The organism is Pseudomonas sp. 2hn (assembly GCF_019646095.1).
Lineage (GTDB): Bacteria > Pseudomonadota > Gammaproteobacteria > Pseudomonadales > Pseudomonadaceae > Aquipseudomonas > Aquipseudomonas peradeniyensis.
The window spans coordinates 1,468,432-1,526,102 of the sequence record NZ_CP081016.1 but is presented as its reverse complement, the minus strand read 5'-3'; the positions used below and the strand labels follow the sequence as shown (position 1 = coordinate 1,526,102).

Here is a 57,671-nt window from a genome sequence, read left to right as displayed (position 1 = left end):
GGCGCAGCTGACCATGCGCAGCACCGATGCGCTGATGAGCCTGCCCCAGGAACGCGAGGCCGAGCACCAGGCCCTGGAGCACACCGCGCTGCTGGGTGGAATCAGCATCAACCACGCCACCTTCCGCTATGCCGGGCAGACAGCCCCGGCGCTCAACGATGTCAGCGCCACGCTCAAGCCGGGCGAGCGCATCGGCATCATCGGCCGCAGCGGCTCGGGCAAGAGCACCCTCGCTCGCCTGCTGATGGGCTTCCATCACCCCGACGAAGGCCAGGTGTTGCTGGACAACCTCGACCTGCGCCAGCTGGACATCGCCGACCTGCGCAGCCAGCTCGGCTACGTGGCCCACGACCTGCCCCTGCTGGCCGGCAGCCTGCGCGACAACCTCACCCTCGGCGCCCGCCATGTCAGTGATGCGCGCATGCTCGAGGTGGCCGAACTGACCGGGGTCAGCGAACTGGCCCGCCAGCACCCGCAGGGCTTTGACCGCCCAGTAGGCGAGCGCGGCCAACTGCTGTCCGGCGGCCAGCGCCAGGCCGTGCTGCTGGCCAGGGCCCTGCTGCTGGAACCGCCGATCCTGATCCTCGACGAACCCACCAGCCACATGGACAACAGCAGCGAGGAGCAACTGCGTCAGCGCCTGCTGGACTGGGTGCCGGGCAAGACCCTGCTGCTGGTCACCCACCGCACCTCGATGCTCAGCCTGGTGGATCGGCTGCTGGTGCTGGACAACGGCAAGATCGTCGCCGACGGGCCGAAGGACGCGGTCATCGATGCGCTGCGCAAAGGCCGTATCGGCGCGGCGCTGTAGGACTTCAAAGACGACGTGGTCTCTGTGGGAGCGGGTTTACCCGCGAAAGCGTCGGTAAAGCCACTGCAGCATTCGCGGGTAAACCCGCTCCCACAGGATCCGCGTCGAACCCAGCATCGGAGGTAGAACATGCCCCTCAGCCACAGCGTGCGCAGCTACCTCCAGGGCGCCGACAAACGCGCCGAACGCGACTACATGCCGGAACTGGCCGGCGCCACCTTGCAGGAGTCCCCCAGCCTGTCGCGCCTGATCGTGTGGCTGGCGGCGATCCTGCTGCTGGTGGCCCTGGTCTGGGCCAACTTCGCGGTGCTCGACGAGGTCACCGTCGGCGAGGGCAAGGCCATTCCGTCGAGCAAGGTGCAGGTGGTGCAGAACCTCGAGGGCGGCATTGTCACCGAGATCTTCGTGCGCGAAGGGCAGATGGTCGACAAGGGCGCGACCCTGCTGCGCCTGGACGACACCCGCTTCAAGTCGAACAAGGGCGAGAGCGAGGCTGATCGCTATGCGCTGACCGCCCAGGTCGAACGCCTGTCGGCCGAGTCCGACGGCCGCCCCTTCGTGCCGTCCGACGAGGTGCGCGGCAAGGCACCGCAGGTGGCCGAGGACGAAATCGCCTTGTACCAGTCACGCCAGCGGCGCCTGGCCAGCGAAAAGCAGACCCTCAACGAACAACTGCGGCAGAAGACCCAGGAACTGGCCGAGTTCCGCTCCAAGGCCGACCAGTACCGTTCGGCCGTGGGCCTTTTGCAGCAGGAACTGGACATGTCCTCGCCGCTGGTGGGCAAGGGCGCCATCTCCCCCGTCGAGATCCTGCGCCTGAAGCAGCGCAGCGTGGAGGCGCGCGGCCAGCTCAATGCCACCAACCTGGCGATCCCCCGCGCCGAGGCGGCGATCGCCGAAATCCGCAGCAAGATCCAGGAATCCGACGCCAGCTTCCGCTCCGACGCCGCCAAGGAGCTCAACGACAAGCGCACGGAGCTGTCGAAGATCACCGCCACCAGCATCGCCATCGACGACCGGGTCAACCGCACCACCGTGGTGTCGCCGGTGCGCGGCATCGTCAAGCTGCTCAAGGTCAACACCATCGGCGGCGTGGTCCAGCCCGGCAGCGACCTGGTGGAGATCGTGCCGATCGAGGACAACCTGCTGATCGAGGCCAAGGTAAGACCCCAGGACGTGGCATTCCTGCACCCGGGGCAGACCGCGATGGTCAAGTTCAGCGCCTACGACTACACCATCTACGGTGGTTTGAAGGCCAAGCTGGAGCTGATCGGCGCGGATACCGTCACCGACGACAAGGGCAATGCCTTCTACCTGATCCAGGTGCGCACGGACAAGAACCACCTGGGTGGGGACAACAAGCCGCTGCTGATCATTCCGGGGATGGTGGCCACGGTGGATATCATCACCGGGCAGAAGAGCGTGCTGGATTATCTGTTGAAGCCGGTACTGAAGGCGCGGACGGAGGCGTTGCGCGAGCGGTGATTGCCAGCATGTCGGCCCAATCGCGGGGCAAGCCCGTTCCCACGGATCATGAGCCCGTCGCATGGTGGGTTTGTTACGCGATCAGGCTCCCCCCTTGAAAGGGCCGCTCCAATTCAAGATTGCCAGGGTCGCTTTGCGACCCTTTCGCGGCACAAAGGCCGCTCCTACAGGAGAACGCGTGCCCAGTAGGAGCGGCCTTGTGCCGCGAAAGGGCTGCAAAGCAGCCCCGGCAACGCCAAGCCGGGCACCTACTATCACGCCTTGAAGGGGCGGGCTCCGATTCAAGCCTGCCCATGATTGCGTTGATATGTCTGCGCTCCCATGGCCTCGATCTGCCCTTCGATCAGCGCCTCGAACGGGCGCAGTAACTCATCGAACACTACCGGAGCCTCCAGCACATTCAACGCCTGCACCACCGCCTCGAGCGTCGACAAGGCCCCCGGCTCCGGTGCCTTGCGCAGCCGATAGCGCGAGGGCTGGACATGGCCGAGCGTCACTCGTGGCAGCCCCTCCAGCAGCGGGTTCAGGTACAGCATCTTGCGCGCCTTGCGCCAGGTGCCATCCGGCACGATCAGCATCAAGGGCAGACCGGCGTCTTGCCCATAGCCTTGCAGGACCTCGGCCTCGTCACCGGGGAACAGCAGCGCGGGTCGATAGCCCGGCGTGGCCAGCAGTGCGTCCAGGTCATCGAACACCTCGCCGATGCGCAGCTCGGCGTTGATCAGCCCAAGGGTCGCCAGGCGTGCGGTGTTCAGGGCGTGGGCGGTTTCGCTGGGGTGCTGCAGCACGACCACGCGGGTGCGGCTGCCGAGGTGCGGGATCAGTGGGCAAAGGCAATGGGCGAGCGGGCGCTGGCAACGCTCGCAGCGGGGTCTGGGCATGGGGGGCTCCTTGGGGCGGGTAGTTTGCCACAGGGTTGCCATCCCCGGTGGGCTGCGAGGCGTTCGTGGGAGCGGGCTTGCCCCGCGACAAAGCCGGCACTGCAATCGCGGGGCAAGCCCGCTCCCACGCCCCCACTGTTACCCGCTACAGCTTCAGCGGTTGAACCGCTCCGCCAGGCTGTGCAGATACTCCGCCATGCGCTCCAGGTCCTGGCTGATCTCGGCCCCCTGCCTGGCCTGCCCCGCGCTTTCGTCACACAGATGGGCGATGCGCACGATCTGCTGGTTGATGTCCTCGGCGACATGGCTCTGCTGCTCGGACGCCGTGGCCATCTGCTGGCTCATGCCGGTGATGCGGCTGACCGCCTGGGCGATGCCCGACAACGCCGCCTGCACCGCCTCGACGCTGTGCACGCTGTCGCTGGAGATCTGCTGGCCACGGCTGGCGCTGGCCACCGCGCGGTCGGCACCGGAGCGCAGGGTGGAGATGATGTGGTGGATCTCCTCGGTCGAGGCGCGGGTGCGCTGCGCCAGCGAACGCACCTCGTCCGCCACCACGGCGAAGCCCCGGCCCTGCTCGCCGGCCCGCGCCGCCTCGATGGCGGCATTGAGCGCCAGCAGGTTGGTCTGCTCGGCGATCGAGGTGATCACATCCACCACGCTGCCGATCGACTGGGTCTGCTCGGCCAGGGCATTGACCGCCTGGCCGATGTCGCTCACCGCCTCGCTCATGCTGCCCATGGCGCGCAGGCTCTGCTGCGCCAGGTCGCTGCCCTGCTGGGCCAGCTGGTCGGCGTCGCTGGCGGCATGGGCGGTGCTCTGCACGTTGTGGGTGACCTGCTGGATGGTCGCCGCCATCTGCGCGATGGCGGTGGCCGACTGGTCGGTCTCGCTGCGCTGGCGGTCGAGCATCTGCGCCTGGGCATCGGACAGGTCGGCGGACTGCGCGGCTCGCGACTTGACCCCGACACCGGCGTCCACCAGGCGGGTCAGGGCGGTCTGCAGGCGCGCCTCCTCGCTGATGATCGCCAGGTCGAGCTGGCCCTGCAGCCCGGGGTTGTCGCTGTAGGTCAGCGCCACCAGCGGGCTGGTGAAGGCCTTGGGGTGCTCCTGCAAGGTGCGTCGGATCGACTGGTTCTGCCGATGCTCGACCACATACCAGGCCGCCAGCAGGCTGGCCATCAGCACGCCCAACGCCGCATAAGGGGGCAACCACAGGTAAGCGGCGGCCGACAGCAGACCCGCGCCGATCAGCGGCCAGCCATGGCCGATCCCATGCCCCAGGCGCGCCGCCAGTGGCACCGGCGAGCGTCCTGCCCGCAGGCGGGCGTACAAGTTCTCGGCCCGGCGGATCTGCTCCCGGGTCGGCACCGAGCGCACCGACTCATAGCCGCTGATGCGGCCGTTCTCGTACACCGCCGTGACGTAGGCGCTGACCCAGTAGAAGTCGCCGTTCTTGGCGCGGTTCTTGACCACGCCCATCCAGGGTTTGCCTTGCTTGATGGTGTCCCACATATGCCCGAAAACCGCCGGCGGCATGTCGGGATGACGCACCAGGTTGTGCGGCTGGCCGACCAGTTCGTCGTAGGTGAACCCGCTGATGGCCACGAATGCGTCGTTGCAATAGGTGATGCGGCTGTTCAGGTCGGTGGTGGAGATCAGCCGCTGGTCTTGGGGAAAGGTTCTTTCGTGCTCGGTGACGGGCAAATTCATGCGCATCGTTGGCGATCCCTTGCTTATCCAGATGAGTGGGAAAATCATCAAAGCAAGTAGATATTTAGCAGAAGGCCATCACGTCAGCGGTCAAGTTTTGTAGGAAATTAACCCGACCTGACGGAATGTGCTGAAAACGACCTAGTGTCCTGTCTCGGGAATACGTTCTCTTTTGGCGAGTGGCTTGGGCGTTCGGCCAAGGCGCCGCGACGAGTCATAGCAGGGCTATGGCGAGGAGTGGCAACGCCGGCCGGGCGCCCAAGACGCCGCCAAAAGTGAACAGCTTATTTCCGAGACAGGACACTAGCTCAACCCACGTTGAGCTGACTCTTGAGCAGATCACGGAAGGTCTGGATCAGGGGTTCCCGGCTACGGCCACGGCGGATGATCAGGGAAAACGGCGCCTGGTAGCCGAAGGTCGCCGGCGACAGCACGCGCAGATCACCCTTGTCGACCCAGGCCTGGGCATAGTGCTCGGGCAGGTAGCCGATGTAGGCACCGGAGAGAATCAGAATCAGCTGCGCTTCCATGCTCTCCACAGTGGCGGCGCTGTGCTTGAAACCGTGCCGGGCCAGCTCCGCCTGGCTCCAGTAGCCGCGCCCGACCATGCGCTGCTGGGTAATCACCGGTTCCGGGATCCGCCGCTCGCCGAACAGCGCATGGCGGCTGCTGCAATACAGCCAGTGCTGCTCGCGGTACAACGGCTGGTAGACCAGGCCGCTCATGCGCGACGAGAACGCGCCGATGGCCAGGTCCAGGCGGTTGTCCTGCACGCCCAGTTGCAGTTCGTACGGGCTGGACACCGACAGGTGCAGGTGCACCGCCGGGTGTTCCTGGCTGTAGGCGCCGATGGCTTCGGCCAGCGGCAGGGCGCGGTCGCCCACGGTGGAGTCGATCACACCCAGGTTGAGAGTGCCGCGCAACTCGCCCTTGAGCGCCGCCGCGTACTGCTCGAAGCCGTCCAGCTCACCCAGCAGGCGCAAGGTCTCCTGGTGGAACAGCTCGCCTTTGCTGGTCAGGCTGAAACCGCCACGGCCACGATGGCAGAGCACGATGCCCAGGGCGCTTTCCAGCTGGCTCATGTAGGTGCTGATGGCCGAGGTCGACAGGTTGAGGTCGCGCTGGGCGTTGGCGAAGCCCTGGTGACGCACCACGCTGGCGAAGATGCGCAGCAGTTTCAGGTCGGGCAGCGATGAGGCCATGGGGCAACGGGTCCGTGGGCTGGAAATGGCCAGAGTCTAACCCGGCCGCACACCGATAGTTCAGAAATTCCTGAAGTAAGTTTTTGTCGGTAGCGATTCTTCCCGGGCACTACCTTGCGCAGACTGCGGCGAAATGTCCCTGCCCGCCGGCATAACCAGACTAACGAGGCGCGCGGCGGCACAGGTTCGAACAAACAGAACAATCGACCGACTGATGAGGCCCACCGTGGACAAGATTCTCCACCAACCACTGGGCGGCAACGAAATGCCGCGTTTCGGCGGCATCGCCACCATGCTCCGTCTCCCCCACCTGCAAAGCGCCGAAGGGCTCGACGCCGCGTTCATCGGCGTGCCCCTGGACATCGGCACCTCGCTGCGCTCGGGCACCCGTTTCGGCCCACGGCAGATCCGCGCCGAGTCGGTGATGATCCGCCCGTACAACATGGCCACCGGCGCCGCCCCGTTCGACTCGCTGTCGGTGGCCGACATCGGTGACGTAGCGATCAATACCTTCAACTTGCTGGACGCCGTACGCATCATCGAAGAGGCCTACGACGAGATCGTCGAGCACAATGTCATCCCGCTGACCCTGGGCGGCGACCACACCATCACCCTGCCGATCCTGCGCGCCCTGCACAAGAAGCACGGCAAGATCGGCCTGGTGCACATCGACGCCCACGCCGACGTCAACGACCACATGTTCGGCGAGAAGATCGCCCACGGCACCACCTTCCGCCGCGCCGTGGAAGAAGGCCTGCTCGATTGCGAGCGCGTGGTGCAGATCGGCCTGCGCGCCCAGGGCTACACGGCGGACGACTTCAACTGGAGCCGTCGCCAGGGCTTTCGTGTAGTCCAGGCCGAAGAGTGCTGGCACAAGTCGCTGCAGCCGCTGATGGCCGAAGTGCGCGAGAAAGTCGGTGGCGGCCCGGTGTACCTGTCGTTCGACATCGACGGCATCGACCCGGCCTGGGCGCCCGGCACCGGCACCCCGGAGATCGGCGGCTTGACCACCATCCAGGCGATGGAGATCATCCGCGGCTGCCACGGCCTGGACCTGATCGGCTGCGACCTGGTCGAAGTCTCCCCACCGTACGACACCACCGGCAACACCTCGCTGCTGGGCGCCAACCTGCTGTTCGAAATGCTCTGCGTGCTGCCGGGCGTGGTACGCCGCTAGCCGAAGCACCGCCGTTTGTAGGAGCGGCCTTGTGCCGCGAAAGGGCTGCGAAGCAGCCCCGGCTATTTATGTGAAAACGCCGAAACCCGGGGGCGCTGCGCCCCCCTTTCGCGGCACAAGGCCGCTCCTACACACAGGGCGTTGCGCTGCAAGCGATTGCTTGACCCCGGCAGGAGCCATTCGGGAGGGCCATAGAGGCCCGCCAACACATGACAGGACCGCCGGGCGCCTTGCAGCGTCCGGACGGCCGATCTCGCCATAATAAAGATAATCGGGAGCCCCCCAATGGCCTTGGACATCATCGTTGTACTGATCTATGCCGCCGGCATGCTCGCCCTCGGCTGGTACGGCATGCGGCGCGCGAAGACCCACGAAGACTACCTGGTGGCCGGGCGCAACCTCGGCCCGACCCTGTACATGGGCACCATGGCCACCACCGTGCTCGGCGGCGCCTCCACCGTCGGCACCGTGCGCCTGGGCTACGTCCACGGCATTTCCGGTTTCTGGCTGTGCGCCGCCCTGGGCCTGGGGATCATCGCCCTCAACCTGTTCCTGGCCAAGCCGCTGCTGCGCCTGAAGATCTTCACCGTCACCCAGGTGCTGGAGCGCCGCTACAACCCGATAGCCCGCCAGGCCAGCGCGGCGATCATGCTCGCCTACGCGCTGATGATCGCGGTGACCTCGACCCTGGCCATGGGCACCGTGCTGCAGGTGCTGCTCGACGTGCCGTTCTGGATGGCCCTGCTGTTCGGCGGCGGCGTGGTGGTGGTGTACTCGACCATCGGCGGCATGTGGTCGCTGACCCTGACCGACATCGTCCAGTTTGTCATCAAGACCGTGGGCCTGATGTTCATCCTGCTGCCGGTGTGCCTGTACAAGGCCGGCGGCTGGGACGCCCTGGTGGCCAAGCTGCCGGCGGCCAGCTTCAGCTGGACCACCATCGGCTGGGACACCATCATCACCTACTTCCTGATCTACTTCTTCGGCATCCTGATCGGCCAGGATATCTGGCAGCGGGTGTTCACCGCCCGTGACGAGAAGGTCTGCCAGCGCGCCGGTACCACCGCTGGTATCTACTGCGTGCTGTACGGCCTGGCCTGCGCCCTGATCGGCATGGCCGCCCATGTGCTGATGCCAGACCTGGCCAACCCGAACAACGCCTTCGCCGAGATGATCAAGGGCCAGCTGCCCGAGGGCATCCGCGGCCTGCTGATGGCCGCCGCCCTGGCCGCGATGATGTCCACCGCCAGCGCGGGCCTGCTGGCCGCCTCGACCACCCTGACCGAAGACCTGCTGCCCAAGCTGCGCGGCGGCAAGCAGTCGAGCCTGGGCATCAACCGCCTGTTCACCCTGCTCACCGGCCTGGTGGTGCTGGGTATCGCCCTGGCGGTGAACGATGTGATCAGCGCGCTGACCCTGGCCTACAACCTGCTGGTGGGCGGCATGCTGATCCCGCTGATCGGCGCGATCTTCTGGAAGCGTGCGACCACCGCCGGGGCCATCGCCAGCATGACGCTGGGCTTCGGTACCGCGCTGCTGTTCATGTTCAAGGACGGCCTGGAGGCCAACTCGCCGATCTACTACAGCCTGGCGATCGGCCTGGTGAGCTTCGTGGTGGTCAGCCTGGCTTCGCGCAAGCCGGTGGCGACGGCGAACCTGGCCTGAGGCCACTTCCACGCCATCCCCTGTAGGAGCGGCCTTGTGCCGCGAAAGGGCTGCGTAGCGGCCCCTGTCTCGGCCAAGCGCTGAATCCGACGGGGCCGCTTTGCGGCCCTTTCGCGGCACAAGGCCGCTCCTACAGGGATGAGCGGTTCTAGCCGGTAAAACGCAAAAGGCCGCCGCATCACTCGGATGCGGCGGCCTTTTTGTCAGTGGTCAACGCCGACGCGGCTGGCGCTTGCGCTGTTCTTCGTCGGTCGGGATCGGCACCGGCTGCAACGGTGGCGGGAGCAGGCCCAGGGCGACGGCGAGGTCATGGAGCCAGTTGTACATGCGTTCGTTCATAGTGCCCCCTTGACGGGTCAGCCTCACGGTCAATCAAACTTGCGATGCGTCATACAGATCATAGACCTATGTCCTATATTGCGCATGCCTCTGTTCCTACAGATAGGGGCGATTTTGACCCGGATCAAGCGCTGATGGCAGCTTCCGACGGTCGGTCAATCGTTTCGCTTTGTTGCAAGTCGATCCAGGCCTGCAGATTCGCCCCGCGTTTGCCCTGGCGCCACATCAGCCAGGTCATCGCCTGGTCGAACGGCGCCTGCAACCGATGCGCCCGCACCTGCTCGCGACCCGGCAGGCTGTCGAGCATGGACTGCGCCATCAACGCCACCCCGGCCCCGGCGATCACGCAGGCCAGCATGCTCTGGTACGACTCGATCTCCATGACCCGCCCCATGGGCGTGTGGGCATGGGCGTACCAGGCTTCCAGGCGCATGCGGTACGAGCAGCCCTGACGGAAGGTGAACACCGCCTTGCCGGCGACATCCCTGGCACTGTGTACCACCGGGTGCTCGGGGCTGGTGATCAGCACCAGGGTTTCCTCGCACAACGGCACGCCATCCAGCCCGGCCAAGTTGAGCGGGCCGTCCACCAGCGCCGCGTCCAGCCGATGGCTGAGCACCCCCTCCAGCAGCTCGGCACTGGGCGCCGCCTGCACCTGCAGGTTCACCGCCGGGTAGGCCTGGTGGTAGCGCGCCAGCAGCGCCGGTAAATGAATGGCCGCCGTGCTGTACATGGTGCCCAGCACGAAATCCCCCGCCGGTTGGCCGCCCTGCACCGCGGCCAGCGCCTCGTCGCGCAGGTTGGTCAGCCTATGTGCATAGTCCAGCAGCACCTTGCCGGCCGGCGACAGCTGCAAGCGCTGGCGCTCGCGCAGGAACAGCTCCACCCCCAGTTGCTCCTCGAGCTGGCGCAGGCGCGTCGACAGGTTCGACGGCACCCGGTGCAATCGCTCGGCGGCGCGGGTCACCGAGCCCTCCTCGGCCACGGCCTGGAAGATGCGCAGTTGGCTGAACTCCATAGGATTCTCCAAAACAGAACAACTTGATCATCATTATTCAATTTTATTGAAAGTCAATGAGTCCTACCCTGCCATCCATCGCATCCCTTCGTGCAGGAGACTTTCCATGTCACCCATCGTGCAACTGCTGGCCAGCGCCATGGCGCTGATGATGGCCATGGGCATCGGCCGCTTTGCCCTCACGCCACAACTGCCCCGACTGATCGCCGAGGGCCAGTTCGACCTCACCGCCGGCGGCCTGGTCGCCGCCGCCAACTACCTGGGCTACTTCCTCGGCGCGGTGGACGCCATGTTCGCCCGCCAGCCCGCCCAGGTGCGCCTGCGTCTGCATGGAGGGCTGTGGCTGTGCGTGCTGCTGACCCTGGCCTCGTGGGCCGCCGACGGTTTCTGGAGCCACCTGCTGCTGCGTTTCGGCACCGGCGTGGCCAGCGCCTGGGTGTTGGTGATGATCGCCAGCCTCAGCCAGCAACTGGCCAGCGCCCATGGCCGCCAGCGCCTCGGCGCGCTGGTGTTCGCCGGGCCCGGCGTCGGCATCGCCGTAACAGGTGTGCTGGCCCTGGGCGCGCACCTGCTGGGGCTGGATTCGGCGGCCCTGTGGCTGGTCTATGGCATCGCCGCGCTGGTCATGCTGCTGGCGGTGCTGCCGTGGCTGCCACGGGCGCAGGAACCCGCCGCCACGCCTGCGGCCGTCAACGAACAAGGCCGTGGCACCGGCATCGGACGCCTGGGCCTGGTCTATGCGCTCTACGGGATCGGCTACATCCTGCCGGCCACCTTCCTGTCGCAGATGGCCAGCCAGCAGTTCCATGGGCAGTGGCAAGCCGACCTGTTCTGGCCCGCGTTCGGATTGGCATCGGCGCTCGGTGTGGCCATCGTCAGCCTGCGCCGCCCGGGGCGGACCTCCGCCTGGCTGACCACCACCCTGTGGCTGCAAGGGCTGGGTGTACTGGCCTGCCTGCTCGGTGGCGGTATCGGCCTGGCATTGGGCGTGCTGCTGTGCGGCGGGCCGTTCCTGGCCTGCATGCAACTGGTGATGCAGCGCTCACGGGAGCTGGCGCCGCATGCCACGCAGCGCAATGCCGGGTTGCTGACCGCGTGCTTTGCCCTGGGGCAGTTGAGCGGGCCGTTGCTGGCGGCGTTGAGCAGCCATTTCAGTGGTGGATTACAGCCAGCGTTGGTGCTGGCGGCGGCAGGGATGGGATTGGCCGGGATCTTGGCCAAGGGCTCCTCGCGCTCACAAGCCTGTGCCAGCCTGCAACAGGCAGGCTGAAGGAATACAGGCCCTATGGCGGGGCAAGCACCTACAGTCCTCGTGGGAGCGGGCTTGCCCCGCGATAGGGCCGGCTCCGCCGAACGCCTACCCCACCACCCTGCGCAACTGCTGCCGCACCCACGCCTCGGCGCTGACCATGACCACCCCGAGCAGCACCATCACCGCACCGATCACGAAGTTCAGGCTCAACGGCTCATCCAGCAGCAGCACGCCGAAAGTCACCCCGAACAACGGCGTGATGAAGGAAAACACCGCCAGGTTCGAGGCCAGGTATTTGCGCAGCAACCAGAACCAGGTCAGGTAGCTGACGAACGACACCACGATCCCCTGGAACAGCACACTGCCCACCGCCAGCGGGGTCAGCGAGAAATCGGCGATCTGCCCGCTCACCAGGGCAATCAGCACCAGCCCGACAAACCCCACCGCCAGCTGGTAGAACAGGGTCAGGGTCGCCGGCGCCTCGGACAGGCGCGAGCCGCGCACCACCACCGTGGTCGCGCCCCAGGCCAGGCCTGCCAGGATCGCCATGGCATCGCCCAGCAACATGCGTCCATCGAGGTGTTCGAGGGAAACGCCGCCGGCGAAGGCCAGGGCGATCCCCCCGAAGGCCAGCAGGATGCCCAGCCACTGCAACAGCCGCAGCCGTTCGCTGGGCATCATGAAATGCAGCCCCAGGGCGGTGAAGATCGGCGCGGTGTAGAGGAACACCGACATATGCGCCGCCGAGGTCAGCTTCAGCCCCTCGGCGATGAACAGGAACTCCAGGCCGAACAGCGCGCCGGCCAGCAATCCGGCGCGCCAGGTGCTGCCCACCTGGCTCCAGCCACCCCGCCAGCAGACCAGCAGCCCCACCAGCAGCGCGGCGATACCATTGCGAAACGCCGCCTGCATGACCGGTGCAATGTCCACGGCAGCGGATTTGATCAGCACCTGCTGGCAGCCCCAGATCAGGCACAGCCCCAGCATGACCTGGAAGGCGAAGGCGTCGGGGTTCTTGCGGACCGCGGTCATGGGCGGCCCCTCAGCGGGTTGAACGACATGGCAAGGCTCGGCAGTGAGAATGGATCCCGATTATCGGGTGACCGGCCTTGGCGATGCCAGCCTAAATTGACCCTCCGGCGATCTGCGCCTTGGCCGAGACGTGCTCGAAGGTAGCTTCGTCCAGCGCATCAGCCTGTTCATCGAGCACCTGGCGTGGGTGTTCGAAGCCCGGAATGCTGCTGTCGATCAGGCTGAGCAGGCGCGAACCGCGCGGGCTGAGGACGAAATTCTCGCCGTTGCCGCCTTCCGCTTCAGGCCGGCTCTCGATGAAACCCCGTTCCAAGAGGATCTTTTCGTACTCGCAGGCCTGGGCCTTGAGCTGGTTCAGATCGTCCGGCGCCTCGCCATCGGCGGCCAGCGCGGCGGCATGCTGCTCGGCATAGGGGCGTGGCGTGAAACTGTGACCGGCGCCGTTCTGCACTTCGTGCAGCAAGCGTTCGATCAGGTCCCAGTCGTATGTGCTCATGGGGTAAGCCTCCTGCTGTGGACAAGTAGGTACACAGCGTGGGACTGACAGAGGTTGCCAGGTGTTCAATCAGAAACCGAAGGGCCACCCCATTGCTCCTCGACGGCTAAAAGTCGTTCAGCATTTCACGTATGTACTCGGAAAAACTGTCCGCCACTTGATGCGCTTCACGGCTTACCGGGTCGATATCGACAACCACCCAGCCATTGTTCGTATCGAACCCCGAGCAGTACCCCTGCATGTCATCCCCGAACAGGAGGATGCCGTCCAGGGGGAGTTCATCATCTTCATCGTAGATCTGGTCTGGCGTCAGCAGGCCCTCATACAACATGTAGGCAGCCTTACCCACTTCACCCCAGCCAAGCTCCTTCATGAAGGCAACATAATCGGCCGGCACTTGCGAATGATCGGCAGTCAGTGCCGCGAGCACCTGCGCATTGACTGTCTCCAGTTTTGCAAGCAGGCCGGATGCCTTGTCCGGCTGCAGATCTTCATACCTGTCCACGACTGCTCCTTCCATATCACGAATCAGCCGAAACTCGATCACGACAACGCCAGGGTGGCGAACATGCTTTTTGCCCCGGGCTTAGCACTTATACAAATCGCAAAAATACTCATTGATACATTTCCCATTCAACACTTGTTTCGAATCGAAATCCAAGTTTTGAGAGACGACAACTCCTGGTCTCAGGCTCTCTGGAAAATCTTCAATCGATGCATACTCCCCTGGCACCAGAAACCTGAAGTAGTCTCCCATACTCGTAGGGCCTTCAAACCCAACGGGAAAATCCTCTTCCTCTCGGAAACCTTCGACGGCGTGATAGACAAAGAAACCTTTGTTGAAGGCAAGGCTGGCTTCACTGTAGATTCCTCGCTCTTCGAGATTGCGCAACAGCTCATCCAGAACGAAAGCCTTGTCTCTTCCTTGCCAGCGCCATGCCGAATACTAGTCCACCGTAAAGCCACCTTTCTTCAAAGGTGGCTACGACCGAAAGACCTCCTCCCACATGAATTCACTGAGGGTGTCCAGCATTTCCTCCGCTCCGCTCAGTGCCAGGAGCACTTTCGGAATATCACCAAAACAATTGTTCACCATGACCGCAATTCGACCAACTCTATCCATGGCCAACCACGTGTATAGGGTACCGAAGCCAGGTTCCCATTGTTCATCAAGGCTCATTACCGGCTCCCCTTAGGCCATGTCACCGCGCAATTTTCGCAAGTTTTTAAGATGGCGCCTGGAGGAACATCGCCTCGTCCCCAGCCCCCGATCAAAAGGGCACAGATTTATTATATAAACTCTAACTTCGACGCCTTCGATTCAGCGCTCAACGTTCTCTTCGGTAGAGGATTGACAAATAATTCTGTCCCCTTTTCGTCACAAGCCGGTATCTTGGTTATGGCTCGGGGTCACATAGACATCTCGCCGGTGCCGCCCATCCAACTGACTTCCGCCGCTATGTGACGTCGAGGCAGCAGCACAGGCAACTCAGTGCAGATAGCCCGTGCGCTCACCACTCGATTACTACATCCGGAGTGTATTTCTTGAAACATCATAACATATAGCAGTGGCAACTTTGCCCTTTCATACCGGTACCGGGATAGGTACATAGACAGCTTCTACTATCGCACTCTTGCCACTTTCCAAGTCTGGAGCGTAGAGCCCGATCTTGAGACCATCGGTCAGCAATTTCATACCGGAGCCATCGTCCTCGAATTCATAATTTACATGTTCCCGCTGGAAAAATCGCTCCAGCAAATCGACCGAAACCCCGAGAAGTGTCTGTCCCTGAAAGTCCAGAGATGCTTCAGGATAGTAAAGTTGCACCCCGCTCAAACTATCGTGCTGGTCATACCATGCCTTCATCAGCGCATCACCAAAGACATCCGTCGAATTCTCGGAGAAAGCAGTCTTGGCAAACACCTTGTAGGGGAGTTTTAACTTGGCCCTGACTTCATCGCGCCCGCGCATCTCGGCAAATACATCAAGCCCATCTTTCGAACTATACGTGAAATTCATGCAATCACCTTTTGATGAAGTCGTTCAACATAAAGGTAACAGATTTATTTACCAATGACGGCCTGGATGACTCAACGTGAGAACTGTCTTCAACGCCTGACTAATGACTGTTCCGTTCAATAGCATTTACTCAAGCGTGAGTGAACACTTCCACAACCGTCCATCTTGCGAAAACTCCGCACGCAATACTGGGCCTGCCCCCTCATAACGTACCCACGGGCGTATAAAACCGAGCAAACCATCCATCTTGCCCCCCCCCTGACTATCTGGAGGACCAAGCGCTTGCAAGAGGGCGTCTCGCCGCCAGCCTTGTGCATTCTGATCGAGAATGCTCCCTTGGTACGGAGCATAGCCCTCGTGGCTCTGCACGTAGATATGGATGTGATTGAGTCTGTGCGCTCGAAAGCCGAGCTCCAACCCACTATTGAGGTACTTATGATAAAGAGTCCTTCCGTCTGGGTCGTTATACGACAAGGGGGTCTCCTTCACCTGCGGCTGCTCACCAAGCACCGTAGCAAGCTCCTGAAAGTCATTGTCCCCTTGGTCTTTACCGACAAGGCTCAACAGCTTCATCCAGTCCATCAGTCAATCACCCCTGTCAGGCGGTTCCGTTCAAAAATCTTTCTGATTGCTTCTTCTACGATATCGGCTTGATAGCCCTTTTCCAACAGATTTTTTCGCAGTACATCAGTATCTCGACATACAGCGCCACATAGGTCAGCTGCATCTTGCTCCACCTGTGCTGCCGTGTTTTTGCCACCATGAGTGCGACCAGCGACGTGGATTTCTCGCGGAAGCTCTATCGCAGTGGCATTGTTGTAGAGCAATTTCGTCTCTTCATCTGTAAGCGGGCGGCCCAGCTCCTTCTCCTTGGCCTTACGCAAAGCGGCCATTGATGGAATATGGTCGTGCTCCAATCGATCCCCTACAACCTCCCGACTCTTCAGATCCTTGTAAGAATCCACTTCCAACTCTTTGACTGGATTTTTCGGTGACTTACTGCCTTTGTTCGTCACTACACCGGTAAGGATGGAAGCGGCAAGCTTACCACCACCGATTAAGAACTGATCGTAATCATCCTTCTCATTGAAATGAACCTCCGCGTCACCCTCTTTTTCCATGTATTTGGCGACGCGCTCACCGACATAATCCTGAAATTTGTCCAACCGCCTTGCCAACTCTTGGCCCAATGGCGTTTGCTCGGCGGCGCCCCAGGCTGCGGCCTGGATCACGGATTTCGGACCTTGCGTCAGTGCCAGCACCAGTGCGACGGCTTGTGCCGCTTCCGCATTCTGCTGCATGAACCGTTCAATACTTGCCAACGATCGCAGGTTTTCCTGCAACAAAGTGCGCCTGGCCACAACATCCGAGTTGCCCAGTACCAATGCACCGGCAGGATCATTGAGATTGGCCTCTTCCAATACCTGCTTGGCCCCTGCCACGACCTCTGGCTTGATGTTCCACAAATCACTCAATTGCTTGAGCACATTCTGTTGGAACTTCTCGTCGGCCATCATCGCCATGGCCTCACTGCGACTTTTGCCGCTGAGAATCAACTGCTCCAGCGTCTGCTCAGCGAAATCACGGCTGGTAATACTTGATACCCCGACTGCCATGTCCCGCCCCATTACACGCTCAAGCCGGTTCAGTGCAGCATTGAGGCCGGTGCTGGCCTGCTCAAAGTTCTTCAGCGCCGTCTTGTCGTAGTCGAGGAGACCATCGCTCCACTTCTGCAGCGTCTCTTTCGGATTCAGCGCATCATGCAGCGAACTGTCGGTCACATAGAGATCGGTACGCGACTCCTTGTCCCGCGTGATCTCATAGGCTTTGTCGAGATCACGGTTCAGTCCGACGGTGGAGTCCTGGCCGGTCTCGGCGTCCTTGCGCACAGTGATATCACCGGCACCCACGGTGGCGCGGACGGTCTGCTCGCGGTCCTTTTCATACTCCCAGCCACTGACGCTCCAGCTGGTCTGGCTCTTCGGACCCTTCTCGCCGTTGCCTGCACTTTCGGTGATCTTGCCGTTGGAAGGGTCCTGCCCGGAACTGGCCGCCCCCTTCTTCCAGCTGCCACCCACATTCAGGTAGTAACCGTGCTCCTTGTCCTTGCCGGCAATATCGCTGAAGCCCAGGGTACCGGTGTCGAGCTTGAGATTGCCGTTGTCGGCGGCGATCAGCGCACCGTCGAGCTGGGTGTGGTTCTCGGTGCGGATATCGACCTTGTCACGCCCGGTGATGCGCGTCTGGTCCTCGACCCACTCGGTCTTGCCAGTGGTCTTGCCATAGCCGACCGAGCCACTGACACCGGCACCCGGGCCCACGGTGACGGTGGCATTGATGTCGAACTCCTTGCCCTTTACCTCGCCTGTGTCGATCGCTGAGGCCACGTTGAGGTTGCCGCCGACACGGCCGATCACTTCGTCGCCGCGTACTTGGGCACCCTTGATGTTGGTGTCCTTGCCGCTGGTGAACTTCAATTGGTCACCGGCGTAGACATAGGCTTGCTCATGGCGCTGGGCCTCGCGCTCGAGATGTCCTTTGCCCAGGTTGACGCTGGCATACACCCCAACACCTTCTGAGCCGAAGGTCAGTCCCACCTCGCCACCGCCGCTGCGGCGGTTCTGCTCCTGCTGACTGTCATTTTGTGCGGCGCGGATGTTCAGGTCGTTGCCAGCGTTCAACTGGACATCACGCCCGCCCTTCACCTGGCTACCGATAATGTTCAGATCGTTGCTGGCTTCGATCCGGACATCGCGCCCGGCCTCCAGTTGCGCTGGCGTCGAAGTACCCTGCTGGCTGTCGTTGCTGGCAATGCCGTGGCTGCCACCAATACCAACTTTGAAGCCACCGCTGGTACCGCCGTGGATGCCCCCCCAGCTCTGCGACTGGCTGCTTTCCTGGCTGCTGCTGCCCTTGGCCACATCGATGTTGATATCGCGCGCCTTGACGTCGATATCCCGCCCGGCCTGCACCTGGCTGCCCTTGATATTGACGTCGTTGCCCGCCTGCAGCTTCACATCGTTGCCAGCGTCCAGCGTCGAGGGACGGTTGTTCTGTTCGACACTTTGCTGGCTGCTGGTCTGCTTGCTGCTGCCGATCTTGCCGTCACCGGTCGGGCCGGCGAGGAATTGACCGATCGCATCCAGGGTCTGCAGGGCGCTGGAGCCCTTGCTCACCCCATTCTCGCCCTTGCCGGTGTTGCTCAGCGCGTCCTTGGTCTTGCCCAGGTTATGGTTGACCGAGCCACTGATACCATGCCCCTCGTACTCACGCTCCAGTTCCTGGATACGGGTTTCGCGTCCCGCGTCGATGTTGATATCGCGACCAGCCCCCAGGCTGATGTCATGGCCAGCCACCAGGTCGGAGCCAGTCTGGTTGATGTCGCGACCGGCCTTGACATCCAGATCCTGCCCGGCCTGGATGCGACTACCCGCAGCCAGCTGCTCGCGCAGACGGTCCTTGGCCTTCTCCTTCTCGACACCGGCGAAGAAGTTCATGCCGTTGTCGTCACTGTCGAAACGCAGGCCTGTCTTGCTCGAACTCGACCAGTGCGAGTTGTCGCTCTGGTTCTGCGCGGCGCTGACATTGACATCGCGCCCGGCGTTGAGGCTGACGTTGCGTCCGGCGCTGACGCCGCTACCCAGCACGTTGATATCGCGGGCCGCCTGCAGGGTGGCGTCACGCTCTCCACTCACCTGACTGCCGACGCTGGTGCTGCTCCGAGCCTCCTGCCCGGAAGCCTTGGCCGAACCGATCGACACCGATGGCAGGACCGTGCCCGGTGCGATCGGCATCATCAGCGCTGCAGGGTTCAGGATGATCTCGGGGGAAAGCGACAGTTTGAACTTCTTCTTGTATTCCTCAGACCGGCTATATGCAGTGTCATTGGCCGACACGAGGTTGATGTCACCCTCCTTGTCCACCAAGCCAGCACGCAGCTCGACATCATTGCCGGCGCTCGCCTCGCTGGCCCGCAAACGCAAGTCGCTGCCAGCAGCCAGAACAATATCTTTACCCGCATCCAACTCGCTGCCGACCTGCGTGGCGCGGGTCTGCAGCTGGCTCTTGCCGCTCTTCGACAGGCCCAGGAAGCCGGACTTGGTCTTCTTGCTGTACTCGCCGTGCTCCTCGACGCCGGACAGCACCGCCACATCGCCGGTGGCACCGAGCATGACATCGCCGCCGGCCTTGAGCTGGCTGCCAATCACCGAGACATCGCGGCCACCGTCCAGGGCGATGCCGCCGTCGTCCTTCTTGCTGACGTTGACGGTCAGGTCGCCACCGGCCTCGATCACCGAAGCGACGTTGGTGCTGTGGTAGCTCTCTTTCTGCGTCGAGCTGCTGCGGCCGAACGAGCCCTTGCTCTTCTTCAGGTAGTACGAAGCGCTTTCGTTCTGCTCGGAGGCGATGGTCAGGTCGCGTTCGGCGTCGATGTCGACATCGCCCTTGCCCTTGACCTGGCTGGCGACGATGGCCATGTCCTGGCCCGCGGACAGCGAGACATCGCCACCAGCCTTGACCGTGGTCGAGACCTGGGTGATCTGGTCCTTGGACTGGGTGACTTTCTTGCTGCGGCTGAAGCTGTGGGCTTCGTTGGCAGCGGAGGTCAGGTTCAGGTCCTCGCCCGCGGCCAGGGTAAGGTTGCGGCCCGCGTCGATCTGGCTGGCCACGGCGGTGAGGTCGCGGCCGGCGCCGAGGCTCAGGTCGCGACCGGCGCTGACCGTGGCGCCGTGCTGCTGCACCGTGCTGCTGCGCTGGCGATCGGTGTAGAAGCCTTGACGTTCCTCGACCGACAGCAGACTCACATCACGACCGGCACTGAGCGACAGGTCGCCGCCGCTCTGGATCACGCTGGCGACGTTCTTGATGTCCTGCCCGGCCTTGAGGCTGAGGCTGTTGCCGGCCTCGATACGCGCGGCGCTTTCAAGATAATCCTTCTGCTCACGCACGCCGCCGTAAACGATGTCCGTGCGCGTGAGGTCGCGTCGGTTGATCAGGTCACCGTTGATGGCGGTCAGGCTGACGTCACGACCGGAGACGATGCCGCCAGCACTGTTGACCAGGCTGTTGCCGGCCAGCAGGTCCAGGCGCTCGCCGGCCTGGACCAGGCCGGTGTTGGTCAGGTCCTTGCCGGCGGTGGCGCTGAGGTTGCGCGTGGCACGCAGCGTGCCTACGTTGTCGAGATTCTCCCCGGCGATCAACTGGACGTCCTGCCCCGCGATCAGCGCACCGTCAGGCGCCAGTCGGCCATTGGCATGGGCCAGGTACAGCACTGGCGCAAGTACCTGCTCACCATTGATCTCGCGTGCTTCGAGCCAGACGATGTCGTGGGTCAACGCCGCGACCTGGGCGGAGGTCAAACCGACACCCAGACTCAGGTTGAGCTGGTCCTTGCTGCGGATGGCATTGTCCATCAGGTGCTTGTACAGCTGCTCGCCGGAGGTCTGGCCATCGATGAACTGCTGGCCGGTGCGAGCCACCACCGCCTGCTGGATCAGGCGTTGCTCGTAGAAGCCGTCACCCAGACGCTTCCAGCTCTTGTCCGGATCGAAGCCCAGGTTGCCAAGCAAGTAATCGGAGCTCATGAACTGCTTGAGGTCGGTCAGCACCGGATTGGTTTCGATCAGATACTTGTGCGGCTTGCTCGTGTACTGGCTATCCGGCAGGCGAGTGACGCCCGCAATCCAGGGGCGAGCGCCGATACCCGGCTCCTGCGCTACCAGCTCGGCGGCCTGCGCACCTGCGCTCGGTGGGGGAACGTAGGTATCCACGGCCTCGCCCGCAGGCGCATTGACCCCGATGACACTGGCCTTGGCAGCCGACTCGACACGCTGGTGGGCAACGCGATCGATTGCCTGCTCACTTCCTCTGGACGCGGACGCATCCATTGCCTGGATCGAGCCCGGTCGGGAACTGGCCAGCACCTCACGCTCATGCGAGGTGACAGTGGCGTTGCCCAATGTCCAGCGCTGGGCGGTGCCAGTGGCTGCATCGCTGCCTTTGCCACTCAGGCGGAACAGGCCATTCTGCCCGGCTGGCAGGCTGAAGCCTGGCAGGGTGGTGGGATCGACCTGTCGCTGGGCCAGATCAGGTGGCAACTGCGCATTCAGGTTGACCACCGTGGGCTGCGTCACGCTGGATACCTGGGTATCGAACGAGCGATTGCTGGTAGCCGCTGCCGCCCTGTTCACAACGATATTGCTGATGCTGCCTGCGGCAGTGAGCTTGGCCGTACCGGCGGCCTGGATGACCGCCGGGGCGATGAACTTCTGATCCGGCTGGACCACGGGCTCTGCATCGATGCCGTAAAATACCCCGGGGTCGAACTTCGCGACCAATGTGTTGAAGGCGGCTTCGTCGAACGGCCCGGAACGTGGGTGGGCCTGGTTGTAGGCGTTTACTTCGTTGATCAACTGGAAGAAATAGCCCGTGGAAACCTTGACCCCAGGCCCCACTTCCCTTGCAACGGTTCCCGACCTGGAACGCTCGCCCTCGTTGTCAATGCTGCCGGCAGTGATGGTGAGATCGTTGGCCGCCGAGATGACGCTTCGAGCATTGAGGACACTGCCTGCGCCAATGGTCAGGTCACGCCCGGAAACCAGGGTTGCCGTGGGCGAGTCCTCGTGAATCACGGTCTCGAGGGTCTTGTAGATATGCACCGGGCCCCTCACCCACCGCGATCCCTTGCAATGCTGGACGCAGTAGATGGTCATGTAGCCATCGGTGATCTGGTGGCTGGCCCTGAACTTGTCGCGTTTGTTGACGAAACTGGATGCCTGCAGGTTGATGTCACCGGCCGCCTCGACAGTGCCGGAGCTGTTCAGGAAGGTTGCCGCAGAACTACCCGCGGTGACGCCGGCAACCAGCAGATTGCCCAGGCTGTACACATCCGCGTAGCGATTGCTGAAATCGGCGGTGCTAATCGTCATGTCCCGCCCACTGAACAGGAAACCTCGACTTCCGTCGGCAGCCTGGTCGTTGTGGACGGACTGGGCGATCAAGTTCAGGTTGCGTGAAGCGGCCAATGCACCGTAGTTGGACAGGCTGCCCGCGTTGATCGTCAGGTCATTGGCCGCCGACAAGCGCCCGAGGTTGCTCAGCTGGTCGCCGATGTTGACCACAATGCTGTCGCCACCGGCGATGCTTGTGGCGGTGCCCAGGCTCATCTGCGCCGCAGTCAGGGTCATGTTCCCCAGGCTGGTCAATCGGCCGTTGCCCGAATAGGCACCACCCAAGGTCAGGCTCAATGTGCCATCGCTGGCAATCAACCCGTCATTGAGCCAGTTGCCGCCCGTGCCCAGCAACGCCTTGGTCGCCAGCAACTGCCCGCTCGAGGTCTGGCTGAAGTTGTTGACATTGAGGTTGAGCGTGCCGGCTTGCAGCACGCTGCTGTTGACCCAGCTGTCGGCACTGAGATTCAGGGTGCCATGCGTCAACAGGCGACCTCCCGCCGCCATGACCTGCTGGCTGCTGACACCGAAATCGCCATTGCCGACGTGTGCGATGCTGCCCCCGGTGTTCACCAGATCGCCGATGACCAGGGCAAGATCGGTGTTGGCGGTTTCCACGGTTCCGTTTCGGTTATCCAGCACCCCGCCGATCTGGAATCGCGTTGTGCCGCCGTTGCCCAGGGCACGCAGTTTCCCCGCCTGGTTGTCCAGGCTGGCGGCCGTGATGGCGAAAGTACTCGCGCTTTCGACGATGCCGCCACGGTTGTCCAGGGCGCCGCTCAGCCCGATGTCGATACGCTGGCCGACCATCTCGCCACGCGCGTCGCCACCGTTGAGCAGGCTGGTGCCGGTGACCTTGAGCAGGCCACCGGCGGAGATGCCGCCGTCACGGTTGTCCAGCTGCCCGGTGCGGATCAGCGCATCACCGCCCAGCGCCGCGATGCGCCCGCCGTGGTTGTCGAGACTGGCGCTCTGCAGATCGAGGCCCAGGGCCTGGAGAATGCCACGCTGGCCATTGGCATCGCTGCCATTGCGCAGCACACCGGTGGTGCGCACGCCCAGCGACTGCTTGAGGCTGGCAAGGACGCCGCCGCGGTTGTCGAGGGTGTCGGCGGTGACTGTGAGCGCGCCATCCTGGGCGATCAGCTTGCCGCCCTGGTTGTCGAGCACGCCGTTGGCCTGCACGCTGATCGCGCCCTTGGCCTGCACGGTGCCCTTGGCATTGTTCAGGCTTGCCGCCTGCAGGCTTACGTCTCCCTGCTGGCTGTAGATCAGGCCATCGCCCGTGTTGCTGAGCGCCCCGCTGCTGTTGAGCACGAGCGCGCCATTGGCGGCCAGGGTGCCGCGCTGGCTGTTGTCGATGCTGCCGGCCAGCACCTTGAGCAGGCCCTGGCTGGCGATCTGGCCAGCCCGGTTGTCGACCAGCCCGGCGCGCTGGATCAGCAGGTCCTTGCCGGCGAACAGCGTGCCCTTGCGGTTGAGCAAATCGCCGAGCAGGTCGAGGGTCAGGGCGCCCTGGGCGGCGAGGTTGCCGTCGTTGTTGTTCAGGCTCGCGGCGGTCAGGCCGAGGTCCTGGCGGGTGGCCACGCGGCCGCCGTGGTTGTCGAGGGTGCCAGCGCTGATGACCAGCTTTTCACCGGCATCGATCAGGCCGCCTTCATGGTTGTCCAATGCCGCCTTGATCGTCAGTTGCTGGCCGCTGCCGCTGGACAGGATGCCCTTGGCACTGTTGTCCAGGCTGTCGGCCTTGACATCCAGGCGCTGCTGGGCGACCAGCGCGCCGCCATCACTGTTGCGCAGGACGCCGGCCACGGTCGCCTGCACGGCGCCGGAGCGACTCGACAGCGTACCTTGCTGGCGGTTGTCCAGGCTCTGGCCGGTGACGGTCAGCCCCTGCCAGCCCGAAACCAGGCCGTTGCGGTTGTTGATCGCGCCGCTGGTGATACCCAGGGTCTGTTCGCTGATCAGCTTGCCGTCACGGTTGTCCAGCTCGCTGACATCCAGACGCAGGGCCTGGGCGGTGGAGATCTCGCCGCCCTGGTTGGTGAGCTTGGCCAGGTTGGCGAGGGTCAGTGAGCCGGCGGTGGTGATCAGGCCGGCGCCGTTGTCGAGGTCGGCGCCGAGCAGGTCCAGCGCAAGGCTGCTGCCGAGCAATTTGCCGCCGTGGTTGTTCAGGCCCTTGCTGGTGAGTGTGAGCGCGTCCTTGGCCTCGATGCGACCGCCGTCGCGGTTGCTCAGCAAGCCATCTACGGTCACCTGCAAGCCACTCTGGCTGCTCAGGGTGCCGCCGCTGTTGTCCAGTACGCCGGCATGAACCTCCAGCGACTGGCCACCGATCAGGCCCTTGAGGTTGTCCAGGCGCTGGCTGATCCGCAGCAGCAGGTTCTGGTCACTGAGCAAACGACCGTTGCTGTTGTCCAGTTGCTCGGCGGCGAGGGTGAACGCTTGCGCGCTGGAAATCTCGCCACCCTGGTTGACCACGGTCTTGAGATTGTTCAGCACTAGCGACGGGGCATTGATCAGGCCGCCACGGTTGTCCAGATGACCATGGCCCAGGTCTAGGTTCACCGAAGTGTCGCTGAACAGCTTGCCGCCCTGCTGGTCGAGGCCGGTGACCGTCGCGCTGAGTGCTTCGCGGCTGCCCACGCGACCGCCGTCGCGGTTGTCCAGCTGGCCGGCGTGCAGAGTGAGGGTGCGGTTACTGCTGACACTGCCCTGGCGGCTGTTGTCCAGGTAGCCGGTGGTAATGGCCAGCGCGCCCTTGCTGGCAATAACGCCTTTGTCGATGTTTTCCAGGCTGGCGCTGGCCAGGGTGATATCGCTGTCGCTGAGCAATTCGCCAGCCTTGTTGAGCAGCACGCCCGTCGTGGTCAGCTTCAGGCTGCCGGCACTGTCCAGTTTGCCGGTGCTGTTGTCCAGGCTTTGCGCAGCCATCACCAGCTGGCCCTCGGCACTGATCAGGCCGAGGCGGTTGAGCGCCGCGCCGGTCAACGTCAGGGTCATGTCCCGCTGGCTGGTCAGGCGGCCACCGTCGTTGTCCAGGGTCAGGCCGGTCAGGGTCAGGCCGGTCTGGGCCTCGATACGTGCCTTGTTGCGGTTGAGCAGGCCCTGCAAGGCGAGGGTCATGCCGGTGCCGGCGACCAGCAGGCCGCCGTCGCTGTTGTCCAGCGAGGTGCCGGTCACGCCGACGGTGGCCTTGCCGGTGATCTCGCCGCCACGATTGTCGATGCGATCAACGTCCAGGGTCAGCGCGCCGTTGCTGCCGAGCAGGCCCGCCTCGCGGTTGTCCAGCTCGCCGCCCTTGACCCGCAACTGCTCCAGGCTGACCAGCGAACCCGCAGTGTTGAGCAATGTGCCAGCCTGGATCTCACCACGGCCTTTGCCGGAGACCTTGCCCTGGCGGTTGTCCAAAGTGCCGGCGTCGATGTTCAGGGCGGTGTCGCCCACAAGAATGCCTTGGCGGTTATCCGCGCGGGTGGCGCGCAGGTCCAGGCCCTTGGCCGAGACCAGACCCTTGGTATTGTCCAGTACCTGGGCGATACGGACCGTCAGATCCTGGTCGCTGATCAGTTTGCCCTGGCGGTTGTCCAGCGTCGTGGCGGCGAGGGTGAAACCTTGCGGGCTGACGATCTCGCCGCGCTGGTTGTCGACGCTGCCGAGGTTGTTCAGCACCAGCAGCGGAGCCTTGATCAGGCCATGGTTGACCAATGCGCCCTGGCCCAGATCGAGGGTGATCGAGGCCTTGCTCAGCAGGCGCCCGGCCTGCTGGTCGAAGCCCGTGGCGGTCAGGCTCATTGCGCCATCGCTGTCGATGCGGCTATCGCTGCCTGCATTGTTGACCTGGCCAGCCTCGATGGTCAGGCGGTCGTTGCCGACCACATGGCCACTGTCACGGTTGTCGAGGGTCCCGGTGGCGATGTCCACGGCTCCCTGCGCGCCGATCTCGCCGGCACGGTTGTCCAGGCTGGCGCTGCGCAGGTCGAGGGTGCCGTCGGCGGTGATCGAACCGCGCTGGTTGTCTACCTTGCCGGTGGTGGCCAGGGTGAGCTTGCCGGCGCTGCTCAGCTCGGCGTCGGTGTTGTCGAGGCTGGCGGCGCCGATATCGAAGTCACCTTCGCTGGTCAGCAGCCCCTTGCCGTTGTCGAGTGCCTGGCTCAGGCGCAGGCGTGCGCCCTGCTCGCCGGAAACACGCCCGTCGCGGTTGTCCAGGGTCTGGCCGTCGAGGGTCAGTTGGCCCTTGCCGCGCAGCAGGCCCTGGGCCTGGTTGATGACTTCGGCCACCGTCAGCGTCAGGTCGGTGTCGGCCAGAACCTGGCCGCCGGTGTTGTCCAGGCGCTGCCCGGTCAGGCTCAGCGCCTTGGCCGCGGACAGCTCACCGCCACGGTTGTCGACGCTGCCCACGGTCAGGTGCATACCCTGGCCGGCACCCAGCACGGCGCCCTGGCGGTTGACCAGCGAATCGCCCTTGAGGGTCAGCTTGCCATCGGCGGACAGTTTGCCGCCGAGCTGTTCCAGGCGCGTGACCTGCCCATCGAGATCGCCACCGCTGGTCAGGCTGCCACCGCTGTTGTCCAGGTGGGCAGCGACCAGATCGAGGTTGCCCTTCGCACCGAAGATGCCGAGCTGGTTAAGCAGTTCGGTGCCATTGAAACGCACCCCGGCCTGGCCGCTGACCAGGCCCTGGTCGCGGTTGTCGAGGTGGTCAATGGTCAGCGTCATCGCGCCATCGCCCTCGATCTTGCCGCCGCGATTGTCCCAGCGCTGGCCTTGCAGGGTCAGCAGGTCCTTGCCCTGCAACCGGCCGCCACGGTTGTCCAACTGCCCCGCGTCGATATCAGTAGCACCCTGGCCATTCACCAGGCCCTTGGCCTGGTTGTCGAGCAGGCCGGTGACCTTGGCGGTCAGCGTGCCATCGCTGAGCAGCTTGCCCTGCTCGCGGTTGTCGAGGCTGGCAGCGTTCAGCGTCAGGGCCTTGCCGGCAGCCAGCACACCTTGGCGATTGTCCAGCGCCTGGGCGACTACCAGCTCCAACGCCCCACCCGTTACCGTACCCTCGCGGTTGTCGAGGCTGCCGGCCTTTACCTGGCCGTGGCCGGTGCTGGATATCTCGCCGTGCTGGTTGTCGATGGCTGCGCGGGTGGTCAACTCCAGGCCGGACTTGCTGGTGACCACGCCGCCCTGGTTGTGCAACGCCAGGGCCTGGATATCCACGCCGTCGGCCGAGACCAGGCCATCCAGGTTGTCGAGCAACTGGTCGAGGCGCACGGTCAGGGCCTGCTCGCTGTAGAACTTGCCACCGGTGTTGTCGAGGCTGCGGCCCGTCAGGGTGAAGGCCCCCTTGCTGGAGATCTCGCCACGCTGGTTGTCGATATCGGCCATCTGCCGCAGACGCAGCTGGTTGGCGGTGATCTCGCCGTCGCGGTTGTCCAGCCGGCCATGGTTCAGGTCGAGGGTCAGCTCGGTGACGCTGCTCAGGTGGCCACCTTGCTGGTCGAGCAGACCGACGTTGACCATGACCGCCTGGTTGCCGCTGATATGGCCGCCCTGACCGTTGTTCAGGGCCTGGGCGGTAAGGTCAAGGGAAGTCTGGCTGGCGATCCGGCCGGTCCGATTGTCGACCAGTCCCTGGCTGGTGACGGTAATGCCCCGGTTGGCCAGGACCTTGCCATTGCGGTTGTCCAGGCTGCCAAGGTTCAGGGCCAAGGCATCGAGGCTGGACAATTCACCGGCCTGGTTGTCGAGATGCGCCCAAGTGGCGTTCAACGCGCCTTGGCTGGTGATCTGGCCACGCTCGCTATTGAGCAGTTGCCCGCCGGTGAGGGTCATGCGCCCGTCACCAACAACCTTGCCCTGCTGGCGGTTGTCCAGCGTTGCGGCGTTGATGCCGACATGGCGCCCGGCGCTGAGGCTACCGCCCTGGTTATCCAGGCGGCCGCCCGTGGACAGCGTCAGGTCACCGCTGGCGATCAAGCGCTGGTTGCGGTTGTCCACGGCACCGGCGCTGATCTTCAGGTCGGCGTCGGCCGCGCGGCTGCCATCGGCCTGGATACCGGCCTGGATGCCCGCGAGGTTGCTCAGCTGGCCAGCTGCGTCCAGTTGCACCGAACCCGCCGCAGTCAGCCCCTGGTGGTTGACCAGGTCACCGCGGCTTTCCACCTGCAGTTGCTTGCCGGCATGCACCGGCCCCTGGGTTTCGATACCGGTCGCCCGGATGCGCACATCGCCCCCGGCGCTGGCCTGAACCATGCTCAGCTGGCCATTGGCATCGAGCTGGATATCGCCACCGCTGGCAATCATCCGCCCGTCGAGGCGCACACCGACACCGGCCTCGGTCCCGACCAGCCTGACCGCGCCGGCATACATGCCGCCCAGCGCGCTGGAGTCGATCGCCAGGCTCGGCTTGGCGCTGCCGTCGTCAGCACGCGCTGTGGCCGCCAGGGTGCGGGCATCGACATCGTTGCGTCCGGCGACGATGGCCAGGTTGCGGGCCTGGATCTCGGCGTTGATCTTGGTACTGCGGGCAATCAGCTCGAAGCTGTCGACGTTGCTGGCATTGATCCCCGCACCTTCGATGGCGATGTGGCCCTGGTCGACCTGGTAACGGGTCAGCTGGCCGTTCTCGATCACCGGCTTGCCGGTAGTCAGCGTGGCCTGCGGCGTGTTGATGAAGCCGCAGCCATCGCAGGTGATGCCGTGGGGGTTGGCGACGATGACATGCGCCGCATGCCCGGCCACTTCGGTATAGCCGCGCAGCTGGCTGGCGTTGGCGCCGTTGACCTCGTTGAGGATGGTGCTGGCCGCCTGGCCCTGCAGATTCTGGTTGCCAAGGATGATCCCGCCCAGCTGGGTAGCCTGGGTGCGCTCGGTGGCGTTGTTGAGGATCAGCCCCTGCTGGCCGACGTTGTAGTCACTGAACTGGTTGTGCGACAGCCCGCTGCCGTTGGGCGCGGCGATGTTGACGATCGGCACGCCGTTGCCCGCCTGGCCGAGGCTGGTCCCTGGCCCGCTGACCACCACACCTTCGGCGGCTTGCGCCCACAGCGGCTGCCAGAACATGGCGTTGGCCAGCAGGAAGGCCAGGCCACGCTTGGGCAACCCGCAGAAATGCTCACGGGGCTGAATTGCGGCCGAGCGTTGGCGGGCCAGGAAGGCAAACAGGCGAACGTCCATGTCAGGTCTCGTGAATCAGGCGGTCAAATGAAGAGGTCCAGGCGGAAATACACCGGGCGTTCCTTCTCGGTCAGCACGTCGGGGCGTTCCAGGCTGTGGGCGAAGGTCACGCTGGCGGCCATGTGCTGGCCGCGGGCGAACAGCTCCAGCGAATGGCTGCTGGCACGGCCGTGGTACTCACCGTTGTAGCGATCGTTGCGGATCACCCCGAGGTCGTAGCCCAGGCCCAGGCCGTACTCGGCCACCAGCGGTTGCAGCAGCGGCCAGTTCACTGGGCGGATCCAGCGCAGGTCGTTGCGCCAGTAGCCACCGCTGTCGCCCGACAACGACTGGTCCTTCAGCCCGCGCACCGACGACAGGCCGCCAAGGCTGATGCGTTGCGGGCTGAACAGCACGTCCTCGCTGCGCTGGCCGGTGGCCAGGCTGCTGAAGCTCAGGCGCTCGCCGAAGAGCTGGAAACCCTGCACGTAGCTGAGCGTGGCGCTGTACTTGCGGTAGCGCGCCACCGGCTGGCCCGGGCGTGGATGGCCGTTGTCCTGGGCGTCGAAGGCGCCGATGCCCTCCTGGGTGCCCAGGTCGAGGTTGACGAAGGCATTGCCCAGGCGCCGGCCATGGTTGATGCCGAACTGCGCCTCGCTCAGGCGGTTGCTGCTGCCGGCCAGGCGGCTGTCCTCGATGTAGTTGTTGGTGCGCAGGTGGGCCATGCCGGCATTGAGCGAGGTCTTGCTGGTGGCATCGCGGTGCACCACGCGCTCGGCGCGCAGCTGGTGGTTCTGGCTGTCGCCGGTCTGCTTGAAGGCAAAGCCGTTGGCCTGGGCCAGGGAGCGGTATTCGCTCTCGCTGTAGCTGTAGGTGAAGTTCCACCAGCCCCACGGCAGGTTGTAGAACAGCACGCCGTTCTTCGAGCCCTGGGAGTGGTCGCTGACCACGTCGTGGCCGCCGCGCAGCATCAGCTGGTCGGCCAGGCCCAGCGGGCTGTCCCATTCCAGGCCGAGGTTGAGCATCTGCTCGCCAGTGCTGCGCTGGCCTTCGTTGTTGCGCGACAGCGAGGCGCGCCAGGGTTTCTGCTGGGTGTTGCGCACCAGCACTTCGCTGCCGCCGACGGCCTTGCCCGGGGTCAGCTCCATCTGCGCCTTGTTCGACGGCAGGCGGTTGAGCTGGTCGACCATCTGCTCGATCTCGCGCAGGTTCAGGCGCTGGTCGATATCGCCGGGAAAGGCCATGCCCAGCTCACGGTCGCTCAGGCCGCTGGCCGGGTCCGGGCGCAGCCCTTCCAAGCGCCCTTCCACCACCAGTACCTGCAGATGACCCGAGGACAGGTCCTGCTGCGGCAGGTAGGCGCGGCTGGTGACCAGGCCGCGACCCAGGTAATGGTCGGTGATGGCCTTGAGCAAGGCATTGAGCTGGGTGACGCCCAGGCACTGGTCGATGAAGGGCTTGAGCAGGCGATCACGGTCGGCGGCGGACAGGCTGTCGGCGCCCTTGAGCTCGATGGTGTGGATGGTGAAGCAGCGGCTGTCGGCCGCCGGTTGCGACTCACCGGGTTCGGCGGCCTTGCCGGGCAGGTTGCGCAGTTCTTCGAGGCGGCGCTGCTGCTCTTCGAGCAGACGGTCCTGGCGGTCGCGGATCAGGTCTTGGTCGCCAGGCGAGGCAGCACGGGCCGTACTCATGGCCGTGCAGGCCAACAAGGCGGCAAGCACGCAAGCTCGCCCCCGGTTAAAACGCATAGACATCATCCAGTCCCTGGACCACGGAAAAAAGAGCGCGAGATATTATTTAGCCACTACCATGACGTCAAATTAATATCGCCAAAAAACCGTGAAATCTTCAAGGAACCCTTCCAGCAATCACCTCGACTGAACTTCCAGGCAGACCGGCGCCTCCACCGGACTGAATCCACTGGTAACAAGGAGTCGAGGGATGAAACCGTTGCCATGCCTTATCTGCGCGGCCACCCTGCTCTGCGCACAACCCATCTGGGCCTGCACACCGGAAGAGGCCACGCAGAAAAGAGAAGAACTGGCCGGGCTGGTCAGCCAGCTGACCGAGCAGAACCCGCGCAAGGCCAAGGAGATCAACGACGAGCTCCAGCACATGGAGCTCGGAACGGCCAGCAAGGACCTGCCAGATAAATGCCAGTTGATCGACAAGCGCATCCAGGAACTTAAAGAAGCGGAAAGGAAAACCTGACCGCGCCAGTGTCAGCGTCGCTGCTGGGCCTGCATGTACTGGCGAAGTAACTGGTTGATGCGGGTCTGGTAGCCGGCGCCCTGTTCCTTGAACCAGGCCAGCACGTCGGCGTCCAGGCGGATGGTCACCGTTTGCTTGGCCGGCACCCGCAGCTCGGCGCGGCGGAAGAAGTCGTCGTCGAGCTCGGGGATGTCCGAGGTATCGACCGGGGCTTGGTCTTGCTCACAGCTTCTGGACGGTTTCGACATAGCGCGTTACCTCACGTCGTGTGGCTCTTCTGGCGGAAATGATGCGGATCACATCACCCTGCCGTTCGGTGTAGGCGACCACGCTGACCCAGGCGTTGATCCAGCCCATGCCGATCCAGCGTGCCTCCGGGTACTCGAATCGCTCATCGCGCAACGCCAGCATCGGCTGGCGGAACATCTCGGGCACGTCGTTGAAGTCGATACCGTGCTTGCGGATGTTGAGCAGGTTCTTTTCCTCGTCCCATTCAAATCGTACGGGACAATCGTATTTACAGCTGTACATACGCTACTCCTCCTTGGCGGCTCATGCCAGAGGAGTGTGGCGGGTAGGCGACAAAATGCCCGGGCTGGAACAGGGTTTGGGAAATGGGCTACGCGCCCTGGGGAAGGAGGTGAAGCAACCCGCCACCGTTGCAGTGGCGGGCTCATTGCCGCAGGTGCTTACTCAGCCGCAGGCTTGCGCTTTTTCAGCGGTGCCAGGCCGTCGGAGCTGGCCAGAGGCGCATTGGCCCTAGGCTTGGCGGTAGGCTTTTTCTTGACGGCGCCCTTCTTGTCGGCACCGGCCTTCTTCTCACCCTTTTTCTTCTTGCTGCCGGCAGCCTTGCCCGAGGCCTTGACCTTCTTCGGCCCGCTGTAGGTGCCCTTGACCTCCTTGATGACGCGACGTTCGAACTGCTGCTTGAGGTAGCGCTCGATGCTCGACATCAGGTTCCAGTCGTTGTGGGTGATCAGCGAAATCGCCAGGCCTTCGCCACCGGCACGGCCGGTGCGGCCGATACGGTGCACGTACTCGTCACCGCTGCGTGGCATGTCGAAGTTGATCACCAGGTCCAGGCCGTCGATGTCCAAACCGCGGGCGGCGACATCGGTGGCCACCAGGACCTTGGAGCCGCCATCCTTGAAGCGGTCGATGGCCAGCTTGCGGTCCTTCTGGTCCTTCTCGCCGTGCAGGACGAAAGCCTTGACCTCCTTGGCCACCAGATGGCCGTAGATACGGTCGGCCAGGGCACGGGTGTTGGTGAAGATGATTGCCTTCTGGTAGGTCTCGTTGGCCAGCAGCCACTGCACGATCTGCTCTTTGTGCTGGTCATGGTCGGCGGTGATGATCTGCTGACGGGTGCCTTCGGCCAGTTGCGAGACACTGTTGAGCATCAGGTGCTCAGGGTCCTTGAGCACTTTACCGATGATGTCGCGCAGGGCCGCACCGCCCGTGGTGGCCGAGAACAGCAGGGTCTGCTTGCGGTTCTCGCACTCCTTGCACAGGCGCTCCATGTCTTCGGCAAAGCCCATGTCGAGCATGCGGTCGGCTTCGTCGAGGATCAGCACCTCCACGTGCGACAGGTCCAGGTTGCCGGCATTGAGCTGCTCGAGCAGACGGCCGGGGGTGCCGATCAGCACATCCGGCACCTTGCGCAGCATGGCGGCCTGTTCCTTGAAGTCTTCACCGCCGGTGACCAGCCCCGACTTGATGTAGGTGAACTGCGAGAACAGTTTCACCTGCTTGAGGGTCTGCTGGGCCAGCTCGCGGGTCGGCAGCAGGATCAGCGCCCGGATCTCCACGCTCGGGCCGCTGCGATCGACCAGGCGGTTGAGCAGCGGCAGCACGAAGGCGGCGGTCTTGCCGCTGCCGGTCTGCGCCGTCACCCGCAGGTCACGCCCTTGCAGGGCCAGGGGAATGGCCGCTGCCTGCACCGGCGTCGGCTCGACAAATTTCAGCTCGGCCACGGCTTTGAGCAGGCGTTCGTGCAGGGCGAATTGGGAAAACACGGGGTAACCTCGGGCAAGTGCGAAAAATTCAGTTGCATAGGGTAACGTTTTCCGTGGCCAGAACCGAATTTCTTTTGGCAACTTTGCGCCGATCCACGCTCTAATACCCCTTCATACCGCAACACAGACCGCTTCCACGCCCATGGACATCCAACGCTTCTGGCGCGACGCCCTCGACCTCTGGGGCACGCTCGACCAACACCCATTGCTGCACGCCGCCCTCGGCCTGATCGTGCTGCTGCTGGTCTCGCTGCTGGTCGGCCGCCTCGCACGCTTTCTGATCCTGCACTCCACCCGCCTGCTCGGCCGCCAACAGCCACTCAGATGGCTGGACGACCTGCGCCACAACAAGGTGTTCCACCGCCTGGCGCAGACCACCCCGTCGCTGGTGGTGCAGTTCGGCCTGAAGCTGGTGCCGGAGCTGTCGACCACCACCCAGCACTTCCTCGGCAACGTCGCTCTGGCGGTAACCCTGCTGTTCATGACCCGCGCCCTGTCCTGCCTGCTCGACGCGCTGCTGGACATCTATGCCCGCAGCGAGCACGCCCGTACCCGCTCGATCAAGGGCTACATGCAGCTGGCCAAGATGATGCTGTGGATCTTCGCCGCCATCGTCATCGTCGCCACCCTGATCGACCGCTCGCCGCTGTTGCTGCTGTCGGGTCTGGGCGCCATGTCGGCGGTGCTGCTGTTGGTGTACAAGGACACCCTGCTGTCGTTCGTCGCCAGCGTGCAGCTGACCAGCAACGACATGCTGCACGTCGGCGACTGGATCGAGATGCCCCAGGCCGGCGCCGACGGCGACGTGGTGGACATCACCCTGCACACGGTCAAGGTACAGAACTTCGACAAGACCATCGTCTCGATCCCCACCTGGCGCCTGATGAGCGAGTCGTTCCGCAACTATCGCGGCATGCAGCAGTCCGGCGGGCGTCGGATCAAGCGCAGCCTGTTCATCGACGCCGCCGGCGTGCGCTTCCTCAGCCCGGACGAAGAGCAGCGCCTGGGCCAGGTACGCCTGCTGGGCGACTACCTGGCGCAGAAACGCCAGGAACTGCATCACTGGAACGAGGCCCTGGGCCCGGTGGCGGAGCTTTCGGCCAACCGCCGCAGGCTGACCAATATCGGCACCTTCCGCGCCTTCGCCCTGGCGTACCTGAAGAGCCACCCCAACGTGCACCCGAACATGACCTGCATGGTCCGCCAGATGCAGACCACCGCCGAGGGCGTGCCGCTGGAGATCTACTGCTTCACCACCACCACGGTGTGGGCCGAGTACGAGCGCATCCAGGGCGATATCTTCGACTATCTGCTGGCAGTGCTGCCGGAGTTCGGGCTGAGCCTGTATCAACAGCCGAGTGGCAATGACATGCGCGCGGGGCTGGCGGCCAGGCCGCCTTTGGTGACCTCGATGCGGGAGTTCGACGAAGCCTGATCTTGGGTGTGCATGGGAGCGGGCTTGTCCCGCGAAAAGGCTGGCTCGGCCATCGCGGGGCAAGCCCGCTCCCATGGATCGCTGACGGACGGAAAGTTTTTTCAGCTGCGCACAATGGCCTTGTGTTCTCACAAAGCGCAAAGAAACAATTAGTTACAACTATTTCAGAATTATTAAACGCCGGCCTTCGAGAAATACGAATACCCGCCTCTCCCCGCTTCTCCTAACCTGCAGCGAACAGGTCGCCTCCAATGACAGGCGGCACGGTATCGGACAAAGGACTGCGAGCAAGCGATGCGTCAGGACATCTCCCTGGAAAAACCACTCGACGAACCGGACCGCAGCGATCCGGCCAACCGCCGCAAGGCACTGGCCGCCGGCAGCCTGGCCCATGGCGTGCACGATGGCCTCACCGACGTTATCTATGTGCTGCTGCCTATCTGGCAGGCCGCCTTCGGCCTGAGCTATGCCCAGGTCGGCCTGCTGCGCGGCGCCTACGCCGGGATGATGGCCGGTTTCCAGTTGCTGGCCAGCCGCGGCGCGCGCAAATGGGGGCGCGAAACCCTGCTTGTCAGGGGCACCGCCCTGGCGGGCTTCGCCTACCTGCTGGCAGCCCAGGCCACGGACATCAATCTGCTGTTGCTGGCGCTGATGATCGGTGGCCTCGGCGCCAGCACCCAGCACCCGCTGGCTTCGGCGCTGGTGTCCGACGCCTACGAGGGCAGCGGGCGGGTCAAGCAGGCGCTGGCCCAGTACAACTTCGCCGGGGATATCGGCAAGGCGATCATCCCTGGCCTGACCGGGCTGGTGCTGGTCTACATCTCCTGGCAGACCAACGCCACCCTGCTCGGCGTGCTCGGCATCGCCGCCGCCTTCGCCTTGTGGTGGCTGATGCCGAAGAACCAGGCCCACGAAACCGCCAGCAAGAAGACCAAGGTCGCCGACGCGACCGGCACGCCAGCCGGCCTGATGGCGCTGATCGCCACCGGCAGCATCGACAGCGGCGTGCGCATGGGCTTTTTGACCTTCCTGCCGTTCCTGCTGCAGAGCAAGGGCGCCAACACCGAGCACATCGGCCTGGCCCTGGCCCTGCTGTTCATCGGCGGCGCCTTCGGCAAGCTGTTCTGCGGCTACCTGGGCGCACGCCTGGGGCCGGTGCGCACGGTGATCTGCACGGAAGTGCTGACCGCGCTGCTGATCCTGCTGGCACTGGTATTACCCTTTGGCGCCCTGATGCTGGTGATGCCGCTGATCGGCGTGGCGCTGAACGGCACCTCGTCGGTACTTGGCGGCCTGGTTCCGGATTTCGCCCCACGGGACCGGCGCGACCGGGTATTCGCCTGGTTCTACACCGGCACAGTGGGTGGCGGCGCCCTCGCCCCGGTGCTGATCGGCGCGATATCCGACCAGGCCGGCGTCACCGAGGGCCTGGTGGTGCTGGCCTGCGTGCTGCTGCTGACCTTGCCGCTGTGCCTGGTGATCTACAACGGCATGAAGGGCCTGCCACGCCGCTGATCCGCAATATCGGTCCAGATCAAGAACAACAAGGACGTGAACCATGAGCAACGGACTGTCGCAACGATCCGCGCGTATCAGCGCGCCCGGCACCTCGAGCATGCGCAGCAAGGCCAACGCCCTGCGTGACGCCGGCATCAAGGTCATCAACTTCGCCGCCGGCGAGCTGTCCAGCGACGCCGCTCCGGACATGCGCCACGGCGCCATCGCGGCGGTCCACGAACAGTGGAACCGCTACACCCCGCCCCTGGGCAACCCGCGGCTGCGCCAGGCCCTGGCCAGCAGCGTCAGCCAGCGCCTGGGCGTCGACTACGGCGCCGATGAGATCGCCGTGTCCAGCGGTGCCAAGCAAGCCCTGTTCAACAGCGCCATGGTGCTGCTCGACCCGGGTGATGAAGTGATCATCCCGCGTCCCTACTGGGAAACCTTCCCCACCCAGGTCGAACTGGCCGGCGCCCGTCCGGTATTCGTCGACACCAAGGGCGACAACCACAGCCTGCGCGCCGTGGCGGTCAAGGCCGCGCTGTCGCCGCGCAGCAAGGCGATCATCATCAACACCCCCAACAACCCCACAGGGGTGGTCTATGACCCGCGGGAACTGCTCGCCATCGGTGAACTGGCCCTGGAACACAAGCTCTGGGTGATCTTCGACGAGTGCTATCGCAGCCTGCTGCGCAATGGCCAGCAGCACCACAACCTGGTCGCGCTGCTGCCCGAGCTCAAGGCCTCGACCGTCATCATCGACTCGTTCTCCAAGAGCCAGGCAGTGACGGGCTGGCGCCTGGGCTATGCCTGTGCGCCGAAGGCAGTGGTCACGGCCATGCACAACCTGCAGGCCCACACCACCTCCAATCCCAGCAGCCTGGCCCAGTACGCGGCGCTCAACGCCCTGGATGGCGACGGCGCGCGGCAGTTCGGTGCCGAAGTCAATGCCCAGCTCGATCGGCAGCTGGCTGTCGCCACGGCGCTGCTCGGCAAGCTTGAGTCCATCCGTTTTTCGCCACCCCAGGGCGCGTTCTACCTCTACCTGGATATCACCCGCCTGCTCGGCATGCGCTACCAGGGCGAGGCGATCCGCGACGCCAGCCACCTCTGCGAGCTGTTGCTGACCGAGGCGCGCATCGCCCTGGTGCCCGGCTGCAGCAATGGCGACCCGTGCGCCGTGCGGCTGTCCTATTCGGTAAGCCCGCAGGACCTCGAGGAGGGCCTGGGCCGCTTCACCGACTTTATCGCAACGCTTGCCTGACCCCGGACTTTCCACCACCCGCGAGAACATGACATGAAGAAAACGGATTTCATGCTGTCATTCGTCGACCAGGCCCTGACCGATGTGCAGGACAAACGGCTGGCCAGCGCCCTGAAAAAAGGCTTCGAGGTGCACGCCGACCTGCTGGAGGACTACCTCGATACCTACCAGCGCATCACCGCCAAACCCTGGTCACGGGAAAGCCTGTGCACCTTCTTCTGTGGCTGGCGCAGTCCGGACGGTGCCGCCCATGCGGTATCAAGCATCATCGTGCGCTTGCTGCAGGAGTCCGAGGCCATCGACGATCCCCAGGCCCGGCTGCTATTGCTGGACGCCGCCCGTCACTGCGGCGAGATCATCGTCGAGGACATCGGCCTGGGCGAAATGCACGGCCACCCGCACCATTCCAAGCTGTATGCGCGCATGGCCACCGCCATCTGCGGCTCGGAGGACTGGCGCCTGCAGGACCGCTACCTGAACCCGGTGACCAAGGAATTCTCCACCTGGGTGGGCAGCAAGCGTCCGCTCGCCCCGCAACTGGTCGAGGCCATCGAGATGATGGCGATGACCGAGTTGTTCAATACCGGGGAGTACAACGTGATGACGCCCCTGTGGAAGGACTGGCTCAAGGAGGCGCAAGGTAAGACGCCGGGCGAGGCGCATCGCATCGCTTCGTTCCTCAGCGTGCATTGCGGCGCGGTCGAGGCGCAGCATTTCTTCCATGCCACCAGCGCCCTCGAACTCTACTGCCGCGCCACCCGCCAGGCACTGGACCACGCACGCATCGAGGCACTGTCCTGCGAATACGTGAAAAGAGCCTGCGAGCACCTGAACAAGATGGAGTCGGTGCTCGCCGCCTGACGAACACCTCACAACAGGGATGAGGCATATGAACGTGATCAAGCGTGACGCACACATCGACCTGCGCCAGTTGTTCAGTGAAAAAGCCTGCCTGCGGGTACTCGAGGCACACAGCCCGATCTCGGCCATGCTGGCCAAGAGCGTGCGCCTCGGCGCCGGCGACACCAGCCTGGGCTACGATGCCATCTGGTCCAGCTCGCTGACCGACTCGACCCAGCGCTGCCTGCCGGACATCGAGATCCTCTCGCCCAGCGACCGCCTGGAACGGCTGAACGAAATTCTCGCGGTCTGCGACCTGCCGCTGATCTACGACGCCGACACCGGCGGCAAGATCGAGCATTTCGCCATCCATGTGCAGTGGCTGGCCCGCGCCGGGGTGTCGGCGATCGTCATCGAAGACAAATGCGGGCTGAAGAAAAACTCGCTGCTGGGCCTGAGCGTGCATCAGGAGCAGGAAACCGTCGAACTCTTCTGCGACAAGATCAGGGTCGGCACCCAGCATCGCCTGGAGGGTTCGATGATGATCTTCGCCCGCTGCGAGAGCCTGATCCTGGAAAAAGGCCTGGATGACGCCCTCGCACGCTGTCGCGCCTACACCGAGGCCGGCGCCGACGGCATCATGATCCACAGCCGCAAGAGCACGGGCGAGGAAATCCTCGAATTCGCCCGCCGCTTCAAGCAGACCCACCCGCACACACCCCTGGTCTGCGTGCCGACCAGCTACCCGCAACTGACCTTCTCGTGCCTGGCTGATGCCGGTTTCAATGCGGTGATCTACGCCAACCACATGCTGCGCGGCGCCTACTCGGCCATGCGCCAGGTCGCCACCAGCATCCTCGAGCACGACCGGGCCTATGAGATCGAGCCGGCCTGCATGCCCATCGATGAAATCCTCAGCCTGGTGCCCGGCACACGATGACCACCCCATCGGGGCCGCAGCGCGGCCCCTTTGCCAAGCTTGCTCAGGCGGCACTCAGGTAGGAAACCAGCTCGGTGACATGCCGTGGCATGCGCTCGAAATGCCTGACCAGCATCATGTGCTGCTGGCGCGCCCAGGTTTCGTCGAGGCGTCGGGCCACCAGGCCACAGCCATCGAGATAAGGCTGCACCGCCGCATCCGATGCGATACCGATACCGACTCCTTCGGCAATCATCCGGCATAGCGACTCGGCGCCGGACACCTTGATCCTGAACTGGGCCGCGAGGCCATCGATATCGGCCTGCTGCTCGATCAGTCGGCACAGTGCACTGTCACTCGCCAACCCGACCTGGGGGTGGCGCAGCACGTCGCCCAGGCGCAATGAGGCGCTGGCGGCCAATGCGTGATGCCTGGGCAGCACCGCCACATAGTTGAGCACCGGCAGGGCGATCGAGGCACAACCCTCCACAGGGTCGCTGCCGAGCACCACGCCCATGTCGACGGCGCCCTCGCGAATGCCGCGAACGATATCCCCGGTCGTGCGTTGCTGCAGGTCGATGGCGACATTGGCGTGATCGGCGAGATAGCGCACCAGCCGGCGCTGGGTCGACTCGAATGCGCTGAAGCCTGCGACATACATGCGCATGCTTGCTCCGTCAGGCTCTTCGCGGTGGTCGAATTCGGCCTTGAGCACTTCCAGCTGGCGCAGGATCTTGCGGGCATGGATCAACAACCGCTGACCTGCCAGGGTCAGCACCAGCCCTTTGTGCTGGCGATGAAAAAGCCCCTCGCCAAGCTCGGTTTCCATCGACTTGATGCGCATGCTGGCGGCCCCTGGCGAGAGGCATGCACGCTTGGCGCCCTGGGTCAGGCTGGGGGACTCGGCGATCTTGATGAACAGTTTCAGGTCGGTCAGGTCAAGGTTCACGGTCTCTTCCTTGTAGTGTCGGGCAAATCCATTGTCGGAACGGGCGATCTTGAGCCGCCTGCGTCCATCTTGCCTGCCACCGTCGGCCGGGCAAAGCCTGCCTTGGTATTGCCCCCGTGAATGACGAAGGCGCCCATGCGGGCGCCTTCGTCTTGCGCAGATACCTCTAGCGCGACGAGGCAGTCCCCGGCAGCCCTGCACGCGGACCGCCCAAGCGGCTCAACCACACCGACGCCAGGATCACCGTACCGCCAATGGCCAGGCGTCCGAGCGGTTCGTCCTGGTTCCAGATCAGCAAGTTGAGGAGCAAGCCCACCGGCACATGCAGGTTGTTCATCACCGCCAGGGTGCCGCCGGAGACCAGGCAGGCGCCCTTGTTCCACCAGTACAGCCCCAGCGCCGTCGGGCACAGGCCCAGGAACAGCAGCACCAGCCACTGGGTGTCGGTGCTCGGCAGGTGCTGGGTATTGCCGAACAGCAGGAAGGCCGGCAACACCACGAGCAACGCGCCCAGGTAGAAATAGCCGAAACGGCGGTAGTGCGGCAGGTCGCTGGGGTGACGGGCCACCAGGTGGCGGTACAGCACCTGGCCGGCGGCGTAGGTGAAGTTGGCCAGTTGCAGCAGCAGGAAGCCAATGAAGAACTCACCAGTGACCGTGTCGAAGCGGATCACCGCCGCGCCGGCCACCGCCACCAGTGCGGCGAGCAGCGCCCAGGGGTTGAAGCGCCGGTTCAGGGCATCCTCGATCAAAGTGACATGCAGCGGGGTGAGGATGGTGAACAGCAGCACCTCCGGCACCGTCAGCACGCGGAAGCTGAGGTACAGGCAGACATAGGTGATGCCGTACTGCAGCGCGCCGATCAGCAGCATCGAGCGCATGAAGCGCGGCTCGACCTGACGCCAGCGGGTCAGCGGCAGGAACACCAGCCCGGCCAGCAGCACCCGGACCAGCACGGCGAAGTAGCTGTCGACGTGACCGGCCAGGTATTCGCCGATCAGGTTGAAGGAGTACGCCTGGATCAGCGCGACGATTATCAGGTAGCCCATGGTTGGCCCTCGTGGATCAAGGCGGGGACCTTAGCGGGTTGGGCCTGGGCAGTTCAACCATGGGATTTTGGGGGTGCTCGTGGACGTCTCCCCTTTCTCTTCGCGCGCCTCCCCGTGTAGGAGCGGCCTTGTGCCGCGAAAGGGCTGCGTAGCGGCCCCAGGATTTCAGTATCGAGCAGAAATCGTCGGGGCCGCTGCGCGGCCCTTTCGCGGCACAAGGCCGCTCCTACAGAGAGCGCGTAAAGCAGATAAAAAAGCCCGGCCATGAACTGGCCGGGCAGGCACACCCAAAGGAGCAACAAGGTGTCAGGGTTGGGAATTCGTCGCGGTTCAGGCCACCGCGGCCAGCCTGGCCTTGGCCTGGTTCAGGCCCTTTTCGTGGAACTCGCCGCTCATGTTCAGGCCTTCGGCATGGATGAAGTCCACATCGTGGATGCCGATGAAGGCCATCACCTGGCGCAAGTAGGGCTCCTGGTGGTCGCTGCTGGCGCCGGCATGAATGCCGCCGCGGGCGGTCAGGACGATGGCGCGCTTGCCGTTGAGCAGGCCCTGCGGCCCGGTCGGGGTGTACTTGAAGGTGATGCCGGCGCGCAGCACGTGGTCCAGCCAGGATTTCAATGTGCTGGGGATGGTGAAGTTGTACATCGGCGCGGCCATCACCAGCACGTCGGCGGCCAGCAGTTCGTCGGTCAGTGCGTTGGAACGCTCCAGCGCCTCACGCTCGGCGGCGCTGCGCTGTTCCTCGGGCTTCATCCAGCCGCCAAGCAGGTTGGCGTCCAGGTGCGGCACGGGGTTCACCGCCAGGTCGCGCACCTTGATCTCGTCGGCCGGATGCGCCGCTTGCCATTGCTGGATGAAGTCCAGGGTCAGTTGACGGGAAACGGAATCCTGCTGGCGGGCGCTGCTTTCGATGATCAGTACGCGGGACATGGGGTGCCTCCATCGGCGGTAAAGGGTGGCGATTCGATGGAGGTGAGATTAATGGTTGACCTATCGATAAAAAAGCGTAAAAAGTGGGATCAACCTATCGATTAATCTGTTTTATTCCGCTTTGCAGTCGAGCACGATGCGCAGCTTGATGATCTGCCGGTTGAACTTGGCGGTGACATCCACGCTCCTGCCGGCGGGCACATTGACCCGGCGCACCCGTGGCGCCTCGGGGCCGTTGCGGAAGGTGACCTTGCACGCCGCCGGCACCTGCCCATAGTTGTTGAGGCTGATCGAGCCGATGTCGTAGGCCGTGTCGTAGGCGGTGTAGTCGACCTTGACCCCGGTCAGGTCCTTTTCCACGTCGATCGGGTATGCCATGGCCCCGAGGGGCAGGCACAACAGCAAAGCCGCACAACATTTCTTCATACGGGCGCTCTCCTTGGGAAGAGCGCAGCTTAGGACAACAGGAGCCCTGGATGAAAGCACCGCGCGTTACCCTGGATCAGTGGCGGACCCTGCAGGCGGTGGTCGACCACGGCGGGTTCGCCCAGGCCGCCGAGGCCCTGCACCGTTCGCAGTCGTCGGTGAGCTACACCGTGGCGCGGATGCAGGAGCAACTGGGCGTGCCGCTGCTGCGCATCGATGGGCGCAAGGCGGTGCTGACCGAGGCCGGCAGCGTGCTGCTGCGCCGTTCGCGGCAACTGGTCAAGCAGGCCAGCCAGCTGGAAGACCTGGCTCACCACATGGAGCAAGGCTGGGAGGCCGAGGTGCGCCTGGTGGTCGACGCCGCCTACCCCAGCGCCCGCCTGGTGCGCGCCCTGGCCGCCTTCATGCCGCAGAGCCGCGGCTGCCGGGTACGCCTGCGTGAAGAAGTGCTGTCCGGGGTAGAGGAGGTGCTGCACGAAGGCATCGCCGACCTTGCCATCAGCAGCTTCAACATCGGCGGCTACCTGGGCACCGAGCTGAGCCCGGTGGAGTTCATCGCCGTCGCCCACCCCGAGCACGCCCTGCACCGCATGGGCCGCGAGATCACCTTCCAGGACCTGGAAAGCCAGTTGCAGGTGGTGATCCGCGACTCCGGCCGGGCCCAGCCGCGCGATGTCGGCTGGCTCGGCGCCGAGCAGCGCTGGACGGTCGGCAGCCTGGGCACCGCGGCGACCTTCGTCGGCAGCGGCCTGGGCTTCGCCTGGCTGCCCCGGCACATGATCGAGCGCGAGCTGCGCGAAGGCGTGCTCAAGCCCCTGCCGCTGGATCAGGGTGGCAGCCGCCATCCACTGTTCTACCTTTACTCCAGCAAGGAAAAGACCCTGGGCCCGGCCACGCAGATCCTCATCGAACTGCTGCGCAATTTCGACACCGCGCCGCTGGACGTGCCCTTCGCAGCCCCCCCGCAAGCCTGAGAGGACCGCGCCCATGGCCTGTTTCGAACATGACGGATGCCTGCTGCATTACCAGGAACACGGCCAGGGCGAGCCCCTGGTGCTGCTGCACGGGCTGGGTTCGAGCAGCCAGGACTGGGAACTGCAGGTGCCCGAACTCAGCCGCCAGTACCGGGTGATCCTCATGGACATCCGCGGCCACGGGCAATCGTCCAAGCCACGCAAGGGCTACCAGATAAAGACCTTCAGCGAGGATCTATTGGCCCTGCTGCGCCATCTGGACACCGGCCCGGTGCACTTCGTCGGCCTGTCCATGGGCGGCATGCTCGGTTTCCAGTTTGCCGTCGACCACCCCGACTGGCTGCGCAGCCTGTGCATCGTCAACAGCGCCCCCGAGGTCAAGCGCCGCACCCGCAGCGACTGGATCTGGTGGCTCAAGCGCTGGGGCCTGGCACGCCTGCTCAGCGTCGAGACCGTCGGCAAGGGCCTGGCCGCGCGGCTGTTCCCCAAGCCGGAGCAGGCCGAACTGCGGCGCAAGATGGCCGAGCGCTGGGCGCGCAATGACAAACGTGCCTATTTGAAAAGCTTCGACGCCATCGTCGACTGGGGCGTGCAGGAACGCATTGGCCAGATTCGCTGTCCCACCCTGGTGATCGCCGCCGACCACGATTACACACCGATACAACTGAAGGAGCGTTACGTCGCCCTGATGCCCAACGCCAGGCTGGCGGTCATCGACGATTCGCGGCACGCTACGCCCCTGGATCAACCTGAAGTCTTCAACCGTACCGTGCTGCAGTTCCTCGCAGCCGCTTCCACCTCTCAAGGATCTTTGAGCCCATGCTGAAAAAACTTCTGCTCACCGCCTGCTCGGTCGCCTTCGCCACCAGCGTCATGGCCTCCGACAAGACCCCGCACGTTGAGCTGGTCACCAGCTTCGGCAAGATCGAGATCGAGCTGAACGCAGAAAAAGCGCCGATCAGTACCAAGAATTTCCTCCAGTACGTGGACAGCGGCTTCTACAACAACACCATCTTCCACCGCGTGATCCCGGGCTTCATGGTCCAGGGCGGCGGTTTCACCGACCAGATGGTGCAGAAGAGCACCCAGGACCCGATCCGCAACGAAGCGAGCAACGGCCTGCAGAATACCCGCGGCACCCTGTCCATGGCCCGCACCTCCGACCCGAACTCGGCCACCAGCCAGTTCTTCATCAATGTCGCCGACAACGACTTCCTCAATCCGGGCCGCGACCGTGGCTACGCGGTGTTCGGCAAGGTCACCAAGGGCATGGAGGTGGTCGACCAGATCGTCAACTCGCCGACCACCGTCAAGAAAGGCATGCGTGATGTGCCGGCGGATCCGGTCTACATCAAGTCGGCCAAACGCATCGATTGATCCCGCGCCACACAGGGACGTGAGTCGGGTCGAACAGGAGTGTCGTCACCCATGCTGTACCGTCGTTTCGAGCAGTTGATCGATATCTTCCGCGAGGCGCCCAGCGAGGCGCCTCCCGGCAAGGTCTGGCCCTTCTATCTCTATTACCTGCGCCAGGTGTGGCCGAGTTTCCTCGCCCTGCTGATCGTCGGCCTGGTCGCCTCGCTGATCGAGGTGGCGCTGTTCAGCTACCTGAGCCGGATCATCGACCTGGCCCAGGGCACGCCCAACGCCAACTTCTTCAGCGAGCACAGCGGCGAGCTGATCTGGATGCTGGTGGTGGTGCTGGTGCTGCGGCCGGTGTTCTTCGGCCTGCACGACCTGCTGGTGCACCAGACCATCAGCCCGGGCATGACCAGCCTGATCCGCTGGCAGAACCACACCTACGTGCTCAAGCAGAGCCTGAACTTCTTCCAGAGCGACTTCGCCGGGCGCATCGCCCAGCGCATCATGCAGACCGGCAACTCCCTGCGCGATTCGGCGGTGCAGGCGGTGGACGCGCTGTGGCACGTACTGATCTACGCCATCAGTGCGCTGGTGCTGTTCGCCGAGGCCGACTGGCGGCTGATGCTGCCGCTGCTGGTATGGATCGTCTGCTACATCGGTGCGCTGTACTACTTCGTGCCACGGGTGAAGGAGCGCTCGGTGATCTCCTCCGACGCCCGCTCCAAGCTGATGGGACGCATCGTCGATGGCTACACCAACATCGCCACGCTCAAGCTGTTCGCCCACACCGACTACGAGCAGCAGTACGCCCGCGAGGCGATCAGCGAGCAGACCGAGAAGACCCAGCTGGCCTCGCGGGTGATCACCAGCATGGACGTGGTCATCACCTCGCTGAACGGGCTGCTGGTGGTCACCACCACTGGCCTTGCCCTGTGGCTGTGGAGCCAGTCGCTGATCAGCGTCGGTGCCATCGCCCTGGCCACAGGCCTGGTGATCCGCATCGTCAACATGTCCGGCTGGATCATGTGGGTGGTCAATGGCATCTTCGAGAACATCGGCATGGTCCAGGACGGCCTGCAGACCATCGCCCAGCCGGTCACCGTCAGCGACAGGCCCGACGCCCCGGCGCTCAAGGTCAGCCGCGGCGCGGTGCGCTTCGACCATGTCGACTTCCACTATGGCAAGGGCGGCAAGGTAATCGATGCCCTGAACCTGGACATCCGCCCCGGCGAGAAGATCGGCCTGATCGGCCCGTCCGGCGCCGGCAAGTCGACTGTGGTCAACCTGCTGCTGCGCCTGTACGACATCGACAGCGGGCGCATCCTCATCGACGGCCAGGACATCGCCGAGGTCAACCAGGCCAGCTTGCGCGCGCAGATCGGCATGATCACCCAGGACACCTCGCTGCTGCACCGCTCGATCCGCGACAACCTGCTGTACGGCCGGCCGGATGCCAGTGACGAGGAAGTCTGGGAAGCAGTGCGCCGGGCCCGCGCCGACGAGTTCATCCCGCAGCTGTCCGATGCCCAGGGCCGCACCGGCTTCGACGCCCATGTCGGCGAGCGCGGCGTCAAGCTCTCCGGCGGCCAGCGCCAGCGCATCGCCATCGCCCGGGTGCTGCTGAAGAACGCGCCGATCCTGATCATGGACGAAGCGACCTCGGCGCTGGATTCGGAGGTCGAGGCGGCGATCCAGGAGAGCCTGGAGACGTTGATGCAGGGCAAGACGGTGATCGCCATCGCCCACCGCCTGTCGACCATCGCCCGCATGGACCGGCTGATCGTGCTGGACAAGGGGCATATCGTCGAAAGCGGCAGCCATGCCGAGCTGCTGGCACAGCGCGGGTTGTATGCACGGTTGTGGCATCACCAGACCGGGGGGTTCGTCGGCGTCGATTGAGTTAGGCGCGGCCCCTGTAGGAGCGGCCTTGTGCCGCGAAAGGGCCGCAACGCGGCCCCGGCGATCTTTGCATCAACGATGAAATCCTGGGGCCGCTTTGCGGCCCTTTCGCGGCACAAGGCCGCTCCTACAGGGATAGCGTGTGGCCAGGCACTTCAAACCTGACGATACGGCAACATCCCCCGCGCCTCCTCGGCGTAGGCCATCACCCCTTCGCGCTCCTGGCTCAGGAAGTCCGCGACCGCCCGGCGCAACCCCGGGTGCAGCAGGTAATGCCACGACCGCGTGATCACCGGCTCGAACCCGCGAATCAGCTTGTGCTCGCCCTGGGCACCGGCATCGAAGCGCTGCAGGCCTTCGCCGATCGCGAAGTCCATGCCCTGGTAGAAACAGGTCTCGAAATGCAGGCGGTCGAATTCGTCCAGGCAACCCCAGTAGCGGCCATACAGGCTGTCGCCTCCCACCAGGCTGAAGGCCATGGCCACCTCGCGCCCTTGCTGCCGGGCAATCACCACGCGAATCGCCTCGGGCATGCGCTCGGCCACCAGGCTGAAGAACTCGCGAGTCAGGTACGGCGCACGTCGGCGCACGGCATAGGTGTTGGCATAGCAGCGGTAGACGAAGTCCCACTGCTCCTCCCTCAGTTCATCACCGCGGTACCAGGCGAAATCGATCCCCTGCCCCGCCACCTGCTCGCGCTCCTTGCGCATCTGCTTGCGCTTGCGTGAGCTGAGGGTGTCGAGAAAATCCTGGAAGTCCCGGTAACCCCGGTTGCGCCAGTGGAACTGGCAACCCAGGCGTTCCAGCCAGCCCGGTTGGCCGGCAATGGCGTCGTCCAGCACGCTGTCGGTGAAATTGATGTGCGCCCCCGACAGCCCACCCTTGCCCAGGTACTCGGGAATCGCCTGCAACAGCAGCAGGCCATCAGCAGGGGCGGACGCCAGCAGGCGGGGCCCGGTGACCGGGCTGAACGGCACCGCGCCGAGCAGCTTGGGGTAATACGCGATGCCGGCGCGCTCGCAGGCATCGGCCCAGCCATGGTCGAACACGTACTCGCCGAACGAATGCCACTTGCGGTACGCCGGCAGCAGCGCCCGCACTTCGCCATCGCGCTCCAGCACCAGGTGTTCGGCGGCCCAGCCGGTGTCGGGTACCACGCTGCCACTGTCTTCCATGGCACTGAGAAAGGCGTGGCGCAGGAACGGCTGACCGTCGGGCACCAGCGCGTCCCAGGTGGTCGCCGGCAGGTCGCGCAGATGGGCAAGGCTGTGAAGGCTGATCACGTTTCCAACTCGCTGAAAAGAGAGTGCCAGTATTGCCAAGTCGACCGTGACACTCAAATGACGGCCGCTTTACTTAACAACAGTGCCACTGTTTAGACATTATTCTGTCATTCGCCCCCGCAATACTTGCGCCTGTTTTCCGGAACCCCAGAACCTGTCTAGTCAGGCCCTTTCCGAAGACATGCCAACTCGGGGGCGGGCGCTTGAGCCTCCCCACTTTTCCAACAGGGAGAACCTTATGCGTCTTGTTTCTACACTTACCGGGGTGAGCCTCACCGGCATGATGCTGGCTCTGAGTACTCCGGCCAGTGCTGCTGTCGACGCCAAGCTGCTCGAAATACTCCGCGCCAACGGCTCGATCAACCAGGCGCAGTACACCGAACTGCAGGGCGACCTGGCAAAGGAAACCAAGGAAAAGGCCGACCAGAAAGCCCAGTCCGAGCGCCTGAGCTCCTTCGAACAAAAAGTGGCTTGGGCCGCCAAGACCCAGATCAAGGGTGACGTGCGCCTGCGCTACGAAGACGTCAACGTCGACAACCCCAACAGCCGCAGCGGCAACCAGGACCGCGAGCGCGTGCGCGCCCGTGTCGGTTTCTACAGCGAGATCAACCCGCAGGTCGACGCCGGCATTCGCGTGGCCACCGGCAGCAGCTCGGACGCCCGCTCGACCAACCAGAGCCTGGACAACTACTTCGACAAGAAATCGCTGTGGGTGGACCTCGCTTACCTCGACTGGCACCCGACCGCCGTGCCGAACCTGCACCTGATCGGCGGCAAGATGCTGCAGCCGTGGGTGAGCATGGGCGACATCATCTGGGACAGCGACATCAACCCGGAAGGCGTGGCCGTTACCTACAAGACCAACCTGGGCGGCGCCGAAGTGTTCGGCAGCGCCGGCCACTACACCCTCAAGGACAACGTCGACGGCGACGGCGTGCAGTTCAAGCACGACGCGCAGCTGTACCACGGCCAATTGGGCACCAAGTTCAACCTGGCTGACAGCGTCAAGGTCACCGTCGGCGGCAGCCTCTACGGCTTCGACAACGACAAGAAGTCGGCCGTGCTGCGCAGCTTCGGCAACACCACCACCGAGTTCAACCTGGCCGAAGGCTTCGGCCAGGTGGACTTCACCGGCTTCGCCATCCCGCTGTCGGCCTATGGCCAGTTCGTCAAGAACACCGACAGCACCGACGGCGAGGACAAGGCCTGGCTGGCGGGTCTCAAGACCAAGCTGGGCGCCTGGAGCCTGGACTACAACTACCGCGACGTGCAGCGCAACGCCGTGGTCAGCCTGTTCACCGACTCCGACTTCGGCGCAGGCTTCACAGGTTCGCGTGGTCACAAGTTCAAGGTCGGCTACGAGATCGACAAGAACTTCTCCCTGGGCGCGGCCTACCTGATGGCCAAGACCGACCTGTCGCAGTTGCCGAACAACAACGCCGACGTCGACACCCTGCAGGTCGACCTGGAAGCCAAGTTCTAAGCGCTATGCTGAAGCGGGAATTGCTGACCCCATCCGGCATTTCCCGCTTTTTTTGCCTGTCAGAAAACTGGGGCTGCTTTGCAGCCCTTTCGCGGCACAAGGCCGCTCCTACAGGGAAATGCGATCCCCTGTAGGAGCGGCCTTGTGCCGCGAAAGGGTCGCAAAGCGGCCCCAGCATTCTCGAACCGGAAATCAGCGCTTGCGCAGCACCACACTACCAATCGAATACCCCGCACCAAACGAACTCAGCACCCCCAGCGAACCCTTGGCCAGGTCATCCTGATACAGGTGGAAGGCAATCACCGACCCCGCCGAACTGGTGTTGGCATAGCGATCCAGAATCACCGGCGCATCTTCCTCGGCCACTTCACGCCCCAGCAGCTTCTTGACGATCAGGTGGTTCATGCTCAGGTTGGCCTGGTGCAGCCAGAAGCGCTTGACGTCCGACGGCTGCAGATCGTTCTCGGCCAGGTGCTGGCCGATCAGCTCGGCGACCATCGGGCAGACTTCCTTGAACACCTTGCGGCCTTCCTGCACGAACAGCTTGTCGCGGGCACCGATGCCCTCTTCCGCGGCGCGGTTGAGGAAGCCGAAGTTGTTGCGGATGTTGTTGGAGAACGCCGTCAGCAGCTTGGTGCTGACGATGTCGAACTGGTGTTCGGAGGTGGCCAGGTCGGCACGCTCGACCAGCACCGCGGTGGCGGCGTCGCCAAAGATGAAGTGGCTGTCGCGGTCACGGAAGTTCAGGTGGCCGGTGCAGATCTCCGGGTTGACTACCAGCACGGCGCGCGACTGACCCAGCTGCACGCTGTTGGCGGCGGTCTGGATACCGAAGGTGGCCGACGAGCAGGCCACGTTCATGTCGAAGGCGAAGCCCTGGATGCCCAGTGCCTGCTGCACTTCGATGGCGATGGCCGGGTACGGGCGCTGCAGGTTGGAACAGGCGACGATCACGCCGTCGACATCGGCGGCGCTGCGACCGGCACGCTCCAGGGCCTGGCGGGCGGCAGCCACGCCCATTTCGCAGAGGATCGACTGTTCGTCGTTGCCGCGCTCGGGCAGGCGCGGCTTCATGCGCTGCGGATCGAGAATACCGGCCTTGTCCATGACGAAGCGGCTCTTGATGCCCGAAGCCTTCTCGATGAAGGCGGCGTCGGACAGCGGCGCCGCCTCGACCTCGCCACGCTCGATGGCGGCGGCGTTGTCACGGTTGAATCGTTGTGCCCAGGCGTTGAAGGATTCCACCAGTTCTTCGTTGGAAATGCTTTGGGCCGGGGTGTACAGGCCGGTGCCGCTGATCACGACGTTGTGCACGGTCGTTCCTCTGTCAGAGGCCATCGCCAAACGGGCGCTGGCCGAAAAAAGGTCGATACTGGCACCTTGGTACCAGTTTGTAGGCGAGGGCTTTGCCCTCGTTCGCGGGTAAACCCGCTCCCACAGGGCATCGCCATGTTCAGAACCGGCGATAATCCTGTGGGAGCGGGCTCGCCCGCGAATGGGCCGCAAAGCGGCCCAAATTCCACCAAGTTTGCCACAACTCGGGGGGCTTAGGCTTCCACCTGACTCCACTGTTTGCTCAGTCGCTTGTCGGAAACCGGCACCTTCGTCCCCAGTTGCTGGGCAAACAACGACACCCGGTATTCCTCCAGCAGCCAGCGGTACAGGGTCAACTGCTCATCGCGCTTGCCTTCCTGGGCATGCTTGTCGGCGCGGGCCTGGTACTGCGCCCAGCAATTGGCCAGCTCGGCGCTCCACACCCGGTCCTTCTGCACCTGCGAACCCAGCTTCTCCAGGCGCAGTTCAATCGCCTTGAGATAACGCGGCAACTCCTTGAACCAGGCCCCCGGCGTTTCCCGCACGAAGCCCGGGTACACCAGGTTGGCCAGCTGCTGCTTGATGTCGTTGAGCGCCACCGCCTGGCTCAGGTCGATCTTGCCCTTGAAGCGCTTCTGCAAGCCATGCCACAGCTTCAGCACCTCCAGGGTCAGGCGGGCCAGGCGTTCGGCGTGCTCGGTCCAGTTGCCGCGCTTGCGTTCGGCCAGCGAGGCCAGGCCCGCGCCATCGCGCGGCAGTGGGTCTTCGCCTTCCAGCACACAACTGTCGAGGCTGGCCAGGAGGATATCCTCGACCAGTGCCTCGACCCGGCCCAGTTCACGGTACAGCAGCCCCAGCTCGGTCAGCCCCGGCAGCTTGCCGCGCAGGAACTTGGCCGGTTCCGCCAGCTGTTGCAGCAACAGGCGCTGCAAGGCGCGACGGTGCTGGAACTCGGCTTCGGCCTGGGTCGAGAAGCGTCCCTCGCGCACCGTGCCGTTGTCCTCGACCAGCGCCGGGTAGACCGTCATCGACAGCCCGGCGATCTTCTGCTGGGCGGTCTGCGCCACCTGCGCGAAGGCCTTGGCCTGTACCGGCTGCTCGGCCTTCTCGCTACGCGGCAGGGCCAGCGCCGCCTGGCTGGCGGCGGCGAAGCGGGCGGTCAGCTCGGCGAGGTCGCGGCCTTCGCCGAGGAACTTGCCCTGGGCGTCAACCACTTCGATGTTCATGCGCAGATGGCCTTCCACCAGCCCGGCCGCCTCCGCCCAGGCCTCGTCCGACACCCGCGCCCCGGTCATGCGCAGCAACTCCTGGCCCAGGGCCTGCGGCAATGCCCCCTGGCCGAACGCCAGGCGCGACAGGGCCGCCTTGACGAAGTCGGGCACCGGCACGAAGTTCTTGCGCAGGGCCTTGGGCAAGTTGCGCACCAGGGCGATGCACTTGGCCTCCAGCAGGCCGGGCACCAACCATTCCAGGCGCTCGCCCGGCAGGTTCGGCAACAACGGCGCCGGCACCCGCACGGTCACGCCGTCACGCGGATGGTTCGGCTCGAAGTGATAGCTCAGCGACAGGCGCAGCTCGCCCACCTGCAGGTGGTCCGGATACTGCGCGGCGGTGACCTCGCTGGCCTCGCGGGCGAGCACGTCCTCTTCGCGCATGATCAGCAGGTTCGGATCCTTCTGGCTGTTCATCCGGTACCAGCTGTCGAAGGTCGCGGTCTGGTGGATCTCTTCGGGCAGGCGCGCCTCGTAGAAGGCGTACAGCGTCTCCTCGTCGGCCAGAATATCGCGCCGACGGGCCTTGGCTTCCAGCTCGTCGAGCTGCTCGAGCAGGCGCTTGTTGGTCGCCAGGCACTTGGCCCGCGACTGGATCTCGCCACCGACCAGGCCGTCGCGGATGAACAGCTCGCGGGAAGTGATCGGGTCGATGGGGCCGAAATGCACCGGCCTGCGACCGACCAGGATCAGCCCGTAAAGGGTGATCTGCTCGTAGGCCACCACCTGGCCGCGCTTCTTCTCCCAGTGCGGTTCGAAGTGGTTCTTCTTGATCAGGTGGGTGGCCAGCGGCTCGATCCAGTCCGGCTCGATCTTGGCCACCATGCGCGCATACAGCTTGGTGGTCTCCACCAGTTCCGCGGCCATCACCCACTGCGGTCGCTTGCGACCGATGCCAGACGACGGGTGAACCCAGAAACGCCGCTGACGCGCGCCCTGATAGTCGCCCTCCTCGGTCTTCTGGCCGATCTGGCTGAGCAGGCCGCTGAGAATCGCCTTGTGCAGGGGCTGGTAGTCGCAGGCGTCCTTGTTGACCGTCAACTGCAGGTCGCGGCAGATCAGCGCCAGCTGGCGGTGGGCGTCGCGCCACTCGCGCAGGCGCAGGTAGTTGAGGAAGTTCTTGCGGCACCAGTTACGCAGCGGGCTAGCGGTCAGCGCCTGGCGCTGCTCCTCGAAACCGCGCCACAGGTTGACCAGCGCGGCGAAGTCGGAATCGACATCCTTCCACTGCGCGTGCGCCTGGTCGGCGGCCTGCTGGCGCTCCGGCGGGCGCTCGCGCGGGTCCTGCACCGACAGCGCGCTGGCGACGATCAGCACTTCCTGCAGGCTGCCCTGACGGGCTCCTTCGAGCAGCATGCGGCCCAAACGAGGATCGATCGGCAGGCGCGCCAGCTGGCGGCCCAGCGGCGTCAGCTGGTTCTCGCGGTTGACCGCCGATAGCTCCTGCAACAGGTTGAAGCCGTCGCTGATGGCCTTGCCATCCGGCGGCTCGATGAACGGGAAGGCGTCGATCGCGCCCAGGCGCAGGTGCAGCATCTGCAGGATCACCGCGGCCAGGTTGGTGCGCAGGATCTCCGGGTCGGTGAACGCCGGCCGGCCGTTGAAATCGTCCTCGCTGTAGAGGCGGATGCAGATGCCCGGCTCGACCCGGCCGCAGCGGCCTTTACGCTGGTTGGCGCTGGCCTGGGACACCGCCTCGATGGGCAGGCGCTGGACCTTGGCGCGGTAGCTGTAGCGGCTGATGCGCGCGGTGCCGCTGTCGATCACGTAGCGGATGCCCGGCACGGTCAGCGAGGTTTCGGCGACGTTGGTCGCCAGCACCACGCGCCGGCCGCTGTGGGACTGGAAGATCCGCTGCTGCTCGGCCGGCGACAGCCGCGCATACAGCGGCAGGATCTCGGTGTGGCGCAGCTGCGCCTTGCGCAGGATCTCGGCGGCGTCGCGAATCTCGCGTTCGCCGGGCAGGAACACCAACACATCGCCCGGGCCCTTGCCCTGGCTGCGTTCGTGCTGGGCGATCTCGTCGAGGCTGGCGAGGATCGCCTGGTCGACGGAAAGGTCCTCCTCGACCTGGTTGCCCTCCTCGTCGTGCTCGCTGGTCAGCGGCCGGTACCAGGTTTCCACCGGGTAGGTGCGCCCGGACACCTCGATGATCGGCGCGCCATCGAAGTGCTTGGAGAAGCGCTCCAGGTCGATGGTCGCCGAGGTGATGATCAGCTTCAGGTCCGGGCGGCGGTGCAGCAGGGTCTTGAGATAGCCGAGCAGGAAGTCGATGTTCAGGCTGCGCTCATGGGCCTCGTCGACGATGATCGTGTCGTAGCGCTCGAGGAAGCGGTCGTGCTGGGTCTCGGCCAGCAGGATGCCGTCGGTCATCAGCTTGACCAGGGTGTTCGAATCGCTCTGGTCCTCGAAGCGCACCTGGTAGCCGACCAGCGCCCCCAACGGCGTGCCCAGCTCTTCCGCAACCCGCGCCGCGACACTGCGCGCGGCGATCCGCCGGGGCTGGGTGTGGGCGATCAGGCCATGGCTGCCGCGGCCCAGCTCCAGGCAGATCTTCGGCAGCTGGGTGGTCTTGCCGGAACCGGTCTCGCCGGCGATCACCAGCACCTGGTGCTCGGCCAGGGCCTTCTTGATCTCGTCGCGCTTGGCGGCGATCGGCAGGCTGTCGTCGTAGCGAATGCTCGGCACGCTCTGCTGGCGCGCGGTGACCTGGGCGCAGGAGGCCTGGACCTTTTCCACCCACTGCGCGAGCTTGCCCTCGTCGGGGCGCTTGCGCAGCTCGTGCAATTGCCGGCGCAACCGATGGCGGTCGGCGATCATGGCGTGGTCGAGGTTCTTCAGCAGTTGGTCGATGGCGTGGTCTGTCATGGGGCTTTTTAATGATGCAGGCGAGTGCTGCTTTTTCATGATCGGCAGGCGTAAGAGGCGGGATTGTCGCAGATTTGCGAAATCGATGCTGCCTGTGCCCGCCGTTCAGTCGCGATCACGCTCGAAATAGCGGGAGCGCTTGAAAAACAACGGGGTAGCAATTGCCACGAAAAAAGCTGACCAGCCAATACCATCAAGTTGCAGGAACTGCTCTTCACCCAGTTGATTACAGGCGGTAATCCCCGTGACGTTGAAGACGATATAGAGAAGAAACCTGATGCACCTTGACCGGCATGCCCAGTCGACCAACGTGCCGACCACGAGGGCATAGCAAATACCATAAAGCACCCACATATCCGCTCCCCTTCAGATAATCAACATCAGGCTGCTGGATTGGGGACCAATACCGCCTTTCACGGTTGCTGTGCCCGCCGTTCAGTCGCGATCACGCTCGAAATAGCGGGAGCGCTTGAAAAGCAGCAGCGTTGCAACTGCATCACAAAGAATCCACCAGTACATCCCATCCAGCCGCAAGAATTCACGCTCGCCAAGTTGTGTGCACGCCGTTATGCCAGTTGCCATCAGCGCCACGCAGACGCAGCATCTGAGCGTTGCTGAGCGACATGCCCAGTCAAGCAATAGGCCGGCGACCAGCCCATAAAGGGTAAGAAGAAAGATCTCAGTCATGGCTACCCTTCAATCACATGATGAACATCAGGCTGGACGTCTGAGGACCTATGCCGCCGTGAACCTTGGCTGACAGCGACACCAGAACATCGCCCACGTGAAAGGTCGGTATTGAGCGCAGCATTGCCCAGCCAGCAACAACACTGACCGCCCCTCCAGTGATCGCCCCCACGGGCGTACCCGCCAGCGGGCCTGCAACACTTGCGCCTGCTTTACCTGCAAGCCAGCCGACTACAGTCGAAACCCTCTGCCTTTGCTGATTTAGGATGTCCCCTTGCTGTCGTGAAATCGGCCGAGATACTGCAACCGTCATATGGCAAGGCCGCTCCCCCGCCTGCATTCGGTCATAAAGCTCTGCCATCTTTTCAACGACCTGATAGTGCCCGGCATGCACGAATGGCAGCCCCGCCTGCCGGATCTGACAACATTCCCCTGGCTGGATGATGAACTCGCTGACATCGAAGATGATCGCGTGATGGGCGATTACCTGATAAGTCCTTTGCGCTTGCATGGCGATCCCTGACCATTCCTACAAAGAAAGGGACTTTCACCGCTGGCGCGCCACCTGCCAATTAGCCTAGGTCCGAGAAAACTGTGGGAAGCTTCCTAAGCTGCTGCGACGCGGCGAACAAACCTTGCCAATGTTTAGCTGCCACCGGAATGAACGTCGCCATTCACTGCTTTAATCAACCTTACAGGCCATGTGAGTATCCAGGGATGCTTCCCGACCCGATGATCGCCCGCCCGCTGCCCTACCCTTCGCTGCCGAAGGCCCGGGCCCGTGCCGGTGAAAATCCGCTGGTCCATATCATCCTGGCGTTCTGGGCGCTGTGGCACTGCCGCCACGCGCGCCCACCGGACACGTCGCTCACGCACTCCTGACCCGACCCGGCCGCCTTCTGGCCGATTGACTCAGCCTGACCGCTCGCCTGCGCGGCGGTCACGTGTGCCCCAGAGCGAATCCACCATGCACTTTGCCCCCGCAGAGCAAGCCAGGCGTTTCCTGGCCGACAACCCCGATATCGACCTGATCGAGCTGTTCCTCCTCGACGCCAACGGCGTGCCCCGCGGCAAGCTGCTGCACCGCGAGGAGCTGCTGGCGGTGTTCGAAAGCGGCCGCCCGCTGCCCAGCACCATCCTCGGCCTGACCCTCAACGGCGATGATGTCGAAGACTCCGGCCTGGTCTGGGACGTCGGCGACATCGACTGCCGCGCATACCCGCTGGACGGCAGCCTGGTGCGCCTGCCCTGGCGCCGGGTGCCGACCGCCGCCGTGCAGGTCAGCATGCACCCCAGCGAAGGCCTGCCGGCCAGCGTGGCCGATCCGCGCCATGTGCTGCTGCGGGTGATCGACGCGCTCAAGGCCGATGGTTTCCACCCGGTGATGGCCTGCGAGCTGGAGTTCTACCTGCTCGACCAGCAGCGCGACGCCCACGGCCGACCGCAACCGGCGCTGGATAGCGACGGCGGACGCCCACGCGGGACCCAGGTGTATGGCCTGCGCGAGCTGGAGCAGATCGAACCCTTCCTTGCCGACCTCTATGCCGCCTGCAAGGCCCAGGGCATCCCGGCCCGCACGGCGATCTCCGAATACGCCCCCGGCCAGGTGGAGATCACCCTGGAGCACGGTGACGCGCTCCAGGCGATGGACCAGGCCGTGCGCTACAAGCGTCTGGTCAAGGGTATCGCCAACGCCCACGGCATGCAGGCCTGCTTCATGGCCAAGCCGTTCGCCCAGCTGGCCGGCACCGGCATGCACATGCACCTGAGCCTGGCCGACGCCGCCGGCAACAACCTGTTCGCCAG

At 64.2% G+C, this 57,671-nt stretch carries 44 protein-coding genes and 1 pseudogene (2 of these 45 only partly in view); 17 read left to right on the top strand and 28 right to left on the bottom strand.

Features of this window, described 5'->3' with window-relative positions; all coding sequences use genetic code 11:
• Both K2O50_RS07125 and K2O50_RS07120 read left to right on the top strand, forming a co-directional pair.
• Positions 1-811, top strand: the 3' portion of a protein-coding gene (locus tag K2O50_RS07125) for a type I secretion system permease/ATPase (protein WP_156329665.1). Its footprint begins 1,325 nt before the window's first position; 811 of the gene's 2,136 nt are visible here — the last part of the coding sequence; the start codon falls outside the window, past its left edge; its stop codon occupies positions 809-811.
• A gap of 129 nt (positions 812-940) precedes the next feature.
• The gene (locus K2O50_RS07120; RefSeq protein ID WP_050706772.1) at positions 941-2,296 is read left to right on the top strand and encodes an HlyD family type I secretion periplasmic adaptor subunit; all 1,356 of its coding nucleotides are present in this window, start codon (positions 941-943) and stop codon (positions 2,294-2,296) included.
• 281 nt (positions 2,297-2,577) lie between these two features.
• Here the strand turns inward: K2O50_RS07120 and K2O50_RS07115 are convergent, their stop codons facing one another.
• The 4 genes and pseudogenes from K2O50_RS07115 to K2O50_RS07105 form a co-directional block, all read right to left on the bottom strand.
• Positions 2,578-3,177 (bottom strand): tRNA-uridine aminocarboxypropyltransferase, encoded by a 600-nt coding sequence (locus tag K2O50_RS07115; protein WP_050706773.1) that lies wholly within the window; start codon positions 3,175-3,177, stop codon positions 2,578-2,580.
• Positions 3,178-3,330: 153 nt separating this feature from the next.
• Positions 3,331-4,359, bottom strand: a complete 1,029-nt coding sequence (locus tag K2O50_RS07110) for a methyl-accepting chemotaxis protein (RefSeq protein WP_371263157.1) — start codon at positions 4,357-4,359, stop codon at positions 3,331-3,333.
• 234 nt (positions 4,360-4,593) lie between these two features.
• Positions 4,594-4,890 (bottom strand): annotated as a pseudogene (locus K2O50_RS26870) (PAS domain-containing protein); the annotation flags it as partial.
• Positions 4,891-5,198: 308 nt separating this feature from the next.
• Complete coding sequence (locus K2O50_RS07105) at positions 5,199-6,092, bottom strand: LysR family transcriptional regulator (protein WP_028691117.1); 894 nt, start codon at positions 6,090-6,092, stop codon at positions 5,199-5,201.
• A 226-nt stretch (positions 6,093-6,318) separates the two neighbouring features.
• On the opposite strand from K2O50_RS07105, the gene speB reads away from it, so the two are divergent.
• Both speB and K2O50_RS07095 read left to right on the top strand, forming a co-directional pair.
• Positions 6,319-7,269 (top strand): agmatinase, encoded by a 951-nt coding sequence (gene speB / locus K2O50_RS07100; protein ID WP_050706774.1) that lies wholly within the window; start codon positions 6,319-6,321, stop codon positions 7,267-7,269.
• A 285-nt stretch (positions 7,270-7,554) separates the two neighbouring features.
• Positions 7,555-8,934: a sodium:solute symporter gene (locus K2O50_RS07095; protein ID WP_050706775.1), complete on the top strand. Its 1,380-nt coding sequence runs from the start codon at positions 7,555-7,557 to the stop codon at positions 8,932-8,934.
• Between the two features lie 210 nt (positions 8,935-9,144).
• On the opposite strand, the gene K2O50_RS26595 is transcribed toward K2O50_RS07095, so the two are convergent.
• Entirely contained in the window at positions 9,145-9,273 is a 129-nt protein-coding gene (locus tag K2O50_RS26595; protein WP_256206021.1) for a PA1414 family protein, read from the bottom strand.
• Between the two features lie 124 nt (positions 9,274-9,397).
• On the bottom strand, positions 9,398-10,291 hold the full coding sequence (gene ptrR / locus K2O50_RS07090; protein WP_050706776.1) for a putrescine utilization regulator PtrR: 894 nt from the start codon (positions 10,289-10,291) through the stop codon (positions 9,398-9,400).
• 106 nt (positions 10,292-10,397) lie between these two features.
• Here ptrR and K2O50_RS07085 point away from each other — a divergent pair, with 106 nt between their 5' ends.
• A complete protein-coding gene (locus K2O50_RS07085) occupies positions 10,398-11,561 on the top strand; it encodes an MFS transporter (protein WP_050706777.1) in 1,164 nt (387 codons plus the stop codon).
• Between the two features lie 87 nt (positions 11,562-11,648).
• Here the strand turns inward: K2O50_RS07085 and K2O50_RS07080 are convergent, their stop codons facing one another.
• From K2O50_RS07080 to K2O50_RS07040, 9 genes are all read right to left on the bottom strand, one after another.
• On the bottom strand, positions 11,649-12,575 hold the full coding sequence (locus K2O50_RS07080) for a DMT family transporter (RefSeq protein WP_050706778.1): 927 nt from the start codon (positions 12,573-12,575) through the stop codon (positions 11,649-11,651).
• Positions 12,576-12,666: 91 nt separating this feature from the next.
• Positions 12,667-13,071, bottom strand: coding sequence for a hypothetical protein (locus tag K2O50_RS07075; protein ID WP_050706779.1), 405 nt, complete (start codon positions 13,069-13,071; stop codon positions 12,667-12,669).
• Positions 13,072-13,177: 106 nt separating this feature from the next.
• Positions 13,178-13,576, bottom strand: coding sequence for an SMI1/KNR4 family protein (locus K2O50_RS07070; RefSeq protein ID WP_050706780.1), 399 nt, complete (start codon positions 13,574-13,576; stop codon positions 13,178-13,180).
• Between the two features lie 81 nt (positions 13,577-13,657).
• Positions 13,658-13,963 carry a hypothetical protein gene (locus K2O50_RS07065; RefSeq protein ID WP_218188899.1) on the bottom strand — a complete coding sequence of 102 codons (306 nt, stop codon included), beginning with the start codon at positions 13,961-13,963 and terminating at the stop codon, positions 13,658-13,660.
• A gap of 90 nt (positions 13,964-14,053) precedes the next feature.
• Positions 14,054-14,251 (bottom strand): hypothetical protein, encoded by a 198-nt coding sequence (locus K2O50_RS07060; protein WP_050706781.1) that lies wholly within the window; start codon positions 14,249-14,251, stop codon positions 14,054-14,056.
• A 405-nt stretch (positions 14,252-14,656) separates the two neighbouring features.
• On the bottom strand, positions 14,657-15,091 hold the full coding sequence (locus K2O50_RS07055; RefSeq protein WP_050706782.1) for a hypothetical protein: 435 nt from the start codon (positions 15,089-15,091) through the stop codon (positions 14,657-14,659).
• 126 nt (positions 15,092-15,217) lie between these two features.
• Positions 15,218-15,673, bottom strand: coding sequence for a hypothetical protein (locus K2O50_RS07050; protein WP_050706783.1), 456 nt, complete (start codon positions 15,671-15,673; stop codon positions 15,218-15,220).
• Positions 15,673-29,211: a hemagglutinin repeat-containing protein gene (locus tag K2O50_RS07045; protein WP_050706784.1), complete on the bottom strand. Its 13,539-nt coding sequence runs from the start codon at positions 29,209-29,211 to the stop codon at positions 15,673-15,675. Before K2O50_RS07045 ends, K2O50_RS07050 begins: the two co-directional genes overlap by 1 nt.
• A gap of 23 nt (positions 29,212-29,234) precedes the next feature.
• Positions 29,235-30,881, bottom strand: coding sequence for a ShlB/FhaC/HecB family hemolysin secretion/activation protein (locus K2O50_RS07040; RefSeq protein WP_259470169.1), 1,647 nt, complete (start codon positions 30,879-30,881; stop codon positions 29,235-29,237).
• A gap of 250 nt (positions 30,882-31,131) precedes the next feature.
• Here K2O50_RS07040 and K2O50_RS07035 point away from each other — a divergent pair, with 250 nt between their 5' ends.
• Positions 31,132-31,401 carry a hypothetical protein gene (locus tag K2O50_RS07035; RefSeq protein WP_050706787.1) on the top strand — a complete coding sequence of 90 codons (270 nt, stop codon included), beginning with the start codon at positions 31,132-31,134 and terminating at the stop codon, positions 31,399-31,401.
• An 11-nt stretch (positions 31,402-31,412) separates the two neighbouring features.
• Here the strand turns inward: K2O50_RS07035 and K2O50_RS07030 are convergent, their stop codons facing one another.
• The 3 genes from K2O50_RS07030 to K2O50_RS07020 form a co-directional block, all read right to left on the bottom strand.
• On the bottom strand, positions 31,413-31,649 hold the full coding sequence (locus tag K2O50_RS07030) for a BrnA antitoxin family protein (RefSeq protein WP_023631177.1): 237 nt from the start codon (positions 31,647-31,649) through the stop codon (positions 31,413-31,415).
• On the bottom strand, positions 31,624-31,932 hold the full coding sequence (locus K2O50_RS07025; protein ID WP_050706788.1) for a BrnT family toxin: 309 nt from the start codon (positions 31,930-31,932) through the stop codon (positions 31,624-31,626). Before K2O50_RS07025 ends, K2O50_RS07030 begins: the two co-directional genes overlap by 26 nt.
• Before the next feature lie 158 nt (positions 31,933-32,090).
• A complete protein-coding gene (locus K2O50_RS07020; RefSeq protein ID WP_050706789.1) occupies positions 32,091-33,416 on the bottom strand; it encodes a DEAD/DEAH box helicase in 1,326 nt (441 codons plus the stop codon).
• Between the two features lie 142 nt (positions 33,417-33,558).
• Here K2O50_RS07020 and K2O50_RS07015 point away from each other — a divergent pair, with 142 nt between their 5' ends.
• The 5 genes from K2O50_RS07015 to aepX all read left to right on the top strand — a co-directional run bounded on the left by K2O50_RS07015 (position 33,559) and on the right by aepX (position 39,392).
• A complete protein-coding gene (locus K2O50_RS07015) occupies positions 33,559-34,851 on the top strand; it encodes a mechanosensitive ion channel family protein (protein ID WP_050706790.1) in 1,293 nt (430 codons plus the stop codon).
• A 294-nt stretch (positions 34,852-35,145) separates the two neighbouring features.
• Positions 35,146-36,366 (top strand): MFS transporter, encoded by a 1,221-nt coding sequence (locus K2O50_RS07010; protein WP_050706791.1) that lies wholly within the window; start codon positions 35,146-35,148, stop codon positions 36,364-36,366.
• Positions 36,367-36,409: 43 nt separating this feature from the next.
• Positions 36,410-37,612 carry a pyridoxal phosphate-dependent aminotransferase gene (locus tag K2O50_RS07005; RefSeq protein ID WP_050706792.1) on the top strand — a complete coding sequence of 401 codons (1,203 nt, stop codon included), beginning with the start codon at positions 36,410-36,412 and terminating at the stop codon, positions 37,610-37,612.
• Between the two features lie 33 nt (positions 37,613-37,645).
• Positions 37,646-38,473, top strand: coding sequence for a hypothetical protein (locus K2O50_RS07000; protein ID WP_050706793.1), 828 nt, complete (start codon positions 37,646-37,648; stop codon positions 38,471-38,473).
• A gap of 28 nt (positions 38,474-38,501) precedes the next feature.
• Complete coding sequence (aepX, locus tag K2O50_RS06995; protein ID WP_050706794.1) at positions 38,502-39,392, top strand: phosphoenolpyruvate mutase; 891 nt, start codon at positions 38,502-38,504, stop codon at positions 39,390-39,392.
• Between the two features lie 43 nt (positions 39,393-39,435).
• Here aepX and K2O50_RS06990 read toward each other — a convergent pair whose 3' ends face one another.
• The 4 genes from K2O50_RS06990 to K2O50_RS06975 all read right to left on the bottom strand — a co-directional run bounded on the left by K2O50_RS06990 (position 39,436) and on the right by K2O50_RS06975 (position 42,724).
• Complete coding sequence (locus K2O50_RS06990) at positions 39,436-40,320, bottom strand: LysR family transcriptional regulator (RefSeq protein WP_050706795.1); 885 nt, start codon at positions 40,318-40,320, stop codon at positions 39,436-39,438.
• Positions 40,321-40,486: 166 nt separating this feature from the next.
• Positions 40,487-41,368 carry a carboxylate/amino acid/amine transporter gene (locus K2O50_RS06985; RefSeq protein ID WP_050706796.1) on the bottom strand — a complete coding sequence of 294 codons (882 nt, stop codon included), beginning with the start codon at positions 41,366-41,368 and terminating at the stop codon, positions 40,487-40,489.
• A 330-nt stretch (positions 41,369-41,698) separates the two neighbouring features.
• The gene (locus K2O50_RS06980; protein ID WP_050706797.1) at positions 41,699-42,298 is read right to left on the bottom strand and encodes an FMN-dependent NADH-azoreductase; all 600 of its coding nucleotides are present in this window, start codon (positions 42,296-42,298) and stop codon (positions 41,699-41,701) included.
• Positions 42,299-42,409: 111 nt separating this feature from the next.
• Complete coding sequence (locus tag K2O50_RS06975; RefSeq protein WP_050706798.1) at positions 42,410-42,724, bottom strand: hypothetical protein; 315 nt, start codon at positions 42,722-42,724, stop codon at positions 42,410-42,412.
• A gap of 50 nt (positions 42,725-42,774) precedes the next feature.
• On the opposite strand from K2O50_RS06975, the gene K2O50_RS06970 reads away from it, so the two are divergent.
• The 4 genes from K2O50_RS06970 to K2O50_RS06955 are packed head-to-tail and all read left to right on the top strand — an operon-like array spanning position 42,775 to position 46,959.
• Positions 42,775-43,698 carry a LysR family transcriptional regulator gene (locus K2O50_RS06970; RefSeq protein WP_028693074.1) on the top strand — a complete coding sequence of 308 codons (924 nt, stop codon included), beginning with the start codon at positions 42,775-42,777 and terminating at the stop codon, positions 43,696-43,698.
• 13 nt (positions 43,699-43,711) lie between these two features.
• Positions 43,712-44,524 (top strand): alpha/beta fold hydrolase, encoded by an 813-nt coding sequence (locus K2O50_RS06965; protein WP_050706799.1) that lies wholly within the window; start codon positions 43,712-43,714, stop codon positions 44,522-44,524.
• Complete coding sequence (locus K2O50_RS06960; RefSeq protein WP_050706800.1) at positions 44,518-45,075, top strand: peptidylprolyl isomerase; 558 nt, start codon at positions 44,518-44,520, stop codon at positions 45,073-45,075. Before K2O50_RS06965 ends, K2O50_RS06960 begins: the two co-directional genes overlap by 7 nt.
• Before the next feature lie 51 nt (positions 45,076-45,126).
• The gene (locus K2O50_RS06955) at positions 45,127-46,959 is read left to right on the top strand and encodes an ABC transporter ATP-binding protein (protein ID WP_050706801.1); all 1,833 of its coding nucleotides are present in this window, start codon (positions 45,127-45,129) and stop codon (positions 46,957-46,959) included.
• A 155-nt stretch (positions 46,960-47,114) separates the two neighbouring features.
• Here K2O50_RS06955 and K2O50_RS06950 read toward each other — a convergent pair whose 3' ends face one another.
• Positions 47,115-48,242, bottom strand: coding sequence for a GNAT family N-acetyltransferase (locus K2O50_RS06950; protein ID WP_050706802.1), 1,128 nt, complete (start codon positions 48,240-48,242; stop codon positions 47,115-47,117).
• A gap of 238 nt (positions 48,243-48,480) precedes the next feature.
• Between K2O50_RS06950 and K2O50_RS06945 the strand changes: the two genes are divergently transcribed.
• On the top strand, positions 48,481-49,725 hold the full coding sequence (locus K2O50_RS06945) for a putative porin (RefSeq protein WP_050706803.1): 1,245 nt from the start codon (positions 48,481-48,483) through the stop codon (positions 49,723-49,725).
• Between the two features lie 192 nt (positions 49,726-49,917).
• On the opposite strand, the gene K2O50_RS06940 is transcribed toward K2O50_RS06945, so the two are convergent.
• The 5 genes from K2O50_RS06940 to K2O50_RS06920 form a co-directional block, all read right to left on the bottom strand.
• Positions 49,918-51,039 (bottom strand): beta-ketoacyl-ACP synthase III, encoded by a 1,122-nt coding sequence (locus K2O50_RS06940; RefSeq protein ID WP_050706804.1) that lies wholly within the window; start codon positions 51,037-51,039, stop codon positions 49,918-49,920.
• A 233-nt stretch (positions 51,040-51,272) separates the two neighbouring features.
• Entirely contained in the window at positions 51,273-55,178 is a 3,906-nt protein-coding gene (gene hrpA, locus K2O50_RS06935; protein ID WP_050706805.1) for an ATP-dependent RNA helicase HrpA, read from the bottom strand.
• A gap of 105 nt (positions 55,179-55,283) precedes the next feature.
• Positions 55,284-55,532, bottom strand: a complete 249-nt coding sequence (locus K2O50_RS06930; RefSeq protein WP_050706806.1) for a hypothetical protein — start codon at positions 55,530-55,532, stop codon at positions 55,284-55,286.
• An 81-nt stretch (positions 55,533-55,613) separates the two neighbouring features.
• Positions 55,614-55,865 (bottom strand): hypothetical protein, encoded by a 252-nt coding sequence (locus K2O50_RS06925; RefSeq protein WP_050706807.1) that lies wholly within the window; start codon positions 55,863-55,865, stop codon positions 55,614-55,616.
• A 13-nt stretch (positions 55,866-55,878) separates the two neighbouring features.
• Positions 55,879-56,376, bottom strand: coding sequence for a hypothetical protein (locus K2O50_RS06920; RefSeq protein ID WP_050706808.1), 498 nt, complete (start codon positions 56,374-56,376; stop codon positions 55,879-55,881).
• A gap of 456 nt (positions 56,377-56,832) precedes the next feature.
• On the opposite strand from K2O50_RS06920, the gene K2O50_RS06915 reads away from it, so the two are divergent.
• A protein-coding gene (locus K2O50_RS06915) for a glutamine synthetase family protein (protein ID WP_050706809.1) crosses the window boundary here: on the top strand, positions 56,833-57,671 show its 5' portion. It continues 526 nt past the right edge of the window; only the first 839 of its 1,365 coding nucleotides appear in the window; it begins with the start codon at positions 56,833-56,835; its stop codon lies beyond the right edge, outside the window.

Bases quoted from the DNA above. Each gene is read 5' to 3' on its own strand.
- K2O50_RS06920 (WP_050706808.1), bottom strand. From the start codon at position 56,376: ATGCAAGCGCAAAGGACTTATCAGGTAATCGCCCATCACGCGATCATC.
- K2O50_RS07080 (WP_050706778.1), bottom strand. From the start codon at position 12,575: ATGACCGCGGTCCGCAAGAACCCCGACGCCTTCGCCTTCCAGGTCATG.
- K2O50_RS06960 (WP_050706800.1), top strand. From the start codon at position 44,518: ATGCTGAAAAAACTTCTGCTCACCGCCTGCTCGGTCGCCTTCGCCACC.
- K2O50_RS06985 (WP_050706796.1), bottom strand. From the start codon at position 41,368: ATGGGCTACCTGATAATCGTCGCGCTGATCCAGGCGTACTCCTTCAAC.
- K2O50_RS26595 (WP_256206021.1), bottom strand. From the start codon at position 9,273: ATGAACGAACGCATGTACAACTGGCTCCATGACCTCGCCGTCGCCCTG.
- K2O50_RS07055 (WP_050706782.1), bottom strand. From the start codon at position 15,091: ATGAATTTCACGTATAGTTCGAAAGATGGGCTTGATGTATTTGCCGAG.
- K2O50_RS07015 (WP_050706790.1), top strand. From the start codon at position 33,559: ATGGACATCCAACGCTTCTGGCGCGACGCCCTCGACCTCTGGGGCACG.
- K2O50_RS07040 (WP_259470169.1), bottom strand. From the start codon at position 30,881: ATGAGTACGGCCCGTGCTGCCTCGCCTGGCGACCAAGACCTGATCCGC.
- K2O50_RS07005 (WP_050706792.1), top strand. From the start codon at position 36,410: ATGAGCAACGGACTGTCGCAACGATCCGCGCGTATCAGCGCGCCCGGC.
- K2O50_RS07030 (WP_023631177.1), bottom strand. From the start codon at position 31,649: ATGTCGAAACCGTCCAGAAGCTGTGAGCAAGACCAAGCCCCGGTCGAT.
- K2O50_RS06930 (WP_050706806.1), bottom strand. From the start codon at position 55,532: ATGTGGGTGCTTTATGGTATTTGCTATGCCCTCGTGGTCGGCACGTTG.
- K2O50_RS07085 (WP_050706777.1), top strand. From the start codon at position 10,398: ATGTCACCCATCGTGCAACTGCTGGCCAGCGCCATGGCGCTGATGATG.
- K2O50_RS06945 (WP_050706803.1), top strand. From the start codon at position 48,481: ATGCGTCTTGTTTCTACACTTACCGGGGTGAGCCTCACCGGCATGATG.
- hrpA (WP_050706805.1), bottom strand. From the start codon at position 55,178: ATGACAGACCACGCCATCGACCAACTGCTGAAGAACCTCGACCACGCC.
- K2O50_RS06955 (WP_050706801.1), top strand. From the start codon at position 45,127: ATGCTGTACCGTCGTTTCGAGCAGTTGATCGATATCTTCCGCGAGGCG.
- K2O50_RS07050 (WP_050706783.1), bottom strand. From the start codon at position 15,673: ATGGACTGGATGAAGCTGTTGAGCCTTGTCGGTAAAGACCAAGGGGAC.
- K2O50_RS06980 (WP_050706797.1), bottom strand. From the start codon at position 42,298: ATGTCCCGCGTACTGATCATCGAAAGCAGCGCCCGCCAGCAGGATTCC.
- K2O50_RS07105 (WP_028691117.1), bottom strand. From the start codon at position 6,092: ATGGCCTCATCGCTGCCCGACCTGAAACTGCTGCGCATCTTCGCCAGC.
- ptrR (WP_050706776.1), bottom strand. From the start codon at position 10,291: ATGGAGTTCAGCCAACTGCGCATCTTCCAGGCCGTGGCCGAGGAGGGC.
- K2O50_RS07025 (WP_050706788.1), bottom strand. From the start codon at position 31,932: ATGTACAGCTGTAAATACGATTGTCCCGTACGATTTGAATGGGACGAG.
- K2O50_RS07035 (WP_050706787.1), top strand. From the start codon at position 31,132: ATGAAACCGTTGCCATGCCTTATCTGCGCGGCCACCCTGCTCTGCGCA.
- K2O50_RS06925 (WP_050706807.1), bottom strand. From the start codon at position 55,865: ATGACTGAGATCTTTCTTCTTACCCTTTATGGGCTGGTCGCCGGCCTA.
- K2O50_RS07095 (WP_050706775.1), top strand. From the start codon at position 7,555: ATGGCCTTGGACATCATCGTTGTACTGATCTATGCCGCCGGCATGCTC.
- K2O50_RS07115 (WP_050706773.1), bottom strand. From the start codon at position 3,177: ATGCCCAGACCCCGCTGCGAGCGTTGCCAGCGCCCGCTCGCCCATTGC.
- aepX (WP_050706794.1), top strand. From the start codon at position 38,502: ATGAACGTGATCAAGCGTGACGCACACATCGACCTGCGCCAGTTGTTC.
- K2O50_RS07060 (WP_050706781.1), bottom strand. From the start codon at position 14,251: ATGAGCCTTGATGAACAATGGGAACCTGGCTTCGGTACCCTATACACG.
- K2O50_RS06975 (WP_050706798.1), bottom strand. From the start codon at position 42,724: ATGAAGAAATGTTGTGCGGCTTTGCTGTTGTGCCTGCCCCTCGGGGCC.
- K2O50_RS06970 (WP_028693074.1), top strand. From the start codon at position 42,775: ATGAAAGCACCGCGCGTTACCCTGGATCAGTGGCGGACCCTGCAGGCG.
- K2O50_RS07045 (WP_050706784.1), bottom strand. From the start codon at position 29,211: ATGGACGTTCGCCTGTTTGCCTTCCTGGCCCGCCAACGCTCGGCCGCA.
- K2O50_RS06965 (WP_050706799.1), top strand. From the start codon at position 43,712: ATGGCCTGTTTCGAACATGACGGATGCCTGCTGCATTACCAGGAACAC.
- K2O50_RS07120 (WP_050706772.1), top strand. From the start codon at position 941: ATGCCCCTCAGCCACAGCGTGCGCAGCTACCTCCAGGGCGCCGACAAA.
- K2O50_RS07075 (WP_050706779.1), bottom strand. From the start codon at position 13,071: ATGAGCACATACGACTGGGACCTGATCGAACGCTTGCTGCACGAAGTG.
- K2O50_RS07110 (WP_371263157.1), bottom strand. From the start codon at position 4,359: ATGGCCAGCCTGCTGGCGGCCTGGTATGTGGTCGAGCATCGGCAGAAC.
- K2O50_RS07000 (WP_050706793.1), top strand. From the start codon at position 37,646: ATGAAGAAAACGGATTTCATGCTGTCATTCGTCGACCAGGCCCTGACC.
- K2O50_RS07010 (WP_050706791.1), top strand. From the start codon at position 35,146: ATGCGTCAGGACATCTCCCTGGAAAAACCACTCGACGAACCGGACCGC.